Genomic DNA, 57,319 nt, shown 5'->3' on the forward strand with positions numbered 1-57,319 from the left:
ATCCAAAATAGCCAATGTATCGGCAGGTTGTATTTGTTTAAGAATCAATTCCCCTTCTTTTTCTTTTTGTAGAACCTCGGAAAGGTTTTTACTGTTTTTGATATCAGGAATTACCAAAAATTGAAATTTCACATAATGTTTTAGTCGCTTCTCATAAATAGCTATAAGTTTGGAGAGTTCGGAGCTATCTGTTTTACCAATGGCAATTAATGTAATTTGCATGATCAAAAATAATTTTTTCAAACTAAACAATGGCAATGGACAATAGTCAGGACTAATGTTTTTATTATTTTCGTTAAAACCCCAGCAATAATGATTACCCAGGATCAATTCCAAAAAGAAATAGTACTTATTATAGCAAATGCCATTCGTGAAGATGTTGGGGATGGCGATCATAGTTCTCTGGCATGTATTCCAGAGGAAACTATGGGCAAGGCCAAATTATTGGTAAAAGATGAAGGTATCATTGCCGGTGTTGAGTTTGCAAAACAAGTTTTTGAATATGTAGATCCTAATTTAAAATTGGAAACACGTATTACTGACGGCACTCCCGTAAAGTATGGAGACATTGCTTTTTATGTTTCAGGGAGTTCCCAGAGTATTCTTAAAGCAGAAAGATTAGTGTTGAATGCTATGCAACGTATGAGTGCGATTGCTACAAAGACCAAGAGCTACGTTCAGCTTCTAGAAGGAACCAGTACTAAAATTTTGGACACTAGAAAAACTACTCCCGGAATTAGAGCTCTAGAGAAATGGGCTGTTAAAATTGGAGGAGGAGAGAATCACAGGTTTGCCTTGTATGATATGATTATGCTTAAAGATAACCATATAGATTTTGCGGGAGGAATAACGGAGGCTATACAAAAGACCAGACAATACTTATTGGACACCAACAGAGATTTAAAGATTATTGTAGAGGCAAGAAATTTGAAAGAAGTTGAAGAAATACTTCAATCTGAAGGGGTCTACAGAATTCTATTGGACAATTTTAATTACGAGGATACCAAGACAGCAGTTGCATTAATCGGAGATCGTTGTCTTACAGAATCTTCGGGAGGAATAAATGAAAGTACAATAAGGCATTACGCTGAGTGTGGTGTGGATTATATTTCTTCAGGAGCATTGACCCATTCTGTCCATAATTTGGATTTAAGCCTTAAAGCAGTTTAATGTCGACAGCCATAGAAGAACGATTAGAAAAAATCCCAATTATTAATTGGCTGGTCAGGTTGTTGAAAAACATAAAACTAAAGGCATTTGAGGGGCTTTCCTTTTACGATTTAATGGAAATGTACGTGTTGGGAATTGTAAAAGGCACACTATCCTCAAGAGCCAGTTCCATTGCTTTCAGTTTGTTTATGGCGCTGTTTCCTTTGCTCATATTCTTGGTTACACTTTTGCCGTTTATCATCCCTTATGCAAGTGTGGGAAACGAAAATTTTGATGCACAGTTCTTGCTGTTCCTAGAATCTTTTTTGCCATCTGCAACCAGTGATTACTTTGGGGATATTTATCAACAGATAAAGGACCAAAAGCGTGGAGGATTGTTATCTTCAACCTTTGTGATTTCCATTTTTCTGGTAGCCAATGGCGTAAATGCAATTTTCGGGGGCTTTGAAAATTCGTATCATGTGGAGCTCACCAGAAATTTTTTCAGACAATATTTGTATGCTTTTATGGTAGGATTAATTCTTTCCATTTTACTGGTTATAGGAGCAGTGACATTTGTATACTTTGAGTTTTATATAGTTGAATATACTAGCGAGTATTTAGGAAAGAAACTGGGGTATGATATTGAAAAAAGTGACACCATAGGCATTCAGGTAACCAAAATCTTGTTCTTTATGTTGCTTTCTTATCTTACTACGGCCATTCTCTATTACTTTGGAACGGCAGAAGGAAGAAAGGCAAAATTCTTTTCCGCGGGAGCACTTATGACTACATTGTTGTTTGTACTGACTTCCTATCTTTTTGGGGTGTATGTGGAAAAGTTTGCCAGATACAACGAGTTTTATGGAGCTTTGGGAGGACTATTGATTTTAATGGTGTTTATTTGGTTAAATTCCAATATTCTGTTGCTTGGATTTGAACTGAACGCAACGCTAAATTCTTTAAAGAAAAAACATGAAAAACAGCTTAAGGCTTGATAAATGTGTATTGCTTATTTGTTTGTTGATAGTTCAAATCTCATGGTCCCAAACCGTATTTGGGAAATGGAAGACCATTGATGACCGTAATGGAATTACCAAAGCAATTGTTGAGGTTTATGAAGAAAATGGGCTATTACAGGCCAAAGTTCTTAAAGTTGTTGAGAAAGGAAAAGAAAATGCACTTTGTATAAAATGTAAAGGGGAATTAAAAGATAAGCCCGTTAATGGGATGCAGATTATGTTCAATTTTAAGAAAAACAATAAAGGGGAGTATAGAGGTAACAAGCTTTTTGACCCAGAACAGGCAATGACCTTTAGGGGCAGAGTCTGGTTAGATCCAAAAAACACTAATAGATTGAAAGTGAGGGGGTATTTGGCTTTCTTATACAGAACCCAAACCTGGCATAGACTAGTGGAAGAATAGAAGATTAATAGTATGCCCTATTTTTTAGATGTTGTCCTGCCAATACCTTTAGAAAGACTTTTTACGTACAGTATTTCTGAACAAGAAGCTGGTTTTTTAAAGGCAGGTATGAGAGTTGCCGTTCCCTTTGGCAAATCAAAAATATACACTGCCCTTGCTTTTAATGTTCACAGCAACCCTCCTTTGGCTTATGATGCTAAGGAAATCTACCAGATTTTGGATGAACAACCATTGGTGAATAAATTCCAACTAAAACATTGGGAATGGATTGCACAATATTATATGTGTACTCTTGGCGAAGTGATTCGTAGTGCCCTGCCTAGTGCATTTTTGCTGGAAAGTGAAACTTTGGTATTACTAAACAAGAACACATCGGTAGACGAATTGGGTCTAAAGGATGATGAATTTTTGGTTTATGAAGCGTTACAACATCAATCCGCTTTAAAAATTGGAGAGATAAGTGGTATAGTCGATAAAAAGAATGTATTGCCTCTTGTAAATAGATTAGTTCAAAAAGGAGTGGTTTTGCAAAAAGAAGAACTTTACGAGCAATACGTACCCAAGTTGGTGAGGTACGTAAAGCTTGGGAAGGAATACCATGATGAAACAAAACTTGAAGAACTTTTAGGTAATTTATCAAGAGCACCAAAACAAAGTCAGGTGGTTCTATCGCTTTTTCAGCTACAGGCAAAAAGCAAAAAACCAATACCTATTGCTGATTTGGAAAAAGAAAGCAATAGTTCTAGAGCTGTGATCAAGGCACTTATTGATAAATCAATTCTTGAAGAATATCATATTAGGACAGATAGGGTACAATTTGAAGGAGAATCTAAGTCAGAAGAAACGATTTCATTAAATACGTACCAGGCAAAAGCTTTCGATGACATAATGGAGAGTTTTGCTAAAAACAAAGTTGCTTTATTGCATGGTGTTACCTCTTCAGGAAAGACGGAAGTTTACATCAAACTAATAGAGCAATCTCTTCAACAGGGTAAGCAAGCGCTATATCTGTTGCCTGAAATAGCCTTGACCTCTCAATTAATAGGAAGATTGCGGTCCTATTTTGGAAATAGAGTTTCTGTGTATCATTCAAAATACAGCATTCATGAACGTGTTGAAGTATGGAACAATGTAAAGGATGATTCTGATAAAGCACAAATTGTGATAGGGGCAAGGTCATCCTTGTTTTTACCATTCTCCAACTTGGGATTGGTGGTTGTGGATGAGGAACATGAGAATTCTTTTAAACAGTTTGACCCTGCTCCTAGGTATCATGCCCGCGACGCTGCAATTGTTTTAACATCTCTTCATGGAGCATATTGTGTCTTAGGTTCTGCAACCCCTAGTATAGAAAGCATGGATAATGCTAAAAAAGGAAAGTATGGTTATGCCAGTATTCAGTATAGGTACGGGAATGTCTTAATGCCAGATATTACATTGGTTGATATTAAGGAGGCTACCCGGAAAAAGCGCATGAAAGGTCATTTTTCGGAAACCTTGTTTAATGCTGTCTCCGAGGCTTTGGAAGAAGGTGAGCAAATAATCCTATTTCAGAATAGGAGAGGTTTTGCGCCGATTGTTGAATGCACCACTTGCGGTAATGTTACCCAATGCCCTAACTGCGATGTAAGTCTTACGTATCACCAGCATAGAAATCAATTACGTTGTCATTATTGTGGGTATCATATGGCTTTGCAACAGGGGTGTTTGGCCTGTGGAAGCCCTACTTTAGATAAAAAAGGTTTTGGAACCGAGCAAATTCAAGAAGAGTTGAAAGCGCTTTTTCCAGAAGCAAATGTAGGCAGGATGGATTTGGATACTACTCGAGGAAAATACGCATATGAAAAAATAATCACAGCTTTTGAACAGCAAGAAATGGATATTCTTGTGGGTACACAGATGGTTACAAAGGGGTTGGATTTTAGAAATGTAAGTTTAGTTGGCATCATGAATGCAGACTCATTGCTGAATTTTCCTGACTATCGGGCACATGAAAGAAGTTTTCAAATGCTGACCCAAGTTGCAGGTAGGGCAGGGAGAACGCAGAAAAGAGGAAAGGTATTGATACAGACCTATAACCCATACCATCAAATATTACAGCAGGTTACTACAAACAACTATGATAAAATGTTTGAGGAACAATATTATGAAAGGGAGCAATTTAAATATCCACCTCTGGTTCGGATTATTAAAATTACACTAAAAGATAAAGATTATAACAAATTGAATGAGGCTTCACAATGGTTTGCCAGTTCATTGCAGAATGTATTGGGACAACAGATTTTAGGGCCAGAATATCCACCTGTAGCCAGAATACGTAGGGATTACTTAAAAAACATTCTTATTAAGACGTCTAGGACCCAATCAATTTCACAAACAAAAAATAGCATTAAAAGAATTGAAAAATCTTTTAACGCTATTTCAAAGTATAAAAGTGTAAGACTGGTCTATAATGTAGACCACATATAATTTATACGTTAGCTAGTGCTTCTGCTAATTCTGTCTTTTTATTTCTACTTAAAGGAATCTGTCTACCCCCAACCTCAACATTCTTGCTGTTGAATTTTTCAATCTTTTCAAGATTCACAATATAGGATTTATGGATTCTAAGAAACTTTTCAGCAGGTAATTGCTGCTCAAAAGATTTCATTGTAGAAAGAATTACAATATTGGCTTCATCTGTAACCAATTTAATATAATCTCCCAGAGCTTCAATCCATTTAATATCGTTTAAGATAACCTTACGTTTTTTAAGGTTACTTTTTACGAAAATATGTTCTTCATCTTCATCAACCCTATTTATTTGCTCGTACTTTGCTACAGCTCTTTTTACGGAAGACTCAAAGCGTGCAAGTGTAATAGGTTTATGAAGGTAATCGGTCACATCATAATCAAAAGCCTTCAATGCGTAATCCGGCTTTCCAGTAATCAAAATAACCTGCGGAGGGTTCTCCAGAGCCTCCAATAAGTCAAAACCACTAATGATCGGCATTTCAACATCTAGAAAGATTAAATCGATGTCGTGGTTCTTAAGTCCGTTTTTTGCCTCTATAGCGTTGCTGTATTCAGCTACAAGGGCAAGATGTGGGTGATTGTTGACCAATTTTGCAACAGCCATCCGTTGCATTGAGGAGTCGTCTACAATTATACTTTTTAATTTCATAGAATGGGGTGATTTGTAGGGTTTTAAATCATCGGCAAATTACATAAAAAAGGCGTTTAACGGCAACAAAAGATGTAAACATGGTCTATTTTGTTGTGTATATTACCATATACGTCATGTAGGTTTGCTTGGTTCATTTATGTTAATAACTATTAATGTTTAAACGAAGATTTTACGCTTTTCTTGCGAGGAGAAGTAATTATTACTAATTTTGCGCTCCTTTAAAAACATAATATATGAACCATTACGAAACTGTTTTCATTTTAAATCCCGTTCTGTCTGAAACACAGATAGAGGAAACAGTTAAGAAATTTGAAGATTTCTTAATTAAGAATGGTGGCAAAATGGTCTCCAAAGAAAACTGGGGACTTAAAAAATTAGCCTATCCCATTCAACACAAGAAAAGTGGTTTTTACCACTTATTTGAATTCACCGTTCCCGGTGAAGTAATTTCTCCTTACGAGCTAGAATTTAGAAGAGATGAGCGCATTATGCGTTTTCTAACGGTTAAGTTGGACAAGCATGCTATTTCTTGGGCAGAAAGAAGAAGAACTAAATTAAAAGCAAAGGCATAGGGTTATGGCATCTATAGAACAACAAGCAAAATCAAAAAAAGATGGGGAAATCAGGTATTTGACCCCACTGAACATTGAGACCAATAAACAAAAGAAGTATTGCAGGTTTAAAAAATCAGGTATTAAATACATTGATTATAAGGACCCAGACTTTTTAATGAAGTTGGTAAATGAGCAAGGTAAATTGCTTCCTAGAAGACTTACAGGTACATCTTTAAAGTACCAAAGAAAGGTAGCGCAGGCTGTTAAGCGTGCACGCCATTTAGCTTTAATGCCGTATGTTGGCGATATGTTGAAATAAAAAATACTGAAGAATGGAACTTATTCTAAGAGAAGATATACAGGATTTGGGTTTTAAAGACGATGTCGTAACAGTAAAAAACGGTTACGGAAGAAACTACCTTATTCCTAAAGGTTTGGCTGCTTTGGCTACACCATCTGCAAAAAAGGTTTTAGCAGAAAACCTAAAACAGAGAGCGCACAAAGAAAAGAAGGTTATTGATGAAGCCAATAAGAAGGCAGAAGCACTAAAACAATTGGAAATCAGAATTCCTGCAAAAGTAGGGGCCGGTGACAAATTGTTTGGTTCTGTAAACAGTATTGATTTGGCTGCTGCTCTAGATAAGGCAGGTCATCAAATTGATAGAAAATTTATAAACATTCAAGGAGGAACAGTAAAAAGAGTTGGGCCGTATGCTGCCCAAATCAGACTTCATAGAGAAGTGATTGTTGATTTTCCTTTTGAAGTAATCGCTGAAGCTAAGTAAATACTAAGTTTCGGTTAATAACTTGTTAAGAGCTATGCGTGCATAGCTCTTTTTTTTGTTCTATGTTTGTAGATACTCAAAAAACTAACTCACTCATTATGAAGAAAATTTTACCACTTGGGGTACTATTTTTTATGGTATTCACATCGACTTTTTCGCAAGTCACCACATCCAACATCAGGGGTACTGTTGTTGATGATCAACAAGCTCCACTTTTAGGGGCTAATGTTGTAGCTGTCCATACACCAACAGGGACACGTTACGGAGCCATTACCAACGAGGAAGGTAGGTTTAACTTGCTTAACCTTAGAGTTGGAGGACCATATGAAGTGACCATCTCATATATAGGATTTAAAAGCAGTACAAGGAACGATGTATTTCTTTCATTAGGTAAGACGTTTAATTACAACACTGCATTGGTTTCAGATAGCCAGGCTTTGGATGAAGTAATAGTGGTATCTGACCAAACAGGAACTTTTGGTAGTGATAGAACGGGCGCAGAAACAAGTGTTGGGCGACGTGAGTTGACAAGATTGCCAACAATTTCAAGGTCTACAAATGATTTTACTCGATTGGAACCAACTGCAAGTGGAGGGTCTTTTGGTGGTAGAAATGATCAATTCAATAATTTTTCTTTAGATGGAGCCATCTTCAACAACCCTTTTGGATTGGATGCAGCTCAACCGGGCGGACAGACCAATGCCACTCCTATTTCTATTGATGCAATTGACCAAATACAAGTAAGTACAGCTCCTTATGATGTAACACAATCGGGATTTACTGGAGCTTCGGTAAATGCAGTTACTAAAAGTGGTACCAATGAGTTCTATGGAACTGTTTATGGTTTCTTTAGAAATGATGACTTAACCGGTGGTAAGATAAATGGTGATGATGTTTTTAAAACTGGTCTGGAACAAAAACAGTACGGATTTAGTATAGGTGGTCCCATAGTTAAAAACAAACTCTTCTTTTTCGTGAATTTTGAAAAGGATGACCTTACTTCCTTGGGAACAGATGGCTTTGTGCCCAACACAGGTACTGGAGCGGCTAATGAGTCGAGAGTTACACAATCAGATTTTGATTTGGTTGATGGATTGCTAAGGCAAGTTGTTGTGGGCCAAGATGGACAAGGAAATGATATTTTCTATAATCCAGGGAGAATTACCGGCTTCAACTTTGACCAAGAATCCACTAAAGGTATTTTAAAGCTGGATTGGAATATTAATGATAACAACCGGTTGGCCGTCATTTATAATTTCTTGGATGCTTCAAAAGGATTGCCTGCCAACCGAAATGCAATCCAATTTAGAGGACCTGACTTGGCAACTTTGCAGTTTGAAAATGCAGGATATGAAATCAACAACAGAATTCAATCCGTTCAAATAGAATTAAACTCAACCTTGTCCAATAACGCTACCAACAAGTTGCAAGTAGGGTATACACATTTTGATGACTTTAGAAATCCTTTTTCTACACCAGCACCAAGTATAACGATTCTCGATGCTGCTGGAACCTCTAGTTATATTATTGCAGGGCATGAGCCTTTTTCTATCAACAATAGACTAGATCAAAAGGTATTTCAGATTACGGATAACCTAAACTTTTTTAAAGGAGATCATACCTATACCGTTGGTTTCTCGTTTGAAAAATTTCAGTTTGACAACTCATTTAACTTGGGTGTTTATGGTGCACAAGGCGTATTTTTTCCAACAGGAACTATTACAGATTTCCCTGATTTTGCAAGTTCTGGACAGTTACAGGCAGCTTTTGATTCTGCTATCGCGGCAAATAGAGCGTTTAATGAAGCAGGTCCAGGTGTAGCAGGAGGTTGGGCCTTGGCAGAGACTAATGTTGGTCAGCTTTCATTTTATGCCCAAGATCAATGGGACATCACAGATAATTTTAAATTGACATATGGATTACGTTTTGACAAGCCATTGTTTTTTGATACATCAGAGAAAGCACAAGAAGTCATAGATCGTAATTGTTGTTATAACCCTAGTGTTGAGTACACAGATCCGTCAACTGGGGAAACTGCATTTTTCGATTCTACCCAAATGCCTTCTAATGATTGGTTAATATCTCCAAGAGTTGGTTTTAATTGGGACGTTAACGGAGATGCTTCTTTACAGGTAAGAGGAGGCTCGGGAGTGTTCACTGGTCGTTTTCCATTCGTTTGGTTAGGGAACCAAGTAGCTAACCCAAATTTCTTTTTCTACACAGTTGTAGACCCTGACTTTAAGTTTCCGCAGGTATGGAGAACCAACGTTGGTGCGGACAAACGTTTTGAGAATGGTTTGGTGGCAACATTGGACGTTTCCTACACAAAGGATATCAACGGTATACATGTACAAAACTGGGGATTAGCTTCACCATCGAGTACGCTTAATACCACATTTGACCAAAGAGCTTTTTACACAGATGCTGACAAGTCACCTAACTCTGCCTATGTATTTACAAACTCAGATGAGAATGGACGTATTTGGAATATCGCTGGAAAAGTTCAAAAAACTTGGGATGATGGTCTATACGCTCAATTGGGCTATAGCTTTTTAGATGCCAAGAGTGTAAATTCAATAGATGCTGAAATCACCAGTGATGCATACAATGGTAATGCAATAGTGGGTAATTCCAATACAGCGGTCTTGTCCAATGCCAGATACGGAGATAAGCACAGATTTATTGGGGTTATTTCTAAGTCATTCAAGACTGGAACAACAATATCCACCTTTTTTGAATATGCAAAAGGAGGTCGCTACAATTATGTGTATGGAGGAAATATAAATGGAGATGATATTGGAGGAAATGGTGATGGATTCCAAAATGATTTACTTTATATACCTACAGCTTCAGAAATTGGCCAGATGAATTTTAGTGATCCTGCACAAGCTCAGGCTTTTGAAACGTTCATTCAACAAGATGATTATTTGAGTGATAACCGTGGGGAGTATGCAGAGCGTTATGCTGCCTTGGCGCCTTGGAGGAGTACCTGGGATGTTAAAATTCTTCAGGACATTAAGTTGAACGATAAAAACAAATTTCAACTTAGCATAGATATCTTGAATCTAGGCAACCTTATCAATTCTAACTGGGGCGTTGTGGAAATTCCAACCTTTAACCAACTATTGGGAGTTTCTGTGGATGACACCAACACGCCAACCTATACTTTTGACCCTAACCTAACGAGTACTTTTGCTGCTAATACAGCTGAAATCTCTAGATGGAGGGCTCAAGTAGGGGTAAGGTATATTTTCAATTAAAAAGAAATAATTTATGGTATAAAAGGCTACGCGAAAGCGTGGCCTTTTTTATTTTTGCCGAATGAAATATGCACGATTGACACAGCAGCAATTGGAAGAATTGCACCCAGAGTTTATAAATTTTTTAGCAACACAATCTATCACTGGTGAAGAATGGACAGCTCTGAAAAAAGAAAAGCCAGAAGTTGCAGAAGATGAGCTGGATGTATTCAGTGACTTAATTTGGGAGGGAGTATTATCTAAGGTAGAATATCTGGAAAATATTTCTGAACTGCAGATGCATTTGTTTCACTTAACAGAAAAAGAAATGAAACTACTATCTGTAAAGGTGATGAACCCAGAAATCGATTTACGTACAGAAATAGGATTTAATTGGTTCAAACGCAATTTTCAGTCCGACTTTGTGGAGTATTTAACAGCCTCCAAGGCCTATTCTGATGATAAAAACTTGGATAAGTTTAATCTAATTCAGCAAGGAGCCACTATTACCAAGGGAGATTTATATAAATGGTTTGACCAAATAATGGAATAATTGCTAAAGCACTACTTCCAAAAACATAAAAAAAGGTCTCCGAAACGGAGACCCCTAGTTTGATGAATCATCATCATATCAGCAATGTATGCTAATTTCTTGGCTAGTCTATGTTAAAGTACTCCACCACTTCATGATAGTTATTAACATCAACATTGGCTGCTTTAAGGGATTTTATTACATCTACTTGGGATTTAGCTTGTTGACCGTTGTCGCTAGTATCGGTAACACTTGACTGTTCAATAAGGATTAAGTGAACCTCATCAAAAAAAGGTGGCCAACCCTGTCCTGTAACATCGCGTATGTTGATTGCCCCGATGCCAAAGTGTACACCCCAGATTTGATCGTTTAGACCGTTACGATAGGTGCCCGGAAGCGGTACATATGTTGAACTTCCTGGAATAACGGCATATAACAAAAGAGTATGTGTTTCCAAGACTTCTTGAGTCAACAACAAGTCTGTATTTTCGTCATCTATAGAGTATATGGGACCAGCTTGCTGACCTAGATTGGATGTGTCGAAAATAACACGTCTAACATTGGCATTGCCATCAGCACCGTCTGTTCCGTCTGCACCATCTACTCCATTAGTGCCATCTACTCCGTCAGTGCCATCAGCTCCAGCGGCACCAGCAGGTCCAACTGCACCGGCAGGCCCAGTTGCTCCGTCCAACCCATCTGCTCCATCTTCTCCATCTGAGCAAGAAGTAATTAGGGCCATGGAAGTTGCTATCAGGCCCAGCATAAAAATTCGTTGTAATTTCATAATTTAAATTTTTTTGTTAAATTTTTTTTTACTGATTGGCACAAATGTATTGGAGCCGTGTACGGTAAAAGAGACATAATTGACGGATGTTCGTTTTGGGTTGACCACTTCGCCATATGTTCTAACGGATTCAAAATCGAAGGAATGTTCTTGTTAACTTTTGACTCTTTGATTAAAAAACTTGGAGCTTACAATATTCTATAAAAACCATTTCCAGGTCTAGTCTAACAATAGATACATTCTAATGCAGGTTTACCATTGTTACTTCGCTCTATAAATTTGGACAAACCCCCTATATTTGCAGCAGAATTTTAATGCATGCCACAAAAACCATCTATACCCAAAGGGACCCGCGATTTTTCACCAACAGAAGTAGCTAGGCGCAATTACATCATTGAGACCATTAAAAAACACTTTGAGGTGTATGGATTTCAACCTATAGAGACCCCCTCTTTTGAAAATTCTAACACCTTGTTGGGTAAATATGGTGAAGAAGGTGACCGACTGATTTTTAAAATTCTGAACTCTGGGGATTTCATTTCAAAGGTGGATGATGTCACGTATAGTTCAAAAAACTCATCTTCTTTGCTTTCAAAGATTTCAGAAAAGGCGTTACGCTATGATCTCACGGTTCCTTTTGCTCGTTATGTGGTCATGCACCAGAATGAGATAGATTTCCCTTTTAAACGCTATCAGATTCAACCGGTTTGGCGTGCGGACCGCCCCCAAAAAGGAAGATTTAGAGAATTCTATCAATGTGATGCCGATGTGGTAGGGTCAAATTCATTATTGCAAGAAGTGGAATTGGTACAACTGTATGATGCCGTTTTTACAGATTTAAAACTAGGAGGAACCACCATCAAATTAAATAACAGAAAAATACTATCTGGAATAGCCGAAGTTATTGGGGCAAAACATCTGTTGGTTGACTTTACAGTAGCCTTGGATAAATTAGATAAAATAGGGGAGGAAAAGGTCAAAGAAGAAATGATAACCAAAGGAATTTCAGAAGCAGCAATAGCAAAAGCAGCTCCATTATTTGATATGTCCGGTTCAAGCATAGAGCAATTAACGCAATTAAAATCGTTATTGGCAACATCGGAGATAGGAATGCATGGAGTATCTGAATTAGAGGAGATTATCAATACTGTTGAAGAAATTGGTTTAAAGACCGCTAACCTAAAAGTTGACGTTACCTTGGCTCGCGGCCTTAACTATTATACTGGGGCAATTTTTGAAGTAAGTGCTCCAGAAGGTATACATATGGGCTCTATAGGCGGAGGTGGCCGCTATGATGACTTAACAGGTATTTTTGGTTTAAAAGACGTCAGTGGAATAGGTATTTCTTTTGGTTTGGATAGAATTTACTTGGTTTTGGAAGAGTTAGGGCTTTTTCCAGAGCGTTTAGATCAGTCCATTGATGTGCTATGCATCAATTTTGGAGAAAAAGAGAGTTTGGCTTCTTTAAAGTTAGTGGGCAAGTTAAGGGAAAATGGAGTAAAGGCAGAAGTGTACCCAACTTTTACCAAAATGCAAAAACAAATGAAGTATGCCAACAATCGTAAAGTACCCTATGTGGTATTGATTGGGGAGCAAGAACTTTCAAAGGGTGAATTTGTGGTAAAAAACATGGATACGGGAGAGCAGAAGACGTATGCTATGGATAACCTGGAAGCTTTTGTATCATCACTTCGAGCGTAGTCGAGAAGTTATTTCTAAATAGGTCTCGACTACGCTCGACCTGACAGTTTACAAGGTTGTTCTTTTCTCTAGTTCGGAAATAATCTTTCTATAGTATGAGGTGGAATGGGGTACAAAATCATCTAAACGGCCGTGATATACCTTTGATTTAAAATCAGTTAGTTGAATTAAAGCTAAATCCTCAACTTCACTTTCTTGCTTGCTCAGATTTGATATAGGAAGCTTTAGTTCGCACAAAAAAGTATGGTGAAACTCTTTGTCCAGTAATGTTTCTGAATGCTTCTGAACGGATTTAAAAATTCCAATTTCATCTAAATCTGAAGATAGGATTTGTAAACCTATTTCTTCTTCAACCTCCCGAATTGTAGCTACAATTCTATTTTCTCCTGCACCAATATGACCAGCAACGGAAACATCCCAAAGTAATGGAAACGTTTTTTTATCCTTTCCCCGTTTTTGAAATAGAATTTTCCCATCCAAAGTATAAAACCAGATGTGTACGGTTGGATGGAATAGCCCTTTTAAGTGTGCTTCAGATTTTAAGCAAGTTTTACCTGTATAGTTTCCATTTTCATCTAGAATGTCTATAAGCTCATCCATAAAAACGTTTTAGTTGTCATTCCCGTAAAAACGGGAATCTACAAATAACACAAATGGATTCCTGCTTGCGCAGGAATGACATATCAATCAAAATAGCTAAATGTTTCGCCCTCTTTAATGGTCAATAACGTTTCGTAAATCAAACGAATCACGTTTTCAACATCATCTTTATGAACCGTTTCCACAGTGGTATGCATATAGCGCAAGGGTAATGAAATCAAGGCTGACGCAACACCACCATTGCTGTAGGCAAAGGCATCTGTATCCGTTCCCGTATAGCGAGAAGATGCCAGACGTTGAAAAGGTATTTTTTTAGCTTCTGCAGTCTCAATAATGCGCTCTCTCAGCTTGTTCTGCACTGCCGGAGCATAAGAAATCACAGGACCAGAGCCCATGGCCGTTTCACCCTCCTTCTTTTTATCGATCATTGGGGTAGTGGTGTCATGACAAACATCGGTAACAATGGCGATGTTTGGTTTTATGGTCTGGGTAATCATTTCCGCACCACGCAACCCTATTTCCTCCTGTACGGAGTTGGTAATATATAGTCCAAAAGGTAATTTGTCTTTGTTTTCATGAAGTAAACGTGCTACTTCAGCAATCATAAAACCACCAGCGCGATTATCAATGGCGCGACAAACAAATTTGTTTTTGTTCAAAACCTGAAATTCATCTGGATAGGTGATAACGCAGCCTACATGCACTCCCATTTTTTCAACTTCTTCCTTGTCCTTGGCACCTATGTCAATAAAGATGTTATCCAACTTTGGTGGTTCTTCTTTACCTCTATTTCTTGTATGGATGGCTGGCCAACCAAAAACACCTTTTACAATACCGTTTTTGGTATGGATATTTACCCATTTAGAAGGAGCTATTTGATGATCGCTTCCTCCATTTCTTATTACATACAACAAACCATTGTCTGTAACATAGTTTACATACCAAGAAATTTCATCAGAATGCCCTTCAATTACAACCTTAAATTTGGCATTGGGATTTATAACCCCAACAGCTGTTCCGTAAGTATCGGTAATAAATTCATCAACATAAGGCTTCAAATAATCCATCCAAATTTTTTGTCCTTCCCACTCGTAACCAGTTGGAGAAGCATTATTTAGATATTTTTCAAAGAATTTAAGAGACTTAGCCGTAATGATTTTTGAAGCTGCCATGTATATATTTTAGTCCACAAACATAACAATATTCACTTTTATTTAATAGCCAAATCCTAGGTTTATCCTTAATTTTGACAGGACTTTTGCTAAATGGTTCGAATGTTTCGTTACAACTTGGTTATCGTTTCTTTATTGGTCTTTGGTTTTGGCTTTTCCCAAGAAGCAGCTAAAGATTCAGTTGCTGACTACTATGTTAGGTTTGAAGGTGATTCCATTCTCTATAGTTCCATTGCACTTGATGAGGTTTTTATTTTTGGTAAATTGGAATTCGCCGACCGAAAGGAAAAATTGCGATACTACATTCTTAGGCGAAAAACATTGAAAGTGTACCCGTATGCAAAACTAGCCGCGGAACGTCTGGTTGAACTTAACGATAGCTTAGGTAAGATCAAAAGGAAAAGGCACAAAAAGAAATACACTAAGGAAGTTCAGAAATATATTGAAGGTGAGTTTTCTGCAAAACTTAAAAAACTGACCCGTACGGAAGGTCAGATTCTGATCAAGTTGATTTATCGTCAAACGGGCAAAACGGCCTTCAATCTGGTAAAGGAATTACGAAATGGCTGGCGTGCATTTTGGTACAATACTACTGCCAAAGCCTTTAAAATAAGTATAAAAGAAGAATTTCATCCGGAGAAAATACATGAAGATTATCTAATCGAAGATATTCTGCAACGTGCATTCGCTGCCAACAAACTGGAACGCCAAGAATCTGTTTTGGACTATGACTATGCACAGTTGAACAATAAGTGGAAGAATGACCCAAATAAAAAGAACTAGTTCTTAGTTTTTTTTCCAAAAAGTGCTTCCATAAAAGTCTTAATGGTATAAAAACCAAAACCAACTGCTGTTATGGCCAATACTAAGCCTATTATCAATACTGGAACATAAGCAGCGTGTTCTTCGTTCTTAAAAGCTTGGTAGAGAACAAAAGGCGCCAGGAACATTAATCCCACTGTAAACCCAACATATTTTAGCCCTTTTACCAAAAGATCTTTATCTGTTCTCATAATATACTAAAGTAGGAATATTACAGTATATTTAGTAGCTCTCTTTTAAAAAATAGTGAATGGAATTACTGGTGCTTGTTGTGGTTGTATTGTTCATCATCATGGCTACTGTTAAATTTAAGATGCATCCCATTTTTTCATTGACCATGGCGGCCGTAACCACTGGATTTCTACTGGGACTTTCTCCAAAGGATATTATGGCTACAATTGGTGATGGTTTTGGAAAGACCCTTTCAGGAATTGGACTTGTAATTGCTTTTGGAACAGTGATAGGAATTTATCTGGAAAAGACAGGAAGCACTAAGGTACTTGCAAATGCAGTTCTAAAACTTGTTGGGTTAAAACGCTCACCCTTGGCGATGAATCTTGCAGGTTATATCATTTCTATTCCGGTTTTTTGTGATTCGGGATTTATTATTCTCTCTTCCTTGAACAAAGCAATAAGCAAGAAAACCGGTATACCGGTTTTGGTTTTTGCCATATCATTGGCCACAGGGCTTTATGCAGCACATGTGTTTGTACCGCCTACTCCTGGGCCTTTAGCCGCCGCCGCTATATTGGAAGCGGATTTAGGAATGGTTTTGGTCTTAGGATTGTTAATATCTATTCCAGTGTCTTTAACGGGTTATGTATGGGCCAGGTTTATTGGAAAATCATTGAAAGAAGAGGTAAAAGAGGAAATGAACCAACCAGAAGTGGAGGACAAAGATTATGGCATTAAACCTATTCAAGCTTTTTTACCTCTTTTGGCACCCATTTGTTTAATTGCGATGAAATCAATAGTTAATTACCCAACATACCCTTTAGGGAAGAATGCGGTATTCCATTTTTTTGATTTTTTAGGAAATCCAATTATTGCTTTATTGATAGGTGTTTTTTTTGCATTCATGTTAGGAAGAAAAATACCGAGCAAACAAAAAGAAGGATGGGTGACTGAAGCTTTTAAACAAGCTGGATTAATAGTTTTGATCACTGGGGCAGGGGGTGCTTTTGGAGCTATACTGCGTACTATTGATATTGCTTCTATAATCAACCTTGAATCCAGTTCTGGTATTGGAGGTCTTTTGATTTCGTTTGCCATAGCCATGGCATTAAAAACAGCTCAGGGCTCGTCTACAGTGGCAATAATAACCACGTCTGCAATAATTGCACCCTTGTTGGAAACGTTTGGATTATTTTCAATTACTGATAAGGCTTTTGCCGTACTGGCAATAGGAGCGGGTGCAATGACAGTGTCCCATATTAATGACAGTTATTTTTGGGTAGTATCCCAGTTTTCAAACATCAATGTGAAAACTGCTTTAAGAGGTCACACTTTGGGAACGCTATTTCAAGGAGTTGTGGGAATACTGATGATTTTGATACTGTATCAAATATTGTGATACATAAAGATAACAAGCTTAAAATTTGAAATTGTAGGTTACCGCTGGTATAATTCCAAAAATTGACGTTCGTGTTGCTTCATTCCTGCCATTATCTTCGTTTTCACTAAAATTTATAGAAGCGGCATTCATACGATTGTAGGCATTGTAAATACTAAAGACCCATTCGGATTTTACTTTCTTTCTAGCGTTTTTTCTTGGAGTTAGAGTGGCGGAGATATCCAGTCTATGGTACGCTGGAAGGCGCTCTTCATTTCGCGGACCGTAGAAGGGAATTGAAAGGCCTTGAAATTCAAATTGCCCAATGGGATAATTGGTGGGCTGTCCCGTCTGAAAAACAAAATTCGCATTAAAATTCCATTTTTCATTCAAATCATAACTCCCAAAAATAGAGATGTCATGGGTTTTGTCGTAAGGGGTGTTATACCATTCTCCAGAATTGATTCCAGTTTCCAAAGGAGATATTCCATTGTTCGCAGATGAAGTTCTACCTGGAGTCCGCTGCTCAGATTTTGATAATGTATAGGCCAACCAACCTTTAAAGCGGCCTTCATTTTTACGAAGCAAAAGCTCTAATCCATATGCTCTTGCTTCCCCATTTAGGATTACTTGTTCAATAGCGTTATTGGCAATTAAATCGGCCCCATCTATATAGTCGATTCTATTTTGAATTTTCTTGTAAAATACTTCGGTTTCAAAAGAATATTCTCCCTCTTTTATATTTTGAAAGTACCCAACGGCATATTGATCAAGTAATTGGGGTTCAACAAATGGTCCGCTAGGCGTCCATACATCCAAAGGAGTAGGGGAGTTGGTATTGGAAAGGAGGTGTAAATATTGAGCAAGCCTAGTGTAACTGGTTTTAATTGAACTTTTACCATTAAAGCTATAGGAAAGTGACACCCTTGGTTCCAAATTGGTAAATGTTTCTAAACTATTGCTTCTGCCAGAAGTAATAGTGTCAATAGGGGTTCCTTCTCTGTAAATAGACACGGAAGGGTCAAAAATAACGGCATTGTTGTTTTGATAAACAAAAAACTCATCTTGGCCTAGTCTATTGAAATGACTGACTCTTAGTCCATAGTTTAGACTGAGTTTGTCTGTTACTTTGTGTTCCACATCGACATAGGCAGCGGTTTCATTTGCATATTTTTTGGTAAGTTGATCTTCAACTATTCCAGAGTCTTCCCTGTTCGGTTTAATTTTACCCGGATTAAACACATAGTAGATATTGTTTAGACCATAATTAACTTGAAACTTATCATTTAGATAGTGTTTCAAATCATACTTCAAGTTAAAATTTTGAATGCCAGAGTCCCATTCAAATCCAACAAAATCAAGCTCCAGTCCGTAGAAATAATCAGAATAAATTACTGATAAATTGGAAAAGAGTTTGTCTGAGAATAAGTGGTTCCATCTAAAATTACCCACTGCATTTCCATAAGTATTAACAAAACTATCGTTGATGCTGAATAAATCCCGTCCAAAATAACCTGAAAGAAATATATTGTTTCTGTCATTGATTTTGTGGTTGATTTTGGTATTCAAATCATAGAAATAGGCTTTGTTGTTCACATCGAAGAGTGGTAAAAAAAGATGGGCATAAGAGGCTCTTCCACCAACCAAAAAAGCAGTTCTATCTTTAATTATGGGACCTTCTACCAACAATCTACTGGCAACTGCTCCAATTCCACCATTTACTTTTAATTCTTTGCTATTTCCTTCTTTTTGAAATATTTCCAAAACTGATGATACCCTTCCGCCATATCTGGCAGGAATTCCCCCTTTAAATAATTTGACATCTTTTATGGCATCTGGATTAAATACAGAAAAGAACCCAAATAGATGGGATGAATTGTATACTGTGGCCTCATCCAATAAAATGAGGTTTTGGTCGGCTGCACCACCTCTTACGTTGAATCCTGATGATGCTTCGCCGGCATTGGATACACCAGGCAATAGTAACAAAGATTTTATCACATCTGCCTCTCCCAATACAACAGGAATCTGTTTTATTGTCTTTACGGCTAATGTATTGACGCTCATTTGGGGTTTGCGTATATCTAGCCCCTCTGCATCATCGGTAACAACTACTTCTTCCAATTGCTCCATTTCTTCTGTAAGACTAAAATCTCTTTTAATGTTTGTATTTAAGATTATAACCTCCTTGATTTCTTGAAATCCTAAATAGCTTACAACGAGATTGTATTCTCCCTCTGGCAAGGTTATGGAGTAAAAGCCATATTCATTAGTGGTAACGCCCGTTTTTAAATCTGGAAAAGCAATGGTAACACCAATCAAGGTTTCGTTGCTACTGGCTTCTGAAATGGTACCACTAAAAGTGAATTTTTTTTGTGCGTGTAAAGCAATACAGTTAATAATTAGTGCAAAGAAAACTACAATATGTCTTTTTGGCATTTTCCTATTTTTCGTTTTGCAAATAATATCAGCGGTTACACTAATTGTTTTCTGATTTTTTTTCATTCTACTGTTAGTAGTTTGGTGTCAAACTCGCTAAGAGCAAAATACCCAAATGGAAAGTCATTTGAGTTTGTTGTATTGATGATATTTCCTCGCACTGTGGCTGGTGGTACTGCAAAAGGGCCACCGCCGTCCTCTCCAGATTGTGCCAGCGCAAGATTTGCATATGTTGCAAAGTTCTTGTCAATTCCAAAAAGTGTTATGGAAAGCAGATCACCGGGTTCAACATCTTCGTAGAAATAGGAAAATGTGATATCACTATCTTCAAAAAATTCATCTTCAACGACCAAGAAATTGTCAAAGCCAAAAGAGAATAGATAATAATTACGTTCGTCAGGGATATCCGTAAACCTAATCATCACCTCTGTTTCTTTCTCTTCATCAAATAAAAAACCATCTCCTTGTTCAACATCTTCTATAATAGGAGATTTATTTAATTGTTGGGTGGCGGTAAACGTTTCTCCATTGTAATTTACTAAAAGTGTATAATCTCGATTAAATTCCAAATCTGGAAAACCCGTTCTAAATACACCTGGTTCGCTTTCCAGCAACGAAAATGATTGTCCCGTTTCTTCATCGATGATCTCAACAGTGGCATTTTCAGCGGCAGGCAGTTCTTCTTGAAGAAAAGGTGCGGTTAGGTTAAGTTTTACTTGACCAACGATTAAAGGGTCACCATTGTTTTCGTTAAAACCTATTAAGGCGTCTATGATCAATTTGGGTTCCGAAGTAGGTAAATCTATATCCACCACTTCCTCGCAACCAGCAAATAGAAAAATAGTAAGGATAAGGTTTATGTAATGTTTCAAGCTATTTTAATTGAAGTACGAAAGTCTAAAATAGACAATCATTAATTCAAATAATACGGTTTAACAGTTTCTTAATCCTAAAACTTGAAATTATGCTATTGTATTCAGGATTTTATTGAATGTTTCGCTAGGACGCATTGCTTTAGAGGCTAGATTGGTGTCTGGTAAATAATAACCTCCAATGTTCACTGCAGAACCTTGTGCGTCTATTAATTCTTGAGCAATCTGGCCTTCGTTAGATTTTAATGCGTCAAAGATTTTGGTAAAAACAGCTTTCAACTCTTCATTTTCATTTTGAGCTGCTAATTGTTCTGCCCAATATAGTGTCAAATAAAAATGACTGCCACGTGTATCCAATTCATTTACTTTTCTTGATGGAGATTTATCATTGTCCAAGAATTTTTCAGTTGCTTTGTCCAAGGCGTCAGCAAGGACAGCAGCTTTTTTGTTTTCATTCTTTTCTCCATAATGCTCCAAAGAAACTCCGAGTGCCAAAAATTCACCTAGGGAATCCCATCTTAAATGTCCTTCGTCCAAGAATTGCTCTACATGTTTTGGCGCAGATCCACCGGCACCGGTTTCAAACAGTCCACCGCCATTCATTAAAGGAACTATGGACAGCATCTTGGCACTGGTACCTACTTCAAGAATCGGGAACAAATCTGTAAGATAATCACGCAAAACATTTCCTGATACCGAGATGGTATCTTTTCCTGCTTTGATGCGCTCCAAAGTAAACCTTGTCGCCTCTATCGGAGATAATATTTGTATATCTAACCCCTGAGTATCATGGTGTGTAAGGTATTCGGTAACTTTGGTAATCAGTTCAGCATCATGAGCTCTATTTTTGTCCAACCAAAATATAGCGGGGACATTTGTTGCCCTTGCTCTTGATACGGCTAGTTTTACCCAATCTTGGATAGGAGCATCTTTCACTTGGCACATTCTCCAAATATCTCCTTGTTCAACGTTATGCTGAATCAAGGTTTCATTGCTAGATGAATTTATAACCCTAACGGTGCCCGTTTTTTGGATTTCAAAGGTTTTGTCATGTGAGCCATATTCTTCTGCCTTTTGAGCCATAAGACCTACATTGGGGACTGTACCCATAGTAGTGGGGTCAAAAGCTCCGTGTTCTTTACAAAAATCTATTGTAGCTTGATAGATACCTGCATAACTACTATCAGGGATTACGGCTTTGGTATCTTGAAGTTTTCCATTCTTGTCCCACATTTTACCAGAATTCCTAATCATTGCTGGCATTGAAGCATCAATAATGATATCACTGGGAACATGAAGGTTCGTAATTCCTTTATCAGAATTCACCATAGCCAAATCTGGTCCATTTGCTATTGTATCGCTTATGGCGTTTTCAATTTCTTTGCGTTTATCCGATGGTAACTCTTCTAATTTACCAAGAAGACTTTCTAATCCATTGTTGGCATTTATTCCTAACTCATCAAAAGTAGCTTGGTACTTCTCAAATAAATCTGAAAAATATGTTTTAAGCGCATGACCAAAAATAATTGGGTCAGAAACCTTCATCATAGTCGCTTTAAAATGTAGCGAAAGCAAAAGATCATCTTTTTTTGCATCTGCAACTTCCTTTTTAAGAAAACTTACCAATGCATTTTTGCTCATTACCGTGGCATCAATAACTTCATCTTTTTGAAGTGATACATTTTCCTTAAGAACCGTTACGGTCCCACTTGAATCAACCAATTCAATACGGACATCACCAGCAGACTTCATTGTCAACGATTTTTCGTTGTTTTTAAAATCTCCTTCGGACATAGTTGCCACATGAGTGTTGGACTGTGAAGACCATTCGCCCATGCTATGTGGATTTTTCTTGGCGTAGTTTTTTATTGCTTTTGGGGCTCGTCTATCTGAGTTTCCTTCACGAAGAACTGGATTTACGGCGCTTCCTTTTATTTTGTCATATCTGGATTTAATGGCTTTTTCCTCTTCATTCTGGGGCTCATCAGGATAACTGGGTAGTTTGTACCCTTTTTGCTGTAATTCTTCAATGGCTTCTTTTAGCTGTGGAATGGAAGCACTTATGTTAGGTAGCTTGATAATATTTGCCTCTGGGGTTTTTGCCAAATCCCCTAATTGTGCTAAATCATCAGATATTTTTTGTTCGTTACTTAAAAACTCCGGAAACACAGCCGCAATTCTACCTGCAAGAGAAATGTCTTTGGTCTCAATGGTAATATTGGCAGTTTCTGTAAAGGCTTTTACAATTGGTAAAAAGGATAATGTAGCCAAGGCTGGCGCTTCGTCAGTTTTTGTATAGAAAATCTTAGCCATCTAATGTTTTTATTTAAGCGGAGCAAATATACAATTTATGGCTGTGGCTATACTAAGGGATATTGCTAAAAAAAGGAGTGTTTTTTTGAAGGAATATAAAAAACAAAAGCCATATCTATGTGTGAACATCGATATGGCTTTCTGAAAAGAACTAAAAGATTTTATTTTGTGTTGCCACAAAATTGCAACCATTGATTGCATCCGTTGCTCTTTTGACGTTTACTCAACACCATGTTTTCAATTTTTCAACTAAACAACATTTGTGCAAAGTGGTCCAATAGTTTCCTAAATCCTATCAAAACAGAAAATTGCTCTTCTGTCCGCACATAAAATTTACTATTTCTCTTTAAGGTCTGCCTAAGCTTTCCAGAATTCGAAATTCCTTTTGTGATCAGTAGTGTTACCAATTAAAAGGGAAACATCAGTTTTAAAGAACGTCGACTCTAAAATAGAAATTAGAATTTGATATAATCTCCTTCATATTTCTTTCACTAAATTAGAATAAAGTTGCAGATAACCAAATTTTGTAACGGATTAAAAATCAACAATGTATGAACTATGGTTATTAACAATTGTTCATAAAAAAAGCACCTATTTAGGTGCTTTAATTTATTGGGTTGCGATTTGAGGTTACCCTCTTACCTCTTTAATACGTGCTTTTTTACCAGTAAGTCCTCTAAAATAGAAGATTCTAGATCTACGTACCTTACCTTTTTTATTGACTTCTACTCTTTGAAGTGCTGGCATGTTAATTGGAAAAATTCTTTCAACTCCAACTGTACCGGACATTTTTCTAATGGTAAAAGTTTCTGTGGCGCCACTTCCTCTTCGTTGGATTACAACTCCTTTGAAGAACTGAGTACGTGTTTTTTCACCTTCCTTAATTTCATAGTAAACCGTGATGGTATCACCTGATGAGAATTCTGGAAAATCTTTTTTTGGAACAAATTCGTTTTCAACAAATTTTATTAAGGATTCCATGTTGTATTTTTTTAACGTTTAACAAGATCAACTTTCACGTGTTTCGTCAGAGGTTAATTTTGAGATTGCAAAAATAGTGCAATATTTATAAATGGCAAGGTGTTTTTCACTTTTTAAAATGTGGTTACTGCGCCTCATGTTTTTTTAAATACTTTATAGCGTATAGAATGAGTCCCAAAGCAAAAAGAAGGTATGGTATAACGCCTAAAATGCTAGTGATTTTGGTAACCTGTACTAAGGATTCGGCACCATTGTAGGCTGCCATCTTATTCCATATAATGCTGCCTGCAGAAAACAACAGGGTTAAAATGCTTGCAATCAACATTAAAATAGTCGCGCTATTTTTCTGTTTGACCACCATAACGATGCAGGCGATTATCATGATTAAATGTGCAATTCCATTTAACAAACCGCTAATTATGAAATGTATATATTGATTAGTTTCCATATTACTTTAATAAATCTGGTCTTAGTTTAGTTGTTCGCTCCATTGCTTGTTCTTCCCGCCACTTTTCAATTTTCGGAAAATCTCCACTCAACAAAACTTCTGGAACCTTTAAACCTTTATAATCTGAAGGTCTGGTGTAAACGGGTGGTGCTAATAAATTATCTTGGAAAGTATCTGTAAGCGCCGAAGTTTCATCATTTAAAACTCCTGGAAGGAGCCTGATAATTGAGTCGCACAAAACTGCCGCAGCTAATTCTCCACCTGAAAGCACATAATCACCAATAGAGATTTCCCTGGTAATGAATAAATCACGTACTCTTTGGTCAACTCCCTTGTAATGACCACATAGAATAATCAGGTTTTTTTTGAGAGAAACCTCATTGGAAATACCTTGATTTAATGTATCCCCATCTGGTGTCATGTATATAACATCATCATAGTCCCTTTCTTTTTTAAGTTTGGAGATGCATTTGTCTATAGGTTCTATCATCAATACCATTCCCGCTCCGCCCCCAAATTGATAGTCATCTACCTGTTTGTAGTTGCCAATAGAATAATCTCTAAGGTTATGAAAATGGACTTCTACTAAACCTTTCTCAATGGCCCGTTTTAAAATTGAAGCCTCAAAAGGGCTCTTTAATAATTCTGGTAAAACTGTTATAATGTCTATCCTCATGGCTTGTAAAGAAAGTTGTCAAAGATAGCGGTTAATTTATGTTGGTGTTCTTCCAGAAGTAGTGAAGATACTCTTCATCTTTTTCCCAGTCCAATCGTTCATATAGTTTCTGGGCGGGGTTGTTGGCTGCCGTTTCCAGTGCCAATCCTTTAAACCCTTGTATTTGACAAAAAGACTTGGCGTGGTTCAATAGTGCTTCACCTACTCCTTTTTTTCGAAGTTGTGGAGAAACAAATAGATCGTTCAATATATAGAAGGGCTGAAGCGATACAGATGAGAATGTTTTAAAAAGTTGCGTAAACCCAACAGCTCTGTCGTTCTCCAATGCCAAAAAAATTATGTTCTCGTCATTTAAAAAACGTTCTTTTAGAAAAGAGCGGGAAGCATCAAAATCTGATGATTGTTCATAAAACACCCTATACGCATCAAATAAGGGCACTATGAGCTCTAAATCCGATAGAGTGGCACTTTTAATTTCCAAAGTTTCCATTATGAATTGGGGTAGGGGTTTGTTTTATAAAGTAACTAAAAAAAAAGCTTCCGAAAAGGAAGCTTTAACAATTGTTTTATTTTTTATTCTTGTTCAGTTCATCCTGAAGCTGACGGCTAATTTTTTGTTCACGTTCTAAAGCCCTTCTTCTATGTTCTTCATATTCTCCTTCTACATCAGCTAAGGCCGTTTTGGCTTGGTGCGTTAAAAAATTACTATTTCTAAATCTATAAATGAAGAAGAGTAAAAACAGCAGTAGACCAAAAATTATAGACCATAAAATAAAGTTATAGGTCCCTTTACTGACCAAAGCACCAAAGAACGACATGCTGTCCTTTTCTTCTGTAACATTTTTTAAATTATTTGTGACTTCCAGAAGTTTGGCATTTAGACCCTCTATTTCGGATTTATTGCTAGAAATGGTGGCGGATAAATCTTTTATAGACGCATTGGCTGTATTGACAGAATCGAATATGCTTGTTTTTATCTTATTAAGGTCCGTAAGGCGTATTACTTCATACCTAATACCATTGGCCCTATAATTACCAGATTTCCTTTCCAATTCTCGAAATTGACCAACAAGGGTCTCGTCGTTGTCAGAATTAGAATTCTGTTCTTGTGCTAAAAGTGAAAAAGAAGCTGTTAGTAAAGCAAGGGTGAAAAAAACTTGTAATCGTTTCATGGTCAATATTCTTATTAATTTAGATTAAGGGTAGGGCGAAATTACACCAATAAACTAAAAATCAAAAGAAAAACATTTTGAAGAGTTATATCTCTCTAATATTTTGAGTCTAATAATAAGTGTAGCGTCTTACTTTGGCTATGTATTTTGCAAGTCTAATAACCTGATGGGAGTATCCATATTCGTTATCATACCATATGTAAAGCACAATACTTTTTCCATCAGCGGACACCAAAGTAGCTTTACTATCATAAATTGATGGGGCAGAAGCGCCAACAATATCGGATGACACCAGCTCATTGCTCAAAGAATACTGTATTTGCTCAACCATATCACCTTCAAGGGCATACTTCTTTAAAATGGTATTAATACTTTCTTTGGAAGTTTTGTTCTTTACCTCAAGGTTTAAAATTGCCAGAGAGCCATTGGGTACGGGAACGCGGATAGCGTTGGACGTTAATTTTCCTTTTAATGAAGGCAGCGCTTTGGCAACTGCTGCGCCAGCTCCGGTTTCGGTAATAACCATATTCAAGGCAGCGGCACGTCCTCTTCGGTATTTACTGTGCATATTATCTACCAAATTTTGGTCGTTAGTATATGCATGAATGGTTTCTAAATGCCCCTTCTTAATTCCAAGCGAATCTTCAATTACCTTTAGAATGGGGGTAATAGCATTGGTGGTGCATGAGGCCGCGGAGTAAATTTTGGTCTTGTCAGGATCAAAGGCATTATGGTTTACTCCATGCACTATATTTGGAACCTCTTTTCCAGGGGCGGTAAGTAAAACTCTATTGGCCCCTTTGGCTTCTAAATGTCTGGAAAGAGCTGCTTTATCTCTAAAGGCACCTGTATTATCAATGATTAGGGCATTATAAATACCATATTTTGTATAATCTATGTCTTCGGGCTTTGCTGCATTAATAAACTTGACCGTTGTGCCGTTTATAATAAGTGCCTGATTTTTTACATCAACATCAACAGTCCCCATAAACTGACCATGAACAGAATCTGTTTTTAATAGCGCTGCCCTTTTTTCCAATACCTCTTCGGTTGCATCACCTCTTACTACAACTGCTCTAAGTCTTAATTGACTACCTCTTCCGGTTTTGGCCATAAGTTCTCGGGCAACCAATCTTCCAATTCTTCCAAAACCGTAAAGAACAACATCTTTAGGTTTAATTTCTTTTGAAGACTCGGCATCTTTGAGTTTTTCTATAACAAAGGCCTTTACATTAAGATGGGTATTATCATCTGAGTGATATTCATACGTAAGCTTTCCAATATCTAGTTTGGCAGGTGGTAAACTAATGTCGTTAATGGCGCGAAGAATCTCAACAGAATCAAAGATTGAGATGGGTTTTTGAACAAATTCGCCTGCATATTCATGTAGATTGATAATATCACTTACATTTTTGTCAATGATCTGATTCTTGAAAAGGACTACTTCAATGGCCTTATCGTACCAAAGATCACTAATAATTTTAATGAACTCTGTGGTTGCTTTTCTTCTATCGGCTTGGAAGGCAAGTTCTTTTTCGTAAGACTTTATATCGCTCATGGATTCTGGTTGAATTGTTATTTTTAAATTCTCGGCAAAATTAGATATTTCAAACGTTTTCGTAAAGGATTTTTAAATAAAAAAAGCACCTTGGAAAAGGTGCTTTTTTTGACGTTTTTTTTATATTTTTTATTGAAGGATCAGACGTTCTTTTTCTCCTTTTTCATTGATCATGGTAAAGCTTGTTCTTCCATACTTGGAAATTTCACCAAAAAGCGTTTTGGCATCATCAATATTTTTAATCTCTTTATCATCAAGCTCGGTGATTATTTTATTTTTTAGATTATACCTACCATAACCTTCAGGTACATCAATGATTTTCACCCCTTGCTTTACTCCAAAGTTCTTTTTGTCTTCCTTGGTAAGGTTTTTAACCATGAACCCAGTATTGGGTAGGATTAGGGTATTTTGTTTTTTAAGTGTGACCCGTTTTGAAACCCTGTTGCCTTCTCTATCTACGATGACTTCAATCACGTCCCCTGGTCTTTTTGAGGAAAGATACCCTGTAAGCTCAGAAAACTTACGTATAAGTATGTTATCAACTTTTTTGATGATATCTCCGGATTTTAGTCCAGCTTCTTCTGCTCCTGAGTCTTCACTAACTTGGGAAATATATACCCCTTCTATTTCATCCAAGCCAAGCTCCATTGCTTCCCTGGAGTTTATATTGGCCGCTGAAATACCCAATCTTCCACGTTGCACATTTCCAAATTCCATGATATCCTCGACAACCTTTTTCGCTATGTTACTGGGTACTGCAAAAGAATAGCCTACATAAGACCCGGTTTGGGATGTAATGGCCGTATTGATTCCAATTAGGTCTCCATTGGTATTGACTAAAGCACCGCCACTGTTTCCGGGGTTAACCGCCGCATCTGTTTGTATAAAAGACTGATTTCTTCCTAATGACCTGGCTTTTGCACTTACAATTCCAGCCGTTACCGTAGAAGTAAGACTAAACGGATTTCCTACTGCAAGAACCCATTCACCAATTTTGGCGTTGTCAGAATCACCAAAGGCTAGGTAGGGTAGTGGCTTGTCCACATCTATTTTTAAAAGAGCAATGTCGGAATCTGCATCGGCACCAATAACTTCGGCTTCATAAGTTCTTTTGTTATTCAATGTAATCTCTAATTGACTGGCTTGTGCTATAACATGATTATTGGTAACAATAAAACCGTCTGGTGAGATGATTACTCCAGAACCAGTGCCAATTTGTGGAGTTTGTTTGCGTTCAGACCCATAAAAGAAGTCAGCAAGATTGTTAGACCCTTTATTGATGGTTAAGTTTTTAACATGCACCACGGCATTTACCGTTTTTTCTGCTGCAATGGTGAAATCAACTTCATTTATTCCCGCCCCACTCGCAGAAGTGGACAAGGTGCTCGTGCTCAAGAATGGAGTTTCTTGATCTGCGGCAATCCATTTATACGTGTCTTTTTCAAAAAATAATTTATAAGCTCCTAAAGTAATTGCACCTGCAAATAGCGATACAATGAACAAACTGGCTATTCTCTTCATAATTCAGTAATAATTTAACATTAAGCTTTAACAAAATTAGGTGAATTCATTTGTAGCTTGATTAGTTTAACTCGTTTTTAACTACAAAAAAAACCTTAAAGAATACCCTATCTTTGTTCTTTTGCAAGCAATTATGTTACTACAATTTTTTAAATATCAAGGCACGGGCAATGATTTTGTAGTCATTGATAATAGACAAGAACTGTTCCCCAAAAACGATACCAAATTGATTGGTAAACTTTGTGATAGGAGATTTGGTGTAGGAGCAGATGGACTTATTTTACTTGAAAATGATACAGCTTCAGACTTTGAAATGGTGTATTTTAATTCTGATGCAAGCCAAAGTATGTGCGGTAATGGAGGTAGGTGTGCAGTAGCTTTTGCCAAGCATTTGGGCATGATAGATAATGAGACATCTTTTAAAGCTATTGATGGTTTACATTTTGCTAGTATTGAAGGAGATATTGTAAACCTCAAGATGAATGATGTAAAGGACGTAAAAGAGAAGCCCCTGTATAGTTTTTTGGATACAGGTTCGCCCCATCATGTGCAACTAGTTGAAAACTTGAGTGATTTGAATGTACAGGTAGAAGGCGCGAAATTGCGGTATGGTCTTTATGGAGAATCTGGCAGTAACATTAACTTCGTTAAACAATCAGATAAAGATTCTTTTGACGTAAGAACGTACGAGCGTGGGGTAGAGGGTGAGACATTGTCTTGTGGAACGGGAGTTACCGCGGTTGCCCTTGCAATGCACAAACAAGGAATTACGGAATCCAACTGTGTAAATATCAATACACAAGGTGGTGTTCTTTCAATAAGTTTTGCACAACAAAATGGATCTTACACTGATATTTTTTTAAAAGGACCTGCTAAACAGGTATTTAAAGGAGAGGTTGAATGCTAAGCTTAAAGGGAGAGCAAATTTATTTAAGGGCTTTGGAGCCAAAAGATTTGGATTTCCTTTACCAATTGGAAAACGATACTTCCATATGGGAGATTAGTGGCACATTAAAGCCATATTCAAAAAAAGTGCTCCAGCTTTATCTGGAAAATGCGCATAGAGACATTTATGATGTAAAGCAATTGCGATTGTGTATATGTAACAAGAATGATGATTGCATTGGTTTAATTGATTTGTTTGATTTTGACCCCAAAAATAGAAGAGCTGGTATTGGTATTGTAATTACCAAAACAGAGGACAGAAATAAAGGTGTAGGTGCGGAAGCAATATCCTTATTGTGCAATTATGCCTTTTCAATCCTTGACCTACATCAGTTATATGCTAATATTCTAGAGGAAAACAAAGCGAGTATTCATTTGTTTGAAAAGCTTGGCTTTACTAAAATAGGAGTGAAAAAAGAATGGGTCAGAACCAATAGCGGTTTTAAAAATGAAATAATTTTCCAAAAAATAAATTCCAATGTATCTTAAAAAAGTACTTTGGGCAGCTGCCCTTCTAGGCCTTTTGATCTGTGGTTTCATGGCTTACCAGATTTATGGTGCCATTTTTAGCCCAAATACCCAGTTTAATAATGATGAAGCTTTTGTTTACATACCTTCAGAAGCTACTTTTTCAGAAGTAAAGACCAACTTGACCCCACTGTTAAAAAATGTATCGACTTTTGAATCCGTAGCAGAACGTAAAGGGTACGTCAATAATGTTAAGGGTGGAAAATTCGCTATTAGAAAAGGGATGAATAATAATGAAATCATTAATTCACTAAGAAGCAATAATATCCCGGTAAAAGTATCTTTTAACAATCAAGAATCCTTGGATGCACTGGCAGGTAGGATATCCGAACAAATTGAAGCAGATAGCCTTTCACTTTCCCAAGCCTTTAATGATTCAGAATTTCTTAGCAAATCCAATTTTAATAAAGATTCAAAATTGGGAATGTATATTCCTAATACCTATGAATTCTTTTGGAATACTAATGCTCAAAGCTTTAGGGATAGAATGTTAAAGGAGTACCAGAGGTTTTGGAATGATAGTCGGTTAGAAAAAGCCAAAGAACTTAATCTTTCTCCTTCCCAAGTCATTGCTTTGGCGGCTATAGTTCAAAAAGAGACGGTAAAGGCAGAGGAGCGTCCTAGAGTGGCGGGAGTTTATTTAAATAGGATAAAAAGGGGCATATTGCTTCAGGCAGATCCTACCGTGATCTTTGCCATTAAGAAAGAAACAGGTAATTACGATACCATTATTAAACGAGTTTTGTATCGAGATTTAGAAATAGACTCCCCATACAATACATATAAGTATAGTGGAATACCCCCGGGTCCGATTGCTATGCCCGATATTGCTTCCGTTGAAGCAGTTTTAAATTTTGAAAAACACGATTATCTATATTTCGTGGCGGATGTTTCTAACTTTGGATACCATATGTTTGCCAAATCTTTGGCACAACATAACCGAAATAAGGTGCAATATATCCGATGGATCAATTCTCAAAAGGTCCGCAGATAATACTCTTTGTCGTTTATTTTCAGCGCTTTAACGTAATTTAGGTGCGATTTAAGAAAAACTTAAGAGCTTTATAAGTGTTAAAATAAAGTCTCCCCCTATATTTGCCGATCAAATTTAATTTCGCTGCTTTTGAGCACTGAGATATTAAATATGTGAGTTATGAAAAGATGGATAGGTTTTGTTTTGCATCTTGCCATGATTGTAATTTTGACAAGCTTTGGTACATACACCGTAACCAAAAAGATGGACTATGTGGTTCCTGATTCGTTAAGAGTGAAAACGAACTTTGAACATTTGGTTCTTCAAGATTCAATTAAAGGTTTAGAGAGCACGTTGATTTCTCCTCCTTTTTTAGGAAATGCCTATAATGGTTTTAAAGAGGCTTTGGCCTTTAAGGAATCTCAAGGAAGATATGGTGTGGTCAACACTTTTGGATATCTTGGAAAATACCAATTTGGGTTGAGCACTTTAAATATGATGGGAGTATATGACTCCGAAGAGTTTTTAAATGACCCAGTACTACAAGAGAGAACATTTGAAACCAATATTGCCCGTAACAAATGGATTCTTAGAAGAGATATAAAACGTTTTAACGGAAAACGCATAAGGGGAGTTCAAATTACAGAATCTGGTATTTTGGCTGCGGCACATTTGGCAGGAGCAGGAAACGTAAAGAAGTATTTACGGTCCTATGGAAAGAATGATGTTGCTGATGCCTATGGAAGTACTATCTCTTACTATATTAGAAAGTTCGCGGGATATGATATTTCCATAATTGAACAAAAGAGAAACGCAAAAGTCTAAATCCTTTTTTGGGATATGATTTAAAAACCAGAATTTACTTCTGGTTTTTTTATGCTTGAATGATAAATATAGTGGGTCTTTTGTTTAGGTCTACATTAATCTCACCCCATTCATGTGCAATTTTGGTTTTTATAAACTCCGTTGGTAGTGTAATGTCAGAGGCAATACATAGTCTGGTGCTCTTCTGTAGTATTTTCGTCAGCTCCTTTAAAAGCTTATCATTTCTGTATGGAGTTTCCATAAATATTTGTGATTGCCCTTTCTCTCTGGAAACTCGTTCTAAACTTTTGATCATTGCCTTACGCTCTGCGGCATCTATAGGCAAATAACCATTAAAGGCAAAATTTTGGCCATTCATACCACTGGACATCATGGCCATAAGAATGGAGGATGGACCTACCAAAGGAACTACCTGTATCCTTTTTTCATGGGCAACCTTAATGACGTCAGCACCGGGGTCTGCAATACCTGGGCAGCCTGCCTCAGATAAAATACCTACATTGAACCCATGAATGCAGGGGTCCAGATAAGTGGGAATCACTGCAGGATCTGTGAATTTGTTTAAAGTTTCAATATGTAGGCTAGGTTGTGCCTTGCTTGGACTTATTTTTTTTATGAAATGACGAGCGGTCTTTTCGTTCTCAACAATATAGTGATCAGTATTTTCAATGGTCCTCTTAATGGAAATTGGAAGCACCTCCAATGGGGCATTGTCTCCCAACGTTGTTGGAATTAAGTAAACTTTACCCAAAACAAGACCCGGTTTTACTTCTTCCATTTCACTTAGTTTAATTTTTTAGCAATCGCTTCACAAGCGCTATTGATCATTTGGTAGACCTCTTCAAAGCCATCAACTCCACCATAGTACGGATCTGGCACTTCATTAATGCCTAGATTTACTTCGTCTAACAACAATCTAACCTTTTTTTTATCCTTTTCAGTATTGGCCAGACTTAAAATATTTATAAAGTTGTTTTTATCCATGGCATAGATTAAATCGAACTCTTTAAAATCATTTTTAGAAAATTGTCTACACTTTTGAGCACTAATATCTAATAAGTGTTTTTGCGCAACAGCTATAGATCTTTTGTCTGGTGGATTGCCAATATGATATCCTGCAGTTCCAGAAGAATCCACAAGTACGGCATTAGCATCTACTTTGGATTTTAATATACCTTCTGCCAAAGGAGATCTGCAGATGTTTCCTAAGCAGACCATTAAAACTTTGGTTTTCATGAAGCTAAAAAAGATTAAGAGAATTTTTTGCTCAGGTCTTCAATGTACTTTCTAAACTGCTTATCGGTCTCTGCAAGGTTGTCAACTGTTTTGCAGGCATGCAATACAGTGGCATGATCTCGTTTTCCTATTTGGGAACCGATACTGGCAAGGGAGGCTTTTGTAAATTTTTTGGCAAAGAACATGGCCAACTGTCTTGCTTGAACAATATGGCGCTTTCTAGTTTTGGATTGCAACGTAGCCACATCCATTTCAAAATAGTCTGAGACCACTTTTTGAATATAATCAATGGAGACTTCTCTTTTTGTATTTTTCACAAACTTCTCTACCACTTGTTGGGCTAGTTCCAGGGTAATGTCACGTTTGTTAAAAGAGGATTGTGCAATTAAAGAGATTATAGCGCCTTCCAGTTCCCTTATATTTGTTTTAATATTCTTTGCAACATGATCAATGATATCATCTGGCATTTCTACCCCATCACGATACAGTTTGTTCTTTAAAATGGAAATCCTAGTTTCAAAATCAGGACTTTGAAGCTCAGCGGAAAGACCCCATTTAAAACGCGACAATAATCGTTGTTCAATATCTTGCATATCTACAGGTGCCTTGTCGGATGTAAGGATAACCTGCTTTCCATTTTGGTGCAAGTGATTGAAGATATGGAAGAAAACATCTTGGGTTCCAGATTTACCAGATAAGAATTGTACATCATCAATGATAAGTACATCTATTAGTTGATAAAAGTGAATGAAATCGTTCCTAGTATTCTTTTTTACAGATTCAATATACTGCTGGGTAAATTTTTCCGCAGAAATATATAGTACTGTCTTTTCGGGGTATTTGTCCTTGATTTCAACACCAATGGCATGTGCCAAGTGCGTTTTGCCCAAACCAACACCTCCAAAAACTAATAACGGATTAAAAGAAGTGCCACCAGGTTTGTTGGCAACTGCCATTCCTGCAGATCTTGCAAGTCTATTGGAATCGCCTTCTAGAAAATTCTCGAAATTATAATTTGGATTTAACTGGGATTCTATTTTAATATTTCGAATACCAGGAATCACAAAAGGATTCTTTAATTCTGGGCTTTTTGAGGTAATTGGCACATCTAACTCTTGAGGGCCAACAGCGGTACGATTAGAACTTGGAATTTGTTCTGTGAACGGTTCCTTATTACCGTACTTATTTTCCATTTTAATGATGTAAATAAGTTTTGCGTTACTTCCTAACTCCTTGGTAAGAGCCACTTTCAAAAGCTTAACATAATGTTCCTCTAACCATTCATAGAAGAATTTACTTGGTACTTGTACACTAAGAGCTTTGTCTGTTAACTTGATAGGCTTAATAGGTTCAAACCAAGTCTTGAATGCCTGCGGTTGGATATTATCCTTGATAAAAGCCAAACAGTTGTTCCATACGGAATTTGCAGTAACACTCATAAAAGTTTTTTCCTTAGTTTTTGTTGGTTAGCTTTAAAGCTTTAGACTAAACATCTAAGGGGGATTAGACGCTTATTAGATGCGACAAATATGTGAACAAATCTTTGAAAAAAAAAATGATTTAGTGGTTGAATATTCTATTTTTTTTTCGCATGTTTCCTTAATGTTAACCAAGCCACTAAATATATAATTTTTCAGTTAATATATGAGATTAAATTCATTTTCTTTTAGGGTCCGTTATGGAGAGACCGACCAAATGGGTGTTGTGTACCATGGCAACTATGCACAATATCTAGAAATGGGCAGAGTGGAGTGGTTAAGGGCCTTGGGCATCAGTTATAAGAGCATGGAGGAAAATGGAATCATACTACCTGTAATTTCCTTACAAATAGATTATAAAAAATCTGCTCTTTATGATGATTTGCTTACAGTAGAAACGAATATTAAAAAAGCTCCATTGGTAAAGATTGAATTTGATTACAAAATCTATAATGAAGCCAGAGAATTATTGGTAGAGGCAAATACGGTTTTGGCCTTTATCGACAAAAAGACCAATAGACCCATAAAATGTCCTGATTCCATTTTGGGGAAATTAAGGTTTTAATCCTTTGATTGAATCACAACATTTTGCATCTCCTCAAATATTTGCTTGGTTTGAGCTGCTTGACTTTTTCTAACTGAAATAAGAAGAGAGCATTTTAATTCCATTTGTTGTGAAACAATCTTAATTCCTTTTTGCTTGATACAACGCATTACCTTATCCATTGCAGGATAGTCAAAATGCAATTGAAATTCGGATTCTATTGTTTTTTCAATAATAGGGGCATTTTCCAAAGCCATTTGAGCCGCCGCACGATACGCTTGTATAAGCCCGCCAACGCCAAGTTTTGTTCCGCCAAACACCCTGGCAACGGCAATCAAAACATTGGTGACTCCAAAAGACTGAATTTGCCCATAAATGGGCATTCCAGCCGAGTTGTTGGGCTCGCCATCATCATTAGTTCTATAGGTGTGGGTCTTTTTGCCCAATTGCCATGCATAGCATACATGATTAGCGGTGTGGTGTTTCTTTCGCAGTGATTCAATTATTGGTTTAACATCCTCTTCCGAAGAAATTGGAAACGCGTAACCAAAAAATTTACTTTTTCTATCCTTAAACAGAATTTCTGGAGAAGGTTCTCTTATCGTTTTATAAATATCCTCTTCTTCCATTAGAATAGAGCTACCAGCATGATACTAACAATGGCCAAGGCTATGCCTCCCCAGTTTTTTAGACTAAGTTTCTCCTTGAAGATAAGAATTCCCAATAGGGTAGAAAGCATTACAATAGCTACATTGTTAAGTGTAAAGATAGCCGCGCTATCAAATCTTTCGTTTTGAAGTGCTCGAATTAAAAAGAAAATGGAAAAATAATTGGGAACACCAAGCACAATGCCACCAACAATATTTCTAAAATTAACCTTTAGCGGTTTTTTTATTGCCTTTGTGCCAATAAAAACAAATCCGGTCAGTGCTGCAAAACCAAAAACCATAGATGAGAAAATTGCAACCTCTTTAGAGTCCAAATGGTTTTCCTGAAAATATTTCATGCAGATATCGATGATACCTGAACCTAAAAAAACAAGTAATGGTAATAACAAAGTCTTTTTAGAGAGTGCAATTGATTTTTCCTTCATGGAAGCAAAGTAAACAGCAGCGAGAGCCAACAAAATTCCAATAATTTGAAAAACAGATAAGGTTTCTTTATAAAAAATAACCCCAAAAAGTACAGGCATCACCAAAGACATCTTTGTTGCTACCGAAGCTACGGCAACACCTGCAACCTGTGAAGCTCTGGCCATAAGATTAAAAACCAGTATAAAAAAGACTCCTAGGGCCAAGGTGCCTAAAAACCAGGATTTATTTACAATCTCATTAAAATCAACATCGCCTTCATATAGCAACATCCCTACCACACAAGCAACTACATAATTGGTAATGATGGCATAAAGCGTTTGGATTTTGTAGACATCAAATAATTTAAAAACGACAAAAATTAAACTGGAGCAAAGAACACTAAGAGCAAGGTTCAACATTATAAGTAAGATTTTAACTGGGTAATATCCTCCTTACCTACTTGTAGGTTCCACGTTTTTATTCCCAAACTAGAAGCAGCATCAGTATTCTCTTTTGTGTCGTCTACAAAAATGGTCTCTGATGCATTCAATTTGTTTGCCGTCAGCACAAATTCAAATATTTCAGCATCTGGTTTTCGCATTTTCATTTCATAGGAAAGGTAAAACACTTCAAAAGCATTTTTAAAACGATTGAATTTTTCCATACCCATTTGCTTTTTTACAAATTCAATATGAATGTCATTGGTATTGCTCAACAGAAATAGGCGGTATTGATTTTCTTCTGCCAATTTTTCTACAAATTCTAATCTTCTATCAGGGAAATCCAATAATATAGCGTTCCACGCAGCTATTAAATCTTTCTCGGAGGCATTAGGGAAAAAGTTAGAGACTTCTTCTAAAAATTTTTGAGAGCTTGTTAGCCCTTTTTCATAGTCCCTAAATAAAGTATCCAAATCTGGGGTCGGACTTTTATAACCAAACTTTTCCATGGCTCTGGGTGTTGCCAATTTGTCTAGGTCTATGAAAATATCGCCAAAGTCTAGAATAATATTTTTAATCATTTATGAAAATTGATAGGGTATCTGATAAAATAGGTTTTGTCTCTAATAGTTCTCCAGAAATTTTTGGGGATGTAATTCCACTTTTAAAGTTGGTTGATCCCTTAAAAACTCGAGCTTCATCCCATAAACCTTCATTAATAAAGGTCTGAAGGGTTTTTGAACCCCCTTCAATAAAAAGACTGGTTATGGAATGTTTATAAAGCGTTGAACAAATCTGTTTTCCAATGGGGGCGGAGAAATCAATTAATTCGTAATCAATGCCATCCATGTATTTAGATGAATCAGCAATTTGAGTAAACACAATTGTTTGTATGCTTTTGTCCAAAACATGAAAGCCTGAAGGAATCTTCAAATCTTTATCTAGAATAACTCGCGTGGGGTGTTTTCCCTCCCAGCTTCTTACCGTCAATTTCGGATTATCTTCTAAAATAGTATTGGTGCCAACCAAAATAGCTTGTTCCTCACTACGCCATTTATGAACCAATTGTTTAGAGTATGTATTGGTAATCCATACAGGTTCTGGTGTTTTCTTTCTCGCTTTGGTATTTGGGGCGATAAAACCATCTTGCGTTTCGGCCCATTTTAAAATTAGGTAAGGGCGCTTTTTTTCTTGAAGACTTAAAAATCGTTTATGGTGAATTCTGCATTCTTTTTCAAGAACACCAATAGTTACTTCACAACCGGAAGCTTTCAATTTTTCAATTCCTTTTCCCGAAACTTTATCATGTGGATCTTGAAGTCCTATAAAAACCTCCGGAATTTTGTGTTCAATAATAAGATTGGTGCATGGAGGTGTTTTCCCAAAATGGGAGCAAGGCTCTAAACTTACATAAAGAGCGGCCATAGAAAGTAGTTCCTTGTCTTTTACGGAGTTAATTGCATTTACTTCTGCATGTGCACCACCGTATGGACTTGTGAAGCCTTCCCCAATGATTTTATTTTTGTGCACAACAACACATCCTACCATAGGATTTGGTGCTGCAGTTCCAAGCCCTTTTTTGCCCAATTGAATGCATCGTAACATGTATTTTTCATGTATATTCACATCGCAAAAATAGAACATTAAAACACAATATGGGTGAGGCCATAATTAGGGAAATTACACCAGATGATAACGTTCAGGTAGCCCAAGTAATACGCAAGGTTTTATTAGAGATGGGGGTGCCAAAAGTTGGTTCTGCATACGCGGATAAAGCTTTGGATGATATGTACGGTGCATATAACATGTCTAAGGCAACATATTTTGTAGTTGATGACAATGGACAAATTATTGGTTGTGCGGGAATTGCGCAATTGGATAATTATGAAGGTAATGTCTGTGAGTTGCAAAAAATGTATTTATTGGAAGAAACGAGAGGTAGGGGTTTGGGTTCTAAAATGATTACGATATGTTTGGAAAAAGCGGAGTCGTATGGCTTTGAACATTGTTATTTAGAGACAATGCCCTACATGAAAGCTGCGCAAAAACTATATACGAAGAATGGTTTTGAATATCTAGATGCCCCAATGGGCAATACAGGTCATTATTCATGTCCGGTTTGGATGCTTAAAAAGCTGTAGCATGCTGCTAAAGGAAATCAAAACTATTTTCCATAAAGAATTAGATGCCCTTTATCCTAAAGAAGAAGTTGATTCCTTTTTTTATAGCTTGATAGAGCATTATCTAAAATTAGAACGGTTTGTATTGGTGGTACAACCCAACCTTGCAATTACCAAGGTTGAAGAACAACCACTTTTTAAAGCTTTAGCTGAGTTGAAACTAGAAAAACCCTTGCAGTATATTTTAGGAGTAGCCCACTTTATGGATTTGGAACTGAAGGTCAATGAACATGTACTGATTCCACGGCCTGAAACAGAGGAATTGGTGGAATGGATAATTTCAGATTGCAGAGCTATACACAGTCGAGACCTGAAAATCCTTGACATAGGTACCGGTAGTGGGTGTATTGCAATTGCTTTGGCAAAAAATCTCCCAAATGCAAAAGTCTATGCAATGGATATTTCAGAAGAAACATTGGAAGTTGCAAAAGCGAATGCAGAATTAAATACTGTTGAAGTTGAATGTATCCACATGGATATTTTAAATCCAAAAGAGATTGAATATGAGTTTGACATTATTGTCTCTAATCCGCCATATGTGAGAGAATTAGAGAAGGAAGAAATCAAGAATAATGTAAAGGCATATGAACCAAGTATAGCGCTTTTTGTTCCAGATGAAGATGCATTGCTATTTTATAGAGCCATTATTGTTTTTGCTGAAAGATACTTTTCTAAAAAAGGAAACTTGTACTTAGAAATCAATCAATATTTAGGAAAGGAAACCAAAGCACTTTTAGAAGCGCAGAATTTTTCAGAAATTGAACTACGCAAAGATTTCTTTGGAAATGATAGAATGCTTAAAGGTAAACTAGATTGATATGGATAGCATTGCGGTTTTTTGTGGAAGCAGCACAGGTAATGACCCTGATGTGACTGATATGGCCTTTAAACTGGGTGAATATTTAGCCATCAAGGACATTAACTTAGTTTACGGTGGAGCCAAAGTGGGACTAATGGGACAAGTTGCTGATGGAGTCTTAACCCAAAACGGGAATGTGATAGGTGTGATACCTGATTTCTTAAAAAGCAAGGAAGTTTTTCACCCAAACATTACCGAACTGATTGTAGTGGAAACCATGCACGAAAGAAAATTGGAAATGCATGAACGGTCCAATGGATTTATAGCCCTTCCTGGAGGGTTTGGTACTTTGGAAGAGTTGTTTGAAATCATTACGTGGGGACAACTTGGACTGCATCAAAAACCTATTGGAATATTGAATGTAAAAGGTTTTTTTGGTACTATGCTTCAGTTTTTGGACACTATGGTGACCAATGGATTTTTAAAACAGGAAAATCTGGATATGTTATTGGTGGATGATACTCCGGAAAAACTTTTGGCAAAAATGGAGGCATATAAACCTACAGCAGTTCCAAAATGGATTGCAAAAGAACAAACTTAGATGACTAACCAAGAAAAAATCACAATCCTTAGGGATGAATTAAGGGGACATAATTACAACTATTATGTGCTGGATAAACCAACAATTTCGGATTATGAGTTTGATGTAAAACTGAAGGAACTTCAGAAATTAGAAGAAACACATCCGGAGTTTTATGATGCTACTTCTCCTACTTTGAGAGTTGGTGGAGAGGTGACCAAAAATTTTGAAACCATTCAACACGAACATCGTATGTATTCTTTGGATAATTCTTATTCTAAAGAAGACCTAGAGGATTGGGAAAAGCGAATTCAACGTATTTTGGGAGATGTTGATGTGGAATTCACTTGCGAACTAAAATATGACGGAGCTTCTATCAGTCTAACCTATGAAGAAGGGAAATTAGTTAAAGCGGTAACAAGAGGAGATGGTTTTCAAGGAGATAATGTAACCACGAACATTAAGACCATAAAATCTGTCCCACTTCAGCTAAAAGGCGACTACCCATCAAAATTTGACATACGTGGTGAGATTATTCTAACACTGGAAGGTTTTGCCAAAATGAACCAAGAACGCCTTGCCAATGGCGAAGAAGCCTATATGAATCCTAGGAATACAGCATCGGGCAGTTTAAAATTGCAAGATAGCGCTTTGGTAGCGCAACGCCCTTTAGAATGCTTATTGTACAGTATTACCGGTAAAAACCTGAATATTGTTTCCCAGTTTGAAGTTCTGGATAAAGCACGTTCTTGGGGCTTTAAAGTGCCCACTGTTGCAAAATTGTGCAAAACTACGGATGATGTAATGCGGTTTGTTGATTATTGGGATGTACACCGTCATGATTTGCCTTATGAAACAGATGGAGTGGTTATCAAAGTAAATAGTTTACGCCATCAAGAAGAATTGGGTTATACTGCTAAGGCACCGCGTTGGGCTATGGCCTATAAATTTAAAGCTGAGCAGGTTTCAACGGTGCTACATGAAATCACTTATCAGGTAGGGCGGACAGGAGCTATTACACCTGTTGCTAACCTAGAACCGGTTTTACTTGCCGGCACTACTGTAAAGAGAGCCTCTTTGCACAATGCAGATCAGATAGAAAAATTGGATATTAGAGTAGGGGATACTGTTTTTGTAGAGAAGGGAGGAGAGATTATTCCAAAGATTATTGCAGTGGATTTTACCAAACGTCCTTCGGACTCTGTTCCAACCACATATATTCAGCATTGCCCCGAATGTAATACGGAACTGATACGCAAAGAGGGAGAGGCACAGCATTTTTGTCCAAATGATACCGGTTGCCCAACTCAGATAACAGGTCGCATTCAGCATTTTATCTCCAGAAAGGCAATGGATATTGAAGGTTTGGGTGGTGAAACTGTTGAATTGCTTTTTAAAGAAGGGTTGATAGCGAATTATGCAGATTTATACTCCTTGACTAAAGAGCAGGTAATGCCACTGGAACGAATGGCAGAGAAATCTGCAGAGAACCTGGTCAATGGAGTTGCAGCTTCCGTAGCAATTCCTTTTGAGCGTGTGCTGTTTGGTTTGGGAATACGCTACGTAGGCGAGACAGTAGCTAAAAAACTTGCCAAGGCCTACAAGAACATAGATGCCTTGATTATTGCAACGGAAGAAGAACTGGTAACTGTTGATGAGATAGGAGGACGTATTGCTGAAAGTGTTGTACAGTTTTTTGCAGAACCCTTGAATATTGAGATTGTGGAGCGGTTAAAATTGTATGGACTACAGTTTTCATTATCTGAAGAACAGCTGCAAAATCAATCTGAAAAACTAAAGGGGCAGACGTTTGTGGTTTCTGGCGTTTTTGAATCCCTTGGAAGAACAGAACTTAAAAAGCTAATTGAAGACAACGGTGGTAAAGTGGCTTCATCCATCTCCTCCAAAACATCTTTTCTGGTTGCAGGTGAAAACATGGGGCCGAGTAAGAAAACAAAAGCAGAAGGTTTAGGAGTGCCAATTATTTCTGAACAAGAGTTTTTAGAAAAGTTAGATTGATGGTGCCAGAAACTCTTGAAGCGTTTAAAGATACCTTGGTTAAAGCTACTCCCTCTGTGGATTGGCCCCCAGCATTACAATCAATTTGGTGGGCAGCTAAGGGGGATTGGAATGCTTCTCATGACATTGCCCAAGATTTACACACAAAAATAGGAAGTCGAATTCATGCATATTTACACAGGTTGGAAGGAGACGATTGGAATGCTGGGTATTGGTACAGGCAAGCTAATGAGTCTTTTCCAAAATGTAATTTTGAAGAGGAATTGCAAAAACTGATGGAATTTGTTTTAGAACGCTAAGATTTTCGCACAAACCGCTGCTCTTGCGTATCAAAAGCAAACTTATAAATATCATATTTACCACCTCGACCATCTTTTTCCAGTTTTTGGGCAACAATCATTTGTTCCCCATCACTGCGCAAACTTATCATGCCGTAGCGGGTTAGATAGGAATTGATCTCTTTGTATTTTTTCACCATTTCTTCTTTAAGGTCTTTAAGCTTTATTTGGTTTGCTGGGGTATCCACAAAATTGGCTTTAAAGTCTTCATACTCGGTTTTTACCTCCTCCCACTTTTGATATTTTTTTACCAACTCGGGAATAGTGGTTGAAGAGAAATCTTTATTGGAACGGGCAAGTTCTGTACTAAAAATCAAAGGCTTTTTGCTGTATCCTGTCTTTCCTATGGCTCCTAGAGTGTCTGGTCTGGGATGACTGTAGTTTTCATTATCACCACTAGAAATAACCGTGCCGAGGGCATTTATATTTTCCAAAAACTCATAACTGAACAAATGGCTACCATGGTGGCAGGCCTTGGCAATATCTGCTTGTAAGGTAGCTTTGGCATTGGTACCCAGTTTATGATTGATGTATTCTCCTGCTTCCTCATTAATATCACCCCCTAACATCACCCGCAAATGTTTATATTTCAACATCAACAGAACAGAGTGTCCATTCTTTGTTTTTCCATTGTCCTTTAAAAATGGCAGCACTTGTTTTCCATCCTTCTGAGCAATAATTGGAGCAATTACATTTAATGAAAGTTCGTTATCTCCACCATTGCCCAATAAAAATCCAGTATTGTTATTAAGCGCTTCAAAATTTGGTTGAGGTTGTTGCGCCAACGATAGAGCCATGGTCTCTGGGTATTGTGATCCTGTGCCAGAAGAGTTTTGTGGGTCGTTCAAGATTGACTTCATAGCTGCATCGGTCAGTTCCAATGACAGTACATATTTTTCACCATCTGAAAGCTCATCAACTTTCCCCAACTGGGTGTTCCAACCTTTGCTGTTATCAACAGGGCGATGCACAATACCACTATGATAGATTTTATCGAACTTAATAGCGGGTTCTTCAAAAATATCAGCAAAACCTAAATAATGATCATTATCTGGATGACTGACTATGGCCTTAAACTTCATTGGCAAACTAGTATTCTTATCTAGATTGAAACGCCAGTAGAGGTAACGATACATGTTGTCTCCTTTGCCCGCATCAATTAAATAATGCTTATCATCCGGTGTAACCATATGGCATCCATCTCCTTGCCCAATATCTACAAAATTGACTTCAAGAGTTCGCTGCTTTTGTATGTTTTCAATGGAAATCCAACCTCTTTTGTTTCTGGAGAGCACTAATACACGGTCATTGACCACTTCAGTATCCAAAATGGTGACGTAGTCTCCAAAAAGTAAATGTTGCACCCATTTTGATGAGGTTTCACTTTCAAGAATCTTAGCATCTGGGAAACCTGTATAAGTAAATTTTCTAGATCCGTTTGTATTGAAAAGAGCAGCATCCAATTGTGGCATGATTCTTTGATTTTAGTTGTTGGCTTTAAAAAAAGATACTTTTCAATATAGGAAATTTCTTATATCAAAACTTAAATAGATGTAAAGGAGGTATTAAATTTTGTATGAATGATTGAATTTGGAGCGACTTTACACGCATTCTCATTGTAAAATAATTATCCATTTAAATTACTACAAGACTGTCCCAACCTGCTTTAGAGAGGTTTGGCGAACCAGCTTTTTTAGTTAGAATAAGCCGCTGGTCAACCCAAAGAAGGTATCCATCAATCCAGAAAAAAAATAGCTCATAGATTGAAGAAATTGCAGATAAATAAGTTTCAGATGAAAATTAAAAGCTTGCTATTCAGTTCTATTCCAGCATTGATTCTGTTGTCCTGTAGCAATGATGATGATGGCCATACCAGAGGAATCCCCGTGATTAACCCCCAAACTTTTGAAATTTCAGAAGCAATAACCAATTCCGAGATAATCGGAAATGTTTATGCGGATGATCCGAATGGTGATCCACTAACTTTTCGAATAGGCCTGGACAAATCCAATCTCTTTACAGTTTCCAAATCAGGTGAACTGCGTTTGATCAATGGAAAGAACTTGGACTTTGAGACAGCAAAGGAGCACAAATTCACTGTAAGGGTTACGGATGGCACAGGGGAATTTTTTAATTATGTGACGGTAATGGTGCTAGATGAGAATGAGACGGCCATTTCTGATGAATCTTTTTTTACGGTCAATGAAAATATATCTGACACTTTTGTAATTGGCAAGATAATGGCCAATGACCCTGAAAATGATGTGCTTAGTTTTGAAATTTTAGTCAATGACAATGACCTGTTCGAAATTACCAAAGATGGAGAGTTGAGTTTGGCAAGTGGAAAGGCCTTGGATTTTGAGATGGGCGAGGAGCATAAAATCATAGTTCAAGTTTCTGACGGGAATACAGCATCAATGGCTGAGGTGACCATTACGGTTATTGATGGAGTTGATATTGTAGATCAGACCTTTGAAGTTCCTGAGAATATTGGTGACATGGAATTAATCGGTACCGTAACGACTAGCAATCCTCAGAACGAATTTCTAACCTTTGAAATTGTCACGAACGACAACAACCTTTTTAACATTACTGATGACGGTAAGTTAAGCTTGGAAAGTGGAGAATCATTGGACTTTGAAACCAGTAAAGAACACCGTATTACTATATCCGTTACCGACGGTATCCATAATGATTTGGAGGCTGAAGTGACCATAATAGTTGCCGATATTGTAGAAGCTGACCCATTGGATGTCGCTGCCTTTGTAACTACCTGGAAAACTTCAAATGATATGGAATCTATCGGCATTGGAGTTAACCCTAATTTGACATATGACTATACAATTAACTGGGGAGATGGTACAGTGGAAGATATTGCAAACAGCATAAACCCTGAACATACTTATGATACTGCGGGGACATATACCGTAGCTATTGTAGGTGATTTTCCGCAAATTGAAATGTTTTTAGCGCCAAATCATCAGGTCAAGTTATCGAGTATTGATCAATGGGGCTCTATACGCTGGCGAGATTTGAATTATGCACTCGCTGGTTGTCCAAATATGATTTATAATGCTACTGATGTACCCGATTTGTCTATGGTTACAGATTTAAGTAATATGTTTAGAGGAGATACTTCTTTCAATGGAGATATAGCCAATTGGGATGTAAGCAACATTACAAATATGAGAGGGATGTTTGCTGGAGCAAGCTCGTTTAATCGAGATTTGGACGGTTGGGATGTAGGATCAGTAACAGATATGTCAGAGATGTTCTTGCTGACAGAATCTTTTAATGGAGATCTAAGTGGTTGGGATTTACATTCAGTATTAACTACGCAAGGTATGTTTGCGCAAGCTAATGCGTTCAACCAAGATTTGAGTAACTGGGATGTAGGATCGGTTATACTTATGAATTATATGTTTTCAGATGCAAATGCGTTCAATCAAGATTTAAGCAATTGGGATGTAAGTTCGGTTACACATATGACCGGAATGTTCCAAAGTGCAGAATTATTTGATAGAAGTTTGGGCGCTTGGAATTTGAACTCGATTACAACAATGTTTGATATGTTCAGTGGAGGTGCAGGGTTGTCGCCAGAAAATTATGATGCCACCCTAATCGGCTGGAATGCCAACATCAATACCCCGGACAATATTTCTTTTGGTGCAATTGGCATTAACTATTGTTCCAATTTTGCTGCTGCCGCTCGCGGTGGTTTGACAGTCAATAAGGGATGGACAATAACAGATGACGGTCAAAATTGTAATCCTTAAGTGCTTCTGTTGTCATGGGGTTTGACTAGTCAAGAAATAGAAAAGTCAAATTAGAGAATCACTTTTTTTTAGTATTGGTAAATTACACAACAATACTTACCCCATTGGCAGATGCATTCTTCTTTCCATCAAAATAAAAGTCAATCCTACCAAGATTTATACCAAAGGCTCCAACTTGGTTTACCAATACTGAATCTCCATTTTTATTAATACGAACATCAGGTTTGTCCAAAAAAGTATGGGTATGGCCACCAATTATCAGATTTGTGTAATGAGTGCTTTGAGCAAGTTGGGTATCTGAAGGTCTTTCGGGTCTGTCATAGTCATAGCCTAGATGAGAAAGACAAATAACAAGGTCACAGTTTTCTTCTTCTTTAAGGTTACGTTCCATGTCCAGAGCAATTTCAAAGGGGTTTAGATATTTGGTCTCTTTATAGAGTCTTTTGGTAACTAAACCATCCAAGGCAATACCAATACCATATACGCCAATTTTTATTCCATCAACCATGTAAATTTTGAAGGGTTTTACAAAACCTTCCATAACCGTATTGGTAAAGTCGTAATTAGCGGATAACAACTCAAACTTGGCATGTGGGACCTGCGCCAATAACCCATCAACGCCATTGTCAAAATCATGATTGCCTATGGTCGCAGCATCATAATTGAGCTTACTCATTAGTTTAAACTCCAACTCGCCTCCGTAGAAGTTAAAATAGGGAGTGCCTTGAAAGATATCTCCTGCATCAAAGAGTAGGGTATTGGGATTCTCATTTCTGATATTATCCACTAGTGCGGCTCTTCTGGCAACCCCTCCTAAGTTGGCATATGATGAGTGTGAGCTAGGAAAAGGATCAATATGACTATGCACATCATTGGTGTGTAAAATAGTAATGTGTCTACTATTGAGGCCGGAACACGAATTTAAACCAAGACCACCAAGACCTATTAAAGCTGAAGTAGCTGCTGTATTTGTTAAAAAATCTCTTCTTTTCATTTAGTCAAGTTGAATAAACCTATCGTCCACTTCTGCTTTTACACTATCTGTTTTTTTAAAATGGTCTATAATGGCATTACGCAAAAGATAGCCCGTATCTGTAGTGGAAATTATCTCATCAAAGAAACCTATACTGGGCCCACCTTGCACTAGGTAGTCAGATGTTGCAATGTAGTAGTTTCTGTTTTCATCAAAAGGACTACCTTGTATACTTACAGATTCCAATCCACCCTTTTTATCCAAAATGATCTGTATGCCAGAAACTGGATGTGCGCGTTCTGACGTAGACAAAAAAGAAATAAGCTTTCTTACCGCAGTGCCGCTAAGTTCAACTACAGAAATGTAGTTTTCAAACGGCATTACTTGGTATGCATTTCTAGCAGTTACATCTCCTTTGGAGATAATTGATCGTATTCCACCTCTATTAAGAACTACAAAATCCAGTTCTTTTTCCATTTTAGATTTAAAAATTGGATGGGTTTCTTTGAAAACAATGTCTGCCATTAAATTTCCCATGGAAGTGTTGCGGTTGCCATCATCCAAAAGAAGGGGTTTGGGCGCATAAGCCAACGTGCTATCCAAAACTTGGTTTATCCTATTCTTAAATGGAGCAACAAAAGTTTCTATGGAATCCACTGCATTGATAGAGGTATCAATTTTTATTTGCTTTCCAGCAACCTTTGAAAGCGGACCCTTTCCTTGGTTACATGATAGTAAAAAACAAAAAGTTATAAATACAACAATTTGTTTTAATTTTAAATAATTCACGTAGTTATCTTTGTTAAGTAATCTTGGTAGAATAATTACCTTTGTAAAAATGCATAAAAAATATGTTTTTAAAAGGGCTCCAAGATAAATTTAAAGTTAAATCGGGTCTTAAATTTTTACAGGAGGAAATAGAAAAACCTCCTATGACCGTTAATAGGGAGAAGGGAATTACCAGCATTGGTTGTATTGTTGATGTTGATAATTTTCAAAACGCAGAGGTGTTTTATGAACTCATTGATGAGTTTTCTCTTAGGCCCAATGCCATAAAAATCATTGGATACAAAAGAGAATATGATAAAAACTCCCCCTATGCCATCCAGATTTTTTCTGATAAGGATTTAGGTTGGAAAGGTATAATTGAAAATGGCTATGTGTTGGAGTTTTTAGGTAGGGAATATGATTTATTGATCAATTACTACGAGGAAGATAATTTGATGATGAAATTGTTATCCGTTAAAACCCCTGCAAGACTAAAGGTAGGTTTTGGAGCGTTGGATCCAAAGATCAACGATTTAATTTTAAATACTCCATTTAGAGATTTTAAAGTCTTTAAGGGCGAACTGAAAAAGTATTTAAAAGTATTAAAAGAATTGTAATGGAACAGTTAATGGGTACGGGAGTTGCATTGGTAACTCCGTTTAATGAAGATTTTTCTATTGATGTAAATGCACTGGAGCAAATTGTTGAGCATTGTATTAAAGGAGGTGTTGATTATTTGGTCGCCCTGGGTACAACCGGAGAATCGGTTACACTTTCCAAGACCGATAAGCAATTGGTGATGGACACTGTTATTAAAACAAATGCGGGCAGATTGCCATTGGTTTTGGGTGTAGGAGGAAACAATACTGCGGCCATTATTGAAGACCTTACCATACTTGATCTATCCGAGTTTGATGCGATCTTATCTGTTTCACCTTATTACAACAAGCCAACCCAAGAAGGAGTCTATCAACATTTTAACGCTATAGCTCAGGCATCTCCAAAGCCAATAATCCTATACAATGTTCCTTCTAGAACAGGTAGTAATATGTTGGCAGAAACTACATTGCGTTTGGCTAATAACCCTAATATAGTTGCTATTAAAGAAGCCTCTGGCGATATGATTCAAATTGACCGTATCATCAAAGGAAAACCTGAAGATTTCTTAGTGATTGCTGGCGATGATTTTAATGCACTTCCTACCGTTTTGGCAGGAGGAGCAGGAGTAATATCAGTTTTGGGACAAGGGTTGCCAAACATATTTTCTGAAATGATACAGCTAGGAAGACAAGGTAATTCTGATGATGCTTATGAAATACACCATGCTATATTACCTATTATGGACATGATTTTTGAAGAGGGAAACCCAGCTGGAATCAAAAGTATTTTTGAATCTTTAGGACTTTGCAGTGCATTGGTAAGACTGCCTTTGGTGGAAGCTACATCAAAGTTGAAAAGCAGAATATCCAGCTTTTTAAAATCATTGAACAGAGTTCATGCTTAAAGTTCGTTAAATCTTCCCTAAAACCATAGCAAATAGTCTATACTGCAGTTATTTTTGGAGCATAAATCTATTTTTTAAATCCGTTGATTATCACTAATTTTGCAAAATGTTTTTGAAAATGAGGTCGATTCTCCCTATTCTCTTTGTTATTGCATTTCTTTCTTCATGTAGCGAGTACCAAAAGGTGCTTAAAAATGAAGATGTTAAGCCCAAGTATGATTTGGCTCAAAAATACTATGACGCAGAAGACTACAAAAGGGCAAAAAGGTTATATGAGCAAATAGCTCCAAAATATGTAGGCAAGCCGCAGGGAGAACGAGTAATGTTCTTTTTTGCGAATACGTATTTTAAAACCAAGGACTATTATCTTTCAGGATATCAATTTGAACGTTTTGTTAAATCCTATCCAAAGAGCGATAAGATTCAGGAAGCTTCCTTTTTAGGGGCGCAGAGTTATTATGAACTTTCGCCGGAATATTCTTTGGACCAAACAGATACAGATAAGGCGCTAGCAAAATTACAGACCTTTATCAATACATATCCAGAATCGGAATATTTTGAAGAAGCCAATAAAATGGCTAAAGAATTGACAACAAAAAAAGAAAAAAAGCAAATAGAAGTAGCCAAGCAGTTTAACAAATTAGGACAATTCAATTATCCAATCCTAGTTTCGGCAATGACGGCTCTGGACAATTTTATTTCTGATAACCCAGGTTCTATTTATAGGGAAGAAGCTTTGTACTATAGAATTGAAGCCGCAACCAGTTTAGCCCTTAATAGCACACGAAACAGAAAGAAAGAACGTTTGGAAGATGCCCAGGACGCTTACAACACTTTAATGCGTTACTTTCCAGAATCACAATTTAAAAAGAAAGCGGACGATCTATCCAGCAAAATTCAAAAGGAATTAAGTCAATATTCTGATTCCAAATAAACAGTTTAAATAAGCAGTATATGCAAGATTTGAAAAATACAAAAGCTCCTGTTTCTACAGTTACCCACAATAGAAACGAATTTGATGATAAAACAGATAACATTTATGAGGCAATTTCCATTGCTTCAAAACGTGCAATTCAGATTAACTCAGAGATAAAGAAAGAATTGTTGGAAAAGTTGGAAGAGTTTGCAACTTACAGTGACAGTTTAGAAGAAGTCTTTGAAAACAAGGAGCAGATAGAAGTTTCTAAATTCTATGAAAAATTGCCCAAGCCTCATGCATTGGCAGTTATGGAATGGTTGGAAGACAAAATCTATTATAGAAACACAGAAAAAGACGCATAAGAAGTGCTTGGCGGTAAACACATCCTTTTGGGCATTACCGGGGGAATTGCCGCATATAAGACCACATTTCTTATTAGGCTACTGATAAAAGCTGGTGCTAAGGTCAAAGTTATAATGACCGAAAGTGCCAGCTCTTTTGTTTCTCCCCTTACGCTGTCTACCTTATCCAAAAACCCTGTACTAACGGATTTTATTAATCAAGAGGATGGCAGTATATCCTGGAATAATCATGTGGAGCTTGGACTTTGGGCAGATATTATGATTATTGCTCCAGCCACCGCAAATACGCTGTCTAAAATGGCCAATGGTACTTGCGACAATCTGTTGATGGCAACATATTTATCAGCAAAATGCCCTGTATATTTTGCCCCGGCTATGGATTTGGATATGTACAAACATCCATCCACTGCGGAATCTTTTAAAAAATTAAAATCTTTTGGAAATGTTATAATACCTGCTGAATCTGGAGAGTTGGCTAGTGGACTGCATGGAGAAGGACGCATGGCCGAACCTGAAACTATTGTTGAGTTTATCCAAGCGGATTTGGCAAAAGGGCTTCCTTTAACTGGAAAAAAAGTTCTGATTACTGCCGGGCCAACACATGAAGCTATTGACCCCGTCCGGTTTTTAGGTAACCGTTCCTCAGGGACTATGGGTTTTGAGCTTGCAAAAAGAGCAGCCAATTTGGGTGCTGAAGTAATCTTGGTTTCGGGGCCTACAAACCTGAATATTGACCATAGCCAAATCAATTTAGTACGAGTTACCTCTGCACAAGAAATGTACGATGCATGCCATGTGCACTATGATGAAATCGATGTTGCCATATGCGCGGCAGCTGTAGCCGATTATCGCCCAAAGCATGTTGCTGAGGAGAAGATGAAAAAGAAAGAAGGGGATTTACAAATTGAACTGGAAAGAAACCCGGATATTCTTTATTCATTAGGCGAGAAAAAGAAAAATCAATTTTTGGTGGGCTTTGCTTTGGAAACAGAAAATGAGCTTGAAAATGCCAAGGGAAAACTACAGCGTAAGAATTTAGATGCTATAGTCCTGAACTCTCTAAAAGATGATGGAGCTGGTTTTGGAGGCAATACCAATAAAATTACTTTCATTGATAAGAATTTGGATATAAAAACGTTTGATTTGAAGACGAAGTCAGATGTGGCTTCGGATATTTGGGAAGAAATTACCTCCAGAATTCATGCGTAGAATTTTATTGCTCACTTTTTTACTATCACTATCGCAAGTAACTTTTGCGCAAGAATTAAATTGTACCGTTACGGTCAACTCTGATCAAGTAAGTCAAACAAATCAGCAGATTTTTAGAACCTTGGAACGTTCACTAAGTGATTTTGTGAACAAAAGTAAATGGACCAACAGGGTTTATAAGGAGAATGAACGCATAAGTGCTAGAATGTTTATAACCGTAACACAATATGAATCTGACAGGTTTGAAGCCAATATTCAGATTCAATCTTCAAGAACGGTTTTCAATACTTCATACGAAAGCCCAGTTTTTAATTATAAGGACGATGCTTTCAATTTTCAATATCAGGAATTTCAACCTTTGGTGTTAAACGAAAATGTGTTTGAGTCCAATTTAATAGGGGTAATATCGTATTACGTTTACATTATTTTGGGATTGGATGCAGATACGTTTTCATTGGAAGGTGGTGACGACATGTTTAGAAAAGCACAGAATATTGTAACACAGGCACAAGGTTCAAACTTTTCTGGGTGGAACCAAGAAACGGGAGAACGTACACGTTTTGAATTGATTGATAATTTACTCAGTAATTCCTTTAGAGAATATCGAATAGCGATGTACAACTACCATAGAAAAGGATTGGATATTCTTGGAGACAATAATAGTACCGGAAAACAAGTGATTGCCGGTAGTATGCGTTTGTTCGAGACCTTGATTAAGCGTAGGCCTAATGCATTTTTGATTCAAACGTTTTTTGACGCCAAGTCTGAGGAGATTAGAAATATCTTCTCTGATGGCCCAAAAGTGGATATTGTTAAACTCAAGGAAACCCTTAACCGAGTGGCGCCATTTTATTCCAGTACCTGGAACGAGATAAAATACTAGCCCATTTCTCTAAAGAGATTTATCTTTACATGATAAATCTTTAGCATTGCTAACAAATCTTTCTATTCAAAATTATGCACTAATAGATGATGTGAACGTTTCGTTTACGTCTGGGTTTACCACTATAACTGGTGAAACTGGAGCTGGTAAATCTATATTACTGGGTGGGCTTTCTCTTGTTTTAGGAAAACGTGCAGACTTAACGTCACTTAAAAATCAAGCAAAGAAGTGTATCATAGAGGCTGAGTTTGACATTTTAAAGTATCAACTCAATGGTTTTTTTCATGTCAATGATTTAGATTACGAAGACAACACCATTCTAAGACGAGAAATTCTTCCTAGCGGTAAATCAAGAGCGTTTGTGAACGATTCACCAGTAACGCTAGATATTTTAAAAAGATTAGGGGAACGATTGGTTGATGTGCATTCCCAGCATCAAACCTTAAGATTGACCGAAAATGATTTTCAACTTAAGGTAGTAGATGCTCTTGCGGAAAATGGTGAGAACATAAAAGTTTACAAAACACATTTAGAGGAATATAAAAAGGCTTCAAAAGAATTGGAAGCTTTAATGGATTTTCAGTCCAATTCTAATAAAGAGCATGACTATAACACTTTTTTGCTAAAAGAGTTAGAAGCAGCCCCATTAAAAGAAGGGGTTCAAGAGGAGTTGGAAGCTGAATTTGAGCAGTTGAACAATGTGGAGCAAATAATGGAGCAGTTATCCCAAGGGCATCAATTGTTGAATGATGAGCAAGTGGGTGTTTTAGGGAAATTGGCCGATTTGAAACGAGCTTTTCAAAGCTTGGCGGATTTTGGAACTACCTATTCAGCATTAAATGAACGGGTGCAATCCATTTTTATAGAAGCTGATGATATAGCTAATGAGTTAGATCAGATAAAGGACGGAGTAGAGGCAAACCCAGCAAGATTGGAGGCTGTAAATGGACAGTTGCAGCAATTGTATGATTTACAGAAAAAACATCATGTGGGCTCAATTGAAGAGCTTATTGCGTTGAGAGATCAATTAGTTATCCAAGTTGATGCCGTTGAGAATATAGAATCAAAAATTAAGGAAAAAGAGGTAGAAGTCTCTAAAAAAGAGCAGCAGATAGACGGATGGGCAACAAAGATCAGAAATGCCAGAAATGAGGTAATTCCAAGGTTGAAGAAGATGCTTCAAGAAAGTTTACTTTCTCTAGGAATGCCCTCAGCAACTTTTAAAATTGAAGTAAACCCTTCTATAACTTTTAAATCTAATGGAAAAGATGACCTTGTTTTCCTGTTTTCAGCAAACAAGGGCTCAGATTATGGTGAATTGAAAAAAGTAGCTTCTGGAGGAGAGCTATCGCGCATTATGTTGACCATAAAATCCATTTTGGCAGAATACGAACAACTGCCTACCATGATGTTCGATGAAATTGACACGGGCGTTTCTGGGGAAATCTCTAACCGTATGGGAGAGATTATGCAACAAATGAGTAAGACCATGCAGGTTTTCTCTATTACGCACTTACCGCAAGTAGCATCAAAAGGGCAACAACAATTTAAAGTATTTAAGGAAGAACAAGAAGGAAGCACTAGCACTCAAATGAAAAAACTAAATGCAGATGAACGCATTAATGAACTTGCCGAAATGTTGGGAGGCAAGTCCGTATCGGAATCTGCTTTGGCTCACGCTAAGCAATTATTGCAATAAAGGAGTTTCCTTTTTAATCGAATTAATCAAAACGACAAAACTCGATAAGAATAAATATCTTTGTCGCAAAACCAACTATAGATAAATAATATGGCATACAATCTTTTAAAAGGTAAAAAAGGAATCATTTTTGGCGCTCTGGATGAGAACTCCATTGCATGGAAAACGGCAGAACGTATTCATGAAGAAGGCGGAACTTTTGTATTGACCAATGCACCTATTGCAATGCGTATGGGGCAGATTAAGGAGTTGGCCGCTAAGACAAACTCTGAAATAATTCCTGCAGATGCTACAAATGAAGAAGATTTACAAAATTTGGTAACTCAGACCATGGAGATTTTGGGTGGAAAACTGGATTTTGTACTTCACTCTATAGGAATGTCCGTTAATGTTAGAAAAGGTAGAGCATATACAGATGAGAAATATGATTTTACTGCAAAAGGATGGGATGTTTCAGCACTTTCCTTTCATAAAGTGATGCAGTCTTTGTACAAATCTGACGCCATGAACGAATGGGGTAGTATCGTCGCTTTAACTTATATGGCAGCACAAAGAACTTTCCCCGATTATAATGATATGGCAGATAACAAAGCTTATCTGGAATCGGTGGCAAGAAGTTTTGGATACTTCTTTGGAAAAGAAAAGAAAGTTCGGGTAAATACAATTTCTCAATCACCAACGCCAACCACTGCGGGACAAGGGGTAAAAGGATTTGATGGTTTTATCAGCTATGCTGAGAAAATGTCTCCACTTGGTAATGCCTCAGCCGCCGATTGTGCTGATTATACGGTGAGTCTCTTTTCAGATTTGACAAAGAAGGTGACCATGCAGAATTTATTCCATGATGGAGGATTTTCCAACACCGGAGTAAGCCAAGAAGTTATTGATGAGTTCACAAAATAATTAATATATATAGCTACAAAAGCCATCCTTTTAGGGATGGCTTTTGTGTTTTTAGATGAATACAAATTTTTCCATAATCGTCCCTGTATACAACAGACCTGAAGAAATTCAAGAGTTATTGGAAAGTCTTGTGGAACAGGATTTTAAAGAAGGTTATGAAGTTGTCATTGTAGAAGATGGTTCTGCAAAAAGCTCAAAAAAAGTTGTAGAGAATTTTCAGGATAGGTTGCAAATCTCCTATTATTTTAAGGAAAACACAGGTCCTGGAGATTCTAGAAATTATGGAATGCAAAGTGCGAAGGGTAATTATTATATTATCCTGGATTCTGATTGTATTCTTCCAGCTCAATATCTGAGCGAGGTAAAAAGAGAACTCCAAACAGATTTTGTTCACTGTTTTGGTGGGCCAGATGCAGCACATGAATCATTCACTACGGTTCAAAAAGCCATAAATTATGTAATGACCTCATTTTATACCACTGGGGGCATCAGAGGAGGCGATACATCTATTGGAAAGTTTCAACCGCGTAGTTTCAATATGGGAATTTCCAAGGAAGCTTTTAATAAAGCAGGTGGGTTTGGTCAAATTCACCCAGGTGAAGACCCAGATTTAACCTTTAGAATATGGAAAGCAGGATATACCACCAGACTGTTTCCAAAAGTATTTGTCTATCATAAAAGACGGATAGACTGGAACAAGTTTTATATTCAGGTCAATAAATTTGGAATGGTAAGGCCAATTCTAAACAAATGGCACAAGGGAACGGCAAAGTTGACGTATTGGTTTCCAACACTGTTTATACTAGGATTGTTAGGGTCAGTTTTGATGGCTATTGGAGGAATCATATTGCCAATTGTAATGGTTGGAGTATACTTTTCAGTACTTTTTTTAGATGCATTG

Annotated in this window: 58 protein-coding genes (2 of these 58 only partly in view); 32 read left to right on the forward strand and 26 right to left on the reverse strand. The window is 37.2% G+C overall.

The genetic code is table 11. The annotated features are described in order from the left end of the window. Positions 1-222, reverse strand: the 5' portion of a protein-coding gene (gene rlmH, locus LV704_RS16270; RefSeq protein WP_163422700.1) for a 23S rRNA (pseudouridine(1915)-N(3))-methyltransferase RlmH. Its footprint begins 252 nt before the window's first position; 222 of the gene's 474 nt are visible here — the first part of the coding sequence; its start codon is at positions 220-222; its stop codon lies beyond the left edge, outside the window. Between the two features lie 90 nt (positions 223-312). Between rlmH and nadC the strand changes: the two genes are divergently transcribed. The 4 genes from nadC to priA are packed head-to-tail and all read left to right on the forward strand — an operon-like array spanning position 313 to position 5,043. Continuing rightward, entirely contained in the window at positions 313-1,170 is an 858-nt protein-coding gene (nadC, locus tag LV704_RS16275; RefSeq protein ID WP_163422699.1) for a carboxylating nicotinate-nucleotide diphosphorylase, read from the forward strand. Next, complete coding sequence (locus LV704_RS16280) at positions 1,170-2,147, forward strand: YihY/virulence factor BrkB family protein (RefSeq protein ID WP_163422698.1); 978 nt, start codon at positions 1,170-1,172, stop codon at positions 2,145-2,147. The genes nadC and LV704_RS16280 overlap by 1 nt, the downstream gene beginning before the upstream one ends. Next, the gene (locus tag LV704_RS16285; RefSeq protein WP_163422697.1) at positions 2,125-2,574 is read left to right on the forward strand and encodes a DUF2147 domain-containing protein; all 450 of its coding nucleotides are present in this window, start codon (positions 2,125-2,127) and stop codon (positions 2,572-2,574) included. Before LV704_RS16280 ends, LV704_RS16285 begins: the two co-directional genes overlap by 23 nt. Before the next feature lie 12 nt (positions 2,575-2,586). Continuing rightward, positions 2,587-5,043: a primosomal protein N' gene (gene priA, locus LV704_RS16290; protein ID WP_163422696.1), complete on the forward strand. Its 2,457-nt coding sequence runs from the start codon at positions 2,587-2,589 to the stop codon at positions 5,041-5,043. 1 nt (position 5,044) lies between these two features. Here priA and LV704_RS16295 read toward each other — a convergent pair whose 3' ends face one another. Continuing rightward, entirely contained in the window at positions 5,045-5,737 is a 693-nt protein-coding gene (locus tag LV704_RS16295) for a LytTR family DNA-binding domain-containing protein (protein WP_147744139.1), read from the reverse strand. Between the two features lie 236 nt (positions 5,738-5,973). On the opposite strand from LV704_RS16295, the gene rpsF reads away from it, so the two are divergent. The 5 genes from rpsF to LV704_RS16320 all read left to right on the forward strand — a co-directional run bounded on the left by rpsF (position 5,974) and on the right by LV704_RS16320 (position 10,871). Then, positions 5,974-6,312 carry a 30S ribosomal protein S6 gene (gene rpsF / locus LV704_RS16300; protein ID WP_055392374.1) on the forward strand — a complete coding sequence of 113 codons (339 nt, stop codon included), beginning with the start codon at positions 5,974-5,976 and terminating at the stop codon, positions 6,310-6,312. A 4-nt stretch (positions 6,313-6,316) separates the two neighbouring features. Continuing rightward, positions 6,317-6,613: a 30S ribosomal protein S18 gene (gene rpsR / locus LV704_RS16305; RefSeq protein WP_055392375.1), complete on the forward strand. Its 297-nt coding sequence runs from the start codon at positions 6,317-6,319 to the stop codon at positions 6,611-6,613. 13 nt (positions 6,614-6,626) lie between these two features. Continuing rightward, on the forward strand, positions 6,627-7,079 hold the full coding sequence (gene rplI / locus LV704_RS16310; RefSeq protein ID WP_163422695.1) for a 50S ribosomal protein L9: 453 nt from the start codon (positions 6,627-6,629) through the stop codon (positions 7,077-7,079). A 98-nt stretch (positions 7,080-7,177) separates the two neighbouring features. Then, positions 7,178-10,339 carry a TonB-dependent receptor gene (locus LV704_RS16315; RefSeq protein ID WP_163422694.1) on the forward strand — a complete coding sequence of 1,054 codons (3,162 nt, stop codon included), beginning with the start codon at positions 7,178-7,180 and terminating at the stop codon, positions 10,337-10,339. A 61-nt stretch (positions 10,340-10,400) separates the two neighbouring features. Then, entirely contained in the window at positions 10,401-10,871 is a 471-nt protein-coding gene (locus LV704_RS16320; protein WP_163422693.1) for a DUF6495 family protein, read from the forward strand. Positions 10,872-10,974: 103 nt separating this feature from the next. On the opposite strand, the gene LV704_RS16325 is transcribed toward LV704_RS16320, so the two are convergent. Next, complete coding sequence (locus LV704_RS16325) at positions 10,975-11,637, reverse strand: hypothetical protein (protein WP_163422692.1); 663 nt, start codon at positions 11,635-11,637, stop codon at positions 10,975-10,977. Positions 11,638-11,955: 318 nt separating this feature from the next. Between LV704_RS16325 and hisS the strand changes: the two genes are divergently transcribed. Beyond that, complete coding sequence (hisS, locus tag LV704_RS16330; RefSeq protein WP_163422691.1) at positions 11,956-13,338, forward strand: histidine--tRNA ligase; 1,383 nt, start codon at positions 11,956-11,958, stop codon at positions 13,336-13,338. Positions 13,339-13,386: 48 nt separating this feature from the next. On the opposite strand, the gene LV704_RS16335 is transcribed toward hisS, so the two are convergent. Further along, positions 13,387-13,938 (reverse strand): NUDIX domain-containing protein, encoded by a 552-nt coding sequence (locus LV704_RS16335; RefSeq protein WP_163422690.1) that lies wholly within the window; start codon positions 13,936-13,938, stop codon positions 13,387-13,389. An 83-nt stretch (positions 13,939-14,021) separates the two neighbouring features. After that, positions 14,022-15,110 (reverse strand): M42 family metallopeptidase, encoded by a 1,089-nt coding sequence (locus LV704_RS16340; RefSeq protein ID WP_163422689.1) that lies wholly within the window; start codon positions 15,108-15,110, stop codon positions 14,022-14,024. 102 nt (positions 15,111-15,212) lie between these two features. Here LV704_RS16340 and LV704_RS16345 point away from each other — a divergent pair, with 102 nt between their 5' ends. Further along, entirely contained in the window at positions 15,213-15,893 is a 681-nt protein-coding gene (locus LV704_RS16345; protein ID WP_163422688.1) for a DUF4294 domain-containing protein, read from the forward strand. Here LV704_RS16345 and LV704_RS16350 read toward each other — a convergent pair. Continuing rightward, the gene (locus tag LV704_RS16350; RefSeq protein WP_163422687.1) at positions 15,890-16,123 is read right to left on the reverse strand and encodes a DUF6095 family protein; all 234 of its coding nucleotides are present in this window, start codon (positions 16,121-16,123) and stop codon (positions 15,890-15,892) included. The genes LV704_RS16345 and LV704_RS16350 overlap by 4 nt on opposite strands. Positions 16,124-16,182: 59 nt before the next feature. Between LV704_RS16350 and LV704_RS16355 the strand changes: the two genes are divergently transcribed. Further along, positions 16,183-17,505: a GntP family permease gene (locus LV704_RS16355; protein WP_163422686.1), complete on the forward strand. Its 1,323-nt coding sequence runs from the start codon at positions 16,183-16,185 to the stop codon at positions 17,503-17,505. A gap of 18 nt (positions 17,506-17,523) precedes the next feature. Here LV704_RS16355 and LV704_RS16360 read toward each other — a convergent pair whose 3' ends face one another. From LV704_RS16360 to LV704_RS16405, 10 genes are all read right to left on the reverse strand, one after another. Next, complete coding sequence (locus LV704_RS16360; RefSeq protein WP_163422916.1) at positions 17,524-19,923, reverse strand: TonB-dependent receptor; 2,400 nt, start codon at positions 19,921-19,923, stop codon at positions 17,524-17,526. Between the two features lie 62 nt (positions 19,924-19,985). Beyond that, on the reverse strand, positions 19,986-20,795 hold the full coding sequence (locus LV704_RS16365; RefSeq protein ID WP_163422685.1) for a DUF4249 family protein: 810 nt from the start codon (positions 20,793-20,795) through the stop codon (positions 19,986-19,988). 90 nt (positions 20,796-20,885) lie between these two features. Next, positions 20,886-23,108 (reverse strand): NADP-dependent isocitrate dehydrogenase, encoded by a 2,223-nt coding sequence (locus LV704_RS16370; RefSeq protein WP_163422684.1) that lies wholly within the window; start codon positions 23,106-23,108, stop codon positions 20,886-20,888. A gap of 630 nt (positions 23,109-23,738) precedes the next feature. Next, positions 23,739-24,089: a 50S ribosomal protein L19 gene (gene rplS / locus LV704_RS16375; protein WP_163422683.1), complete on the reverse strand. Its 351-nt coding sequence runs from the start codon at positions 24,087-24,089 to the stop codon at positions 23,739-23,741. 124 nt (positions 24,090-24,213) lie between these two features. Continuing rightward, positions 24,214-24,471 (reverse strand): hypothetical protein, encoded by a 258-nt coding sequence (locus LV704_RS16380; protein WP_163422682.1) that lies wholly within the window; start codon positions 24,469-24,471, stop codon positions 24,214-24,216. A gap of 67 nt (positions 24,472-24,538) precedes the next feature. After that, positions 24,539-25,213 carry a tRNA (guanosine(37)-N1)-methyltransferase TrmD gene (trmD, locus tag LV704_RS16385; protein ID WP_163422681.1) on the reverse strand — a complete coding sequence of 225 codons (675 nt, stop codon included), beginning with the start codon at positions 25,211-25,213 and terminating at the stop codon, positions 24,539-24,541. Positions 25,214-25,244: 31 nt separating this feature from the next. Next, on the reverse strand, positions 25,245-25,703 hold the full coding sequence (locus LV704_RS16390; protein ID WP_163422680.1) for a GNAT family N-acetyltransferase: 459 nt from the start codon (positions 25,701-25,703) through the stop codon (positions 25,245-25,247). A gap of 76 nt (positions 25,704-25,779) precedes the next feature. Continuing rightward, entirely contained in the window at positions 25,780-26,385 is a 606-nt protein-coding gene (locus LV704_RS16395) for a tRNA (guanine-N1)-methyltransferase (protein ID WP_163422679.1), read from the reverse strand. A gap of 109 nt (positions 26,386-26,494) precedes the next feature. Further along, positions 26,495-27,943, reverse strand: coding sequence for a glyceraldehyde-3-phosphate dehydrogenase (locus tag LV704_RS16400; RefSeq protein WP_163422678.1), 1,449 nt, complete (start codon positions 27,941-27,943; stop codon positions 26,495-26,497). Positions 27,944-28,072: 129 nt separating this feature from the next. Continuing rightward, positions 28,073-29,464, reverse strand: a complete 1,392-nt coding sequence (locus tag LV704_RS16405; RefSeq protein WP_163422677.1) for a trypsin-like peptidase domain-containing protein — start codon at positions 29,462-29,464, stop codon at positions 28,073-28,075. A 133-nt stretch (positions 29,465-29,597) separates the two neighbouring features. Between LV704_RS16405 and dapF the strand changes: the two genes are divergently transcribed. The 4 genes from dapF (at position 29,598) to LV704_RS16425 (ending at position 32,735) form a co-directional block, all read left to right on the forward strand. After that, a complete protein-coding gene (gene dapF / locus LV704_RS16410) occupies positions 29,598-30,371 on the forward strand; it encodes a diaminopimelate epimerase (RefSeq protein ID WP_163422676.1) in 774 nt (257 codons plus the stop codon). Then, positions 30,365-30,898, forward strand: coding sequence for a GNAT family N-acetyltransferase (locus LV704_RS16415; RefSeq protein WP_163422675.1), 534 nt, complete (start codon positions 30,365-30,367; stop codon positions 30,896-30,898). The genes dapF and LV704_RS16415 overlap by 7 nt, the downstream gene beginning before the upstream one ends. Then, positions 30,888-31,931: an endolytic transglycosylase MltG gene (mltG, locus tag LV704_RS16420; RefSeq protein WP_163422674.1), complete on the forward strand. Its 1,044-nt coding sequence runs from the start codon at positions 30,888-30,890 to the stop codon at positions 31,929-31,931. The genes LV704_RS16415 and mltG overlap by 11 nt, the downstream gene beginning before the upstream one ends. A 159-nt stretch (positions 31,932-32,090) precedes the next feature. Then, positions 32,091-32,735 (forward strand): hypothetical protein, encoded by a 645-nt coding sequence (locus tag LV704_RS16425; protein ID WP_163422673.1) that lies wholly within the window; start codon positions 32,091-32,093, stop codon positions 32,733-32,735. A 49-nt stretch (positions 32,736-32,784) separates the two neighbouring features. Here the strand turns inward: LV704_RS16425 and LV704_RS16430 are convergent, their stop codons facing one another. Genes LV704_RS16430 through dnaA form a run of 3 tightly spaced genes read right to left on the reverse strand, consistent with a single transcriptional unit; the run spans position 32,785 to position 35,410 of the window. Then, entirely contained in the window at positions 32,785-33,513 is a 729-nt protein-coding gene (locus LV704_RS16430) for an SAM-dependent methyltransferase (RefSeq protein WP_163422672.1), read from the reverse strand. 5 nt (positions 33,514-33,518) lie between these two features. Then, positions 33,519-33,971 carry a low molecular weight protein-tyrosine-phosphatase gene (locus LV704_RS16435; protein WP_163422671.1) on the reverse strand — a complete coding sequence of 151 codons (453 nt, stop codon included), beginning with the start codon at positions 33,969-33,971 and terminating at the stop codon, positions 33,519-33,521. Positions 33,972-33,985: 14 nt separating this feature from the next. Then, positions 33,986-35,410, reverse strand: coding sequence for a chromosomal replication initiator protein DnaA (gene dnaA / locus LV704_RS16440; RefSeq protein ID WP_163422670.1), 1,425 nt, complete (start codon positions 35,408-35,410; stop codon positions 33,986-33,988). 205 nt (positions 35,411-35,615) lie between these two features. On the opposite strand from dnaA, the gene LV704_RS16445 reads away from it, so the two are divergent. Further along, on the forward strand, positions 35,616-36,014 hold the full coding sequence (locus LV704_RS16445) for a thioesterase family protein (RefSeq protein WP_163422669.1): 399 nt from the start codon (positions 35,616-35,618) through the stop codon (positions 36,012-36,014). Here LV704_RS16445 and LV704_RS16450 read toward each other — a convergent pair. Genes LV704_RS16450 through ribD form a run of 4 tightly spaced genes read right to left on the reverse strand, consistent with a single transcriptional unit; the run spans position 36,011 to position 39,150 of the window. After that, a complete protein-coding gene (locus tag LV704_RS16450) occupies positions 36,011-36,622 on the reverse strand; it encodes a YigZ family protein (protein ID WP_163422668.1) in 612 nt (203 codons plus the stop codon). The two genes, LV704_RS16445 and LV704_RS16450, sit on opposite strands and share 4 nt — an antisense overlap. Continuing rightward, positions 36,622-37,485 (reverse strand): GRP family sugar transporter, encoded by an 864-nt coding sequence (locus LV704_RS16455; protein WP_163422667.1) that lies wholly within the window; start codon positions 37,483-37,485, stop codon positions 36,622-36,624. The genes LV704_RS16450 and LV704_RS16455 overlap by 1 nt, the downstream gene beginning before the upstream one ends. Further along, the gene (locus LV704_RS16460) at positions 37,485-38,087 is read right to left on the reverse strand and encodes an HAD family phosphatase (protein WP_163422666.1); all 603 of its coding nucleotides are present in this window, start codon (positions 38,085-38,087) and stop codon (positions 37,485-37,487) included. The genes LV704_RS16455 and LV704_RS16460 overlap by 1 nt, the downstream gene beginning before the upstream one ends. Then, positions 38,080-39,150, reverse strand: coding sequence for a bifunctional diaminohydroxyphosphoribosylaminopyrimidine deaminase/5-amino-6-(5-phosphoribosylamino)uracil reductase RibD (gene ribD / locus LV704_RS16465; RefSeq protein WP_233782069.1), 1,071 nt, complete (start codon positions 39,148-39,150; stop codon positions 38,080-38,082). Before ribD ends, LV704_RS16460 begins: the two co-directional genes overlap by 8 nt. Positions 39,151-39,161: 11 nt before the next feature. Between ribD and LV704_RS16470 the strand changes: the two genes are divergently transcribed. Genes LV704_RS16470 through LV704_RS16490 form a run of 5 tightly spaced genes read left to right on the forward strand, consistent with a single transcriptional unit; the run spans position 39,162 to position 43,383 of the window. Beyond that, positions 39,162-39,647 (forward strand): GNAT family N-acetyltransferase, encoded by a 486-nt coding sequence (locus LV704_RS16470; protein ID WP_163422665.1) that lies wholly within the window; start codon positions 39,162-39,164, stop codon positions 39,645-39,647. Position 39,648: 1 nt separating this feature from the next. Further along, the gene (gene prmC / locus LV704_RS16475) at positions 39,649-40,503 is read left to right on the forward strand and encodes a peptide chain release factor N(5)-glutamine methyltransferase (RefSeq protein ID WP_163422664.1); all 855 of its coding nucleotides are present in this window, start codon (positions 39,649-39,651) and stop codon (positions 40,501-40,503) included. A gap of 1 nt (position 40,504) precedes the next feature. After that, positions 40,505-41,086, forward strand: coding sequence for a TIGR00730 family Rossman fold protein (locus LV704_RS16480; protein WP_163422663.1), 582 nt, complete (start codon positions 40,505-40,507; stop codon positions 41,084-41,086). Further along, positions 41,087-43,084, forward strand: a complete 1,998-nt coding sequence (gene ligA, locus LV704_RS16485) for an NAD-dependent DNA ligase LigA (protein WP_163422662.1) — start codon at positions 41,087-41,089, stop codon at positions 43,082-43,084. After that, positions 43,084-43,383 (forward strand): hypothetical protein, encoded by a 300-nt coding sequence (locus LV704_RS16490; protein WP_163422661.1) that lies wholly within the window; start codon positions 43,084-43,086, stop codon positions 43,381-43,383. The genes ligA and LV704_RS16490 overlap by 1 nt, the downstream gene beginning before the upstream one ends. On the opposite strand, the gene LV704_RS16495 is transcribed toward LV704_RS16490, so the two are convergent. Beyond that, positions 43,380-44,894 (reverse strand): ComEC/Rec2 family competence protein, encoded by a 1,515-nt coding sequence (locus LV704_RS16495; protein WP_163422660.1) that lies wholly within the window; start codon positions 44,892-44,894, stop codon positions 43,380-43,382. The two genes, LV704_RS16490 and LV704_RS16495, sit on opposite strands and share 4 nt — an antisense overlap. A 321-nt stretch (positions 44,895-45,215) precedes the next feature. Between LV704_RS16495 and LV704_RS16500 the strand changes: the two genes are divergently transcribed. Then, the gene (locus LV704_RS16500; RefSeq protein ID WP_163422659.1) at positions 45,216-47,198 is read left to right on the forward strand and encodes a BspA family leucine-rich repeat surface protein; all 1,983 of its coding nucleotides are present in this window, start codon (positions 45,216-45,218) and stop codon (positions 47,196-47,198) included. A gap of 82 nt (positions 47,199-47,280) precedes the next feature. On the opposite strand, the gene LV704_RS16505 is transcribed toward LV704_RS16500, so the two are convergent. Both LV704_RS16505 and LV704_RS16510 read right to left on the reverse strand, forming a co-directional pair. Then, complete coding sequence (locus tag LV704_RS16505; protein WP_163422658.1) at positions 47,281-48,192, reverse strand: metallophosphatase; 912 nt, start codon at positions 48,190-48,192, stop codon at positions 47,281-47,283. Beyond that, positions 48,193-48,960, reverse strand: a complete 768-nt coding sequence (locus LV704_RS16510) for a 5'-nucleotidase C-terminal domain-containing protein (protein ID WP_233782070.1) — start codon at positions 48,958-48,960, stop codon at positions 48,193-48,195. A 62-nt stretch (positions 48,961-49,022) separates the two neighbouring features. Here LV704_RS16510 and LV704_RS16515 point away from each other — a divergent pair, with 62 nt between their 5' ends. The 9 genes from LV704_RS16515 to LV704_RS16555 all read left to right on the forward strand — a co-directional run. Continuing rightward, positions 49,023-49,556 (forward strand): hypothetical protein, encoded by a 534-nt coding sequence (locus tag LV704_RS16515; RefSeq protein ID WP_163422657.1) that lies wholly within the window; start codon positions 49,023-49,025, stop codon positions 49,554-49,556. Continuing rightward, positions 49,556-50,443 carry a 4-hydroxy-tetrahydrodipicolinate synthase gene (gene dapA, locus LV704_RS16520; RefSeq protein ID WP_163422656.1) on the forward strand — a complete coding sequence of 296 codons (888 nt, stop codon included), beginning with the start codon at positions 49,556-49,558 and terminating at the stop codon, positions 50,441-50,443. Before LV704_RS16515 ends, dapA begins: the two co-directional genes overlap by 1 nt. Before the next feature lie 106 nt (positions 50,444-50,549). Then, on the forward strand, positions 50,550-51,377 hold the full coding sequence (locus tag LV704_RS16525; RefSeq protein WP_163422655.1) for an outer membrane protein assembly factor BamD: 828 nt from the start codon (positions 50,550-50,552) through the stop codon (positions 51,375-51,377). Between the two features lie 20 nt (positions 51,378-51,397). Further along, positions 51,398-51,724 (forward strand): DNA-directed RNA polymerase subunit omega, encoded by a 327-nt coding sequence (locus LV704_RS16530; RefSeq protein ID WP_109662714.1) that lies wholly within the window; start codon positions 51,398-51,400, stop codon positions 51,722-51,724. A 3-nt stretch (positions 51,725-51,727) separates the two neighbouring features. Then, complete coding sequence (gene coaBC, locus LV704_RS16535; RefSeq protein ID WP_163422654.1) at positions 51,728-52,933, forward strand: bifunctional phosphopantothenoylcysteine decarboxylase/phosphopantothenate--cysteine ligase CoaBC; 1,206 nt, start codon at positions 51,728-51,730, stop codon at positions 52,931-52,933. Next, positions 52,926-53,816 carry a DUF4835 family protein gene (locus LV704_RS16540; RefSeq protein ID WP_163422653.1) on the forward strand — a complete coding sequence of 297 codons (891 nt, stop codon included), beginning with the start codon at positions 52,926-52,928 and terminating at the stop codon, positions 53,814-53,816. The genes coaBC and LV704_RS16540 overlap by 8 nt, the downstream gene beginning before the upstream one ends. A 46-nt stretch (positions 53,817-53,862) precedes the next feature. Beyond that, positions 53,863-55,515, forward strand: coding sequence for a DNA repair protein RecN (recN, locus tag LV704_RS16545; RefSeq protein ID WP_163422652.1), 1,653 nt, complete (start codon positions 53,863-53,865; stop codon positions 55,513-55,515). 90 nt (positions 55,516-55,605) lie between these two features. Beyond that, positions 55,606-56,418 (forward strand): enoyl-ACP reductase, encoded by an 813-nt coding sequence (locus LV704_RS16550; protein WP_163422651.1) that lies wholly within the window; start codon positions 55,606-55,608, stop codon positions 56,416-56,418. A gap of 55 nt (positions 56,419-56,473) precedes the next feature. Then, positions 56,474-57,319 carry the 5' portion of a glycosyltransferase family 2 protein gene (locus tag LV704_RS16555; protein ID WP_163422650.1) on the forward strand. 162 nt of this gene lie beyond the right edge of the window, so the window shows 846 of its 1,008 coding nt (coding positions 1-846); it begins with the start codon at positions 56,474-56,476; the stop codon falls past the right edge of the window.

Origin of the sequence: Flagellimonas sp. CMM7 (assembly GCF_021390195.1) — a bacterium.
Lineage (GTDB): Bacteria > Bacteroidota > Bacteroidia > Flavobacteriales > Flavobacteriaceae > Flagellimonas.

What these genes read in the sequence shown, in the direction of transcription:
- nadC (WP_163422699.1), top strand. Translation starts at nt 313, where the DNA reads ATGATTACCCAGGATCAATTCCAAAAAGAAATAGTACTTATTATAGCA.
- LV704_RS16280 (WP_163422698.1), top strand. Translation starts at nt 1,170, where the DNA reads ATGTCGACAGCCATAGAAGAACGATTAGAAAAAATCCCAATTATTAAT.
- LV704_RS16285 (WP_163422697.1), top strand. Translation starts at nt 2,125, where the DNA reads ATGAAAAACAGCTTAAGGCTTGATAAATGTGTATTGCTTATTTGTTTG.
- priA (WP_163422696.1), top strand. Translation starts at nt 2,587, where the DNA reads ATGCCCTATTTTTTAGATGTTGTCCTGCCAATACCTTTAGAAAGACTT.
- LV704_RS16295 (WP_147744139.1), bottom strand. Translation starts at nt 5,737, where the DNA reads ATGAAATTAAAAAGTATAATTGTAGACGACTCCTCAATGCAACGGATG.
- rpsF (WP_055392374.1), top strand. Translation starts at nt 5,974, where the DNA reads ATGAACCATTACGAAACTGTTTTCATTTTAAATCCCGTTCTGTCTGAA.
- rpsR (WP_055392375.1), top strand. Translation starts at nt 6,317, where the DNA reads ATGGCATCTATAGAACAACAAGCAAAATCAAAAAAAGATGGGGAAATC.
- rplI (WP_163422695.1), top strand. Translation starts at nt 6,627, where the DNA reads ATGGAACTTATTCTAAGAGAAGATATACAGGATTTGGGTTTTAAAGAC.
- LV704_RS16315 (WP_163422694.1), top strand. Translation starts at nt 7,178, where the DNA reads ATGAAGAAAATTTTACCACTTGGGGTACTATTTTTTATGGTATTCACA.
- LV704_RS16320 (WP_163422693.1), top strand. Translation starts at nt 10,401, where the DNA reads ATGAAATATGCACGATTGACACAGCAGCAATTGGAAGAATTGCACCCA.
- LV704_RS16325 (WP_163422692.1), bottom strand. Translation starts at nt 11,637, where the DNA reads ATGAAATTACAACGAATTTTTATGCTGGGCCTGATAGCAACTTCCATG.
- hisS (WP_163422691.1), top strand. Translation starts at nt 11,956, where the DNA reads ATGCCACAAAAACCATCTATACCCAAAGGGACCCGCGATTTTTCACCA.
- LV704_RS16335 (WP_163422690.1), bottom strand. Translation starts at nt 13,938, where the DNA reads ATGGATGAGCTTATAGACATTCTAGATGAAAATGGAAACTATACAGGT.
- LV704_RS16340 (WP_163422689.1), bottom strand. Translation starts at nt 15,110, where the DNA reads ATGGCAGCTTCAAAAATCATTACGGCTAAGTCTCTTAAATTCTTTGAA.
- LV704_RS16345 (WP_163422688.1), top strand. Translation starts at nt 15,213, where the DNA reads ATGTTTCGTTACAACTTGGTTATCGTTTCTTTATTGGTCTTTGGTTTT.
- LV704_RS16350 (WP_163422687.1), bottom strand. Translation starts at nt 16,123, where the DNA reads ATGAGAACAGATAAAGATCTTTTGGTAAAAGGGCTAAAATATGTTGGG.
- LV704_RS16355 (WP_163422686.1), top strand. Translation starts at nt 16,183, where the DNA reads ATGGAATTACTGGTGCTTGTTGTGGTTGTATTGTTCATCATCATGGCT.
- LV704_RS16360 (WP_163422916.1), bottom strand. Translation starts at nt 19,923, where the DNA reads ATGCCAAAAAGACATATTGTAGTTTTCTTTGCACTAATTATTAACTGT.
- LV704_RS16370 (WP_163422684.1), bottom strand. Translation starts at nt 23,108, where the DNA reads ATGGCTAAGATTTTCTATACAAAAACTGACGAAGCGCCAGCCTTGGCT.
- rplS (WP_163422683.1), bottom strand. Translation starts at nt 24,089, where the DNA reads ATGGAATCCTTAATAAAATTTGTTGAAAACGAATTTGTTCCAAAAAAA.
- LV704_RS16380 (WP_163422682.1), bottom strand. Translation starts at nt 24,471, where the DNA reads ATGATAATCGCCTGCATCGTTATGGTGGTCAAACAGAAAAATAGCGCG.
- trmD (WP_163422681.1), bottom strand. Translation starts at nt 25,213, where the DNA reads ATGAGGATAGACATTATAACAGTTTTACCAGAATTATTAAAGAGCCCT.
- LV704_RS16390 (WP_163422680.1), bottom strand. Translation starts at nt 25,703, where the DNA reads ATGGAAACTTTGGAAATTAAAAGTGCCACTCTATCGGATTTAGAGCTC.
- LV704_RS16395 (WP_163422679.1), bottom strand. Translation starts at nt 26,385, where the DNA reads ATGAAACGATTACAAGTTTTTTTCACCCTTGCTTTACTAACAGCTTCT.
- LV704_RS16400 (WP_163422678.1), bottom strand. Translation starts at nt 27,943, where the DNA reads ATGAGCGATATAAAGTCTTACGAAAAAGAACTTGCCTTCCAAGCCGAT.
- LV704_RS16405 (WP_163422677.1), bottom strand. Translation starts at nt 29,464, where the DNA reads ATGAAGAGAATAGCCAGTTTGTTCATTGTATCGCTATTTGCAGGTGCA.
- dapF (WP_163422676.1), top strand. Translation starts at nt 29,598, where the DNA reads ATGTTACTACAATTTTTTAAATATCAAGGCACGGGCAATGATTTTGTA.
- LV704_RS16415 (WP_163422675.1), top strand. Translation starts at nt 30,365, where the DNA reads ATGCTAAGCTTAAAGGGAGAGCAAATTTATTTAAGGGCTTTGGAGCCA.
- mltG (WP_163422674.1), top strand. Translation starts at nt 30,888, where the DNA reads ATGTATCTTAAAAAAGTACTTTGGGCAGCTGCCCTTCTAGGCCTTTTG.
- LV704_RS16425 (WP_163422673.1), top strand. Translation starts at nt 32,091, where the DNA reads ATGAAAAGATGGATAGGTTTTGTTTTGCATCTTGCCATGATTGTAATT.
- LV704_RS16430 (WP_163422672.1), bottom strand. Translation starts at nt 33,513, where the DNA reads ATGGAAGAAGTAAAACCGGGTCTTGTTTTGGGTAAAGTTTACTTAATT.
- LV704_RS16435 (WP_163422671.1), bottom strand. Translation starts at nt 33,971, where the DNA reads ATGAAAACCAAAGTTTTAATGGTCTGCTTAGGAAACATCTGCAGATCT.
- dnaA (WP_163422670.1), bottom strand. Translation starts at nt 35,410, where the DNA reads ATGAGTGTTACTGCAAATTCCGTATGGAACAACTGTTTGGCTTTTATC.
- LV704_RS16445 (WP_163422669.1), top strand. Translation starts at nt 35,616, where the DNA reads ATGAGATTAAATTCATTTTCTTTTAGGGTCCGTTATGGAGAGACCGAC.
- LV704_RS16450 (WP_163422668.1), bottom strand. Translation starts at nt 36,622, where the DNA reads ATGGAAGAAGAGGATATTTATAAAACGATAAGAGAACCTTCTCCAGAA.
- LV704_RS16455 (WP_163422667.1), bottom strand. Translation starts at nt 37,485, where the DNA reads ATGTTGAACCTTGCTCTTAGTGTTCTTTGCTCCAGTTTAATTTTTGTC.
- LV704_RS16460 (WP_163422666.1), bottom strand. Translation starts at nt 38,087, where the DNA reads ATGATTAAAAATATTATTCTAGACTTTGGCGATATTTTCATAGACCTA.
- ribD (WP_233782069.1), bottom strand. Translation starts at nt 39,150, where the DNA reads ATGTTCTATTTTTGCGATGTGAATATACATGAAAAATACATGTTACGA.
- LV704_RS16470 (WP_163422665.1), top strand. Translation starts at nt 39,162, where the DNA reads ATGGGTGAGGCCATAATTAGGGAAATTACACCAGATGATAACGTTCAG.
- prmC (WP_163422664.1), top strand. Translation starts at nt 39,649, where the DNA reads ATGCTGCTAAAGGAAATCAAAACTATTTTCCATAAAGAATTAGATGCC.
- LV704_RS16480 (WP_163422663.1), top strand. Translation starts at nt 40,505, where the DNA reads ATGGATAGCATTGCGGTTTTTTGTGGAAGCAGCACAGGTAATGACCCT.
- ligA (WP_163422662.1), top strand. Translation starts at nt 41,087, where the DNA reads ATGACTAACCAAGAAAAAATCACAATCCTTAGGGATGAATTAAGGGGA.
- LV704_RS16490 (WP_163422661.1), top strand. Translation starts at nt 43,084, where the DNA reads ATGGTGCCAGAAACTCTTGAAGCGTTTAAAGATACCTTGGTTAAAGCT.
- LV704_RS16495 (WP_163422660.1), bottom strand. Translation starts at nt 44,894, where the DNA reads ATGCCACAATTGGATGCTGCTCTTTTCAATACAAACGGATCTAGAAAA.
- LV704_RS16500 (WP_163422659.1), top strand. Translation starts at nt 45,216, where the DNA reads ATGAAAATTAAAAGCTTGCTATTCAGTTCTATTCCAGCATTGATTCTG.
- LV704_RS16505 (WP_163422658.1), bottom strand. Translation starts at nt 48,192, where the DNA reads ATGAAAAGAAGAGATTTTTTAACAAATACAGCAGCTACTTCAGCTTTA.
- LV704_RS16515 (WP_163422657.1), top strand. Translation starts at nt 49,023, where the DNA reads ATGTTTTTAAAAGGGCTCCAAGATAAATTTAAAGTTAAATCGGGTCTT.
- dapA (WP_163422656.1), top strand. Translation starts at nt 49,556, where the DNA reads ATGGAACAGTTAATGGGTACGGGAGTTGCATTGGTAACTCCGTTTAAT.
- LV704_RS16525 (WP_163422655.1), top strand. Translation starts at nt 50,550, where the DNA reads ATGTTTTTGAAAATGAGGTCGATTCTCCCTATTCTCTTTGTTATTGCA.
- LV704_RS16530 (WP_109662714.1), top strand. Translation starts at nt 51,398, where the DNA reads ATGCAAGATTTGAAAAATACAAAAGCTCCTGTTTCTACAGTTACCCAC.
- LV704_RS16540 (WP_163422653.1), top strand. Translation starts at nt 52,926, where the DNA reads ATGCGTAGAATTTTATTGCTCACTTTTTTACTATCACTATCGCAAGTA.
- LV704_RS16550 (WP_163422651.1), top strand. Translation starts at nt 55,606, where the DNA reads ATGGCATACAATCTTTTAAAAGGTAAAAAAGGAATCATTTTTGGCGCT.